General features: G+C 50.2%; 46 protein-coding genes and 1 pseudogene (2 of these 47 only partly in view). 6 read left to right on the top strand and 41 right to left on the bottom strand.

What is annotated here, in order from left to right:
• Positions 1–673 carry the 3' portion of a DMT family transporter gene (locus tag SY83_RS03480; RefSeq protein WP_068604283.1) on the top strand. The gene continues 311 nt to the left of window position 1, outside the view, so the window shows 673 of its 984 coding nt (coding positions 312–984); its start codon lies beyond the left edge, outside the window; it ends in the stop codon at positions 671–673.
• A gap of 79 nt (positions 674–752) precedes the next feature.
• Here SY83_RS03480 and SY83_RS03485 read toward each other — a convergent pair whose 3' ends face one another.
• The 4 genes from SY83_RS03485 to SY83_RS03500 all read right to left on the bottom strand — a co-directional run bounded on the left by SY83_RS03485 (position 753) and on the right by SY83_RS03500 (position 5,002).
• Positions 753–1,004 carry a GlsB/YeaQ/YmgE family stress response membrane protein gene (locus SY83_RS03485; protein ID WP_068604284.1) on the bottom strand — a complete coding sequence of 84 codons (252 nt, stop codon included), beginning with the start codon at positions 1,002–1,004 and terminating at the stop codon, positions 753–755.
• Between the two features lie 145 nt (positions 1,005–1,149).
• The gene (locus SY83_RS03490) at positions 1,150–2,100 is read right to left on the bottom strand and encodes a PfkB family carbohydrate kinase (protein WP_068604286.1); all 951 of its coding nucleotides are present in this window, start codon (positions 2,098–2,100) and stop codon (positions 1,150–1,152) included.
• A gap of 28 nt (positions 2,101–2,128) precedes the next feature.
• Positions 2,129–2,689: a GNAT family N-acetyltransferase gene (locus SY83_RS03495; protein WP_068610845.1), complete on the bottom strand. Its 561-nt coding sequence runs from the start codon at positions 2,687–2,689 to the stop codon at positions 2,129–2,131.
• Between the two features lie 480 nt (positions 2,690–3,169).
• The gene (locus SY83_RS03500; protein WP_068604287.1) at positions 3,170–5,002 is read right to left on the bottom strand and encodes a glycosyl hydrolase; all 1,833 of its coding nucleotides are present in this window, start codon (positions 5,000–5,002) and stop codon (positions 3,170–3,172) included.
• 264 nt (positions 5,003–5,266) lie between these two features.
• On the opposite strand from SY83_RS03500, the gene SY83_RS03505 reads away from it, so the two are divergent.
• On the top strand, positions 5,267–6,733 hold the full coding sequence (locus SY83_RS03505; RefSeq protein WP_068604289.1) for an alpha-amylase: 1,467 nt from the start codon (positions 5,267–5,269) through the stop codon (positions 6,731–6,733).
• Between the two features lie 55 nt (positions 6,734–6,788).
• Here the strand turns inward: SY83_RS03505 and SY83_RS03510 are convergent, their stop codons facing one another.
• From SY83_RS03510 to coxB, 30 genes and pseudogenes are all read right to left on the bottom strand, one after another.
• On the bottom strand, positions 6,789–9,476 hold the full coding sequence (locus tag SY83_RS03510; protein WP_197479957.1) for a CHASE3 domain-containing protein: 2,688 nt from the start codon (positions 9,474–9,476) through the stop codon (positions 6,789–6,791).
• A gap of 230 nt (positions 9,477–9,706) precedes the next feature.
• Positions 9,707–11,020, bottom strand: coding sequence for an alpha-galactosidase (gene melA, locus SY83_RS03515; protein ID WP_068604294.1), 1,314 nt, complete (start codon positions 11,018–11,020; stop codon positions 9,707–9,709).
• Between the two features lie 34 nt (positions 11,021–11,054).
• Positions 11,055–12,671 (bottom strand): type 2 periplasmic-binding domain-containing protein, encoded by a 1,617-nt coding sequence (locus SY83_RS03520; protein ID WP_068604296.1) that lies wholly within the window; start codon positions 12,669–12,671, stop codon positions 11,055–11,057.
• 76 nt (positions 12,672–12,747) lie between these two features.
• Complete coding sequence (locus SY83_RS03525) at positions 12,748–13,620, bottom strand: carbohydrate ABC transporter permease (RefSeq protein ID WP_068604297.1); 873 nt, start codon at positions 13,618–13,620, stop codon at positions 12,748–12,750.
• A gap of 15 nt (positions 13,621–13,635) precedes the next feature.
• Positions 13,636–14,604 (bottom strand): ABC transporter permease, encoded by a 969-nt coding sequence (locus SY83_RS03530; RefSeq protein ID WP_068604299.1) that lies wholly within the window; start codon positions 14,602–14,604, stop codon positions 13,636–13,638.
• Positions 14,605–14,629: 25 nt separating this feature from the next.
• Entirely contained in the window at positions 14,630–16,474 is a 1,845-nt protein-coding gene (locus tag SY83_RS03535; protein ID WP_068604301.1) for a glycoside hydrolase family protein, read from the bottom strand.
• Complete coding sequence (gene xylB, locus SY83_RS03540) at positions 16,471–17,994, bottom strand: xylulokinase (protein WP_068604303.1); 1,524 nt, start codon at positions 17,992–17,994, stop codon at positions 16,471–16,473. The genes SY83_RS03535 and xylB overlap by 4 nt, the downstream gene beginning before the upstream one ends.
• Before the next feature lie 179 nt (positions 17,995–18,173).
• On the bottom strand, positions 18,174–21,320 hold the full coding sequence (locus SY83_RS23610; protein ID WP_068604305.1) for a GH32 C-terminal domain-containing protein: 3,147 nt from the start codon (positions 21,318–21,320) through the stop codon (positions 18,174–18,176).
• A gap of 225 nt (positions 21,321–21,545) precedes the next feature.
• Positions 21,546–22,739 (bottom strand): ROK family transcriptional regulator, encoded by a 1,194-nt coding sequence (locus tag SY83_RS03550; protein WP_082882290.1) that lies wholly within the window; start codon positions 22,737–22,739, stop codon positions 21,546–21,548.
• Positions 22,740–23,028: 289 nt separating this feature from the next.
• The gene (locus SY83_RS03555; protein WP_068604307.1) at positions 23,029–23,208 is read right to left on the bottom strand and encodes a hypothetical protein; all 180 of its coding nucleotides are present in this window, start codon (positions 23,206–23,208) and stop codon (positions 23,029–23,031) included.
• 30 nt (positions 23,209–23,238) lie between these two features.
• Complete coding sequence (locus tag SY83_RS03560) at positions 23,239–24,519, bottom strand: ABC transporter permease (RefSeq protein ID WP_068604309.1); 1,281 nt, start codon at positions 24,517–24,519, stop codon at positions 23,239–23,241.
• Positions 24,512–25,414, bottom strand: a complete 903-nt coding sequence (locus SY83_RS03565; protein WP_068604313.1) for an ABC transporter ATP-binding protein — start codon at positions 25,412–25,414, stop codon at positions 24,512–24,514. Before SY83_RS03565 ends, SY83_RS03560 begins: the two co-directional genes overlap by 8 nt.
• Positions 25,415–25,440: 26 nt before the next feature.
• Positions 25,441–26,322: an ABC transporter ATP-binding protein gene (locus SY83_RS03570; protein WP_068604315.1), complete on the bottom strand. Its 882-nt coding sequence runs from the start codon at positions 26,320–26,322 to the stop codon at positions 25,441–25,443.
• Positions 26,315–26,722 (bottom strand): GntR family transcriptional regulator, encoded by a 408-nt coding sequence (locus tag SY83_RS03575; RefSeq protein WP_068604317.1) that lies wholly within the window; start codon positions 26,720–26,722, stop codon positions 26,315–26,317. Before SY83_RS03575 ends, SY83_RS03570 begins: the two co-directional genes overlap by 8 nt.
• 39 nt (positions 26,723–26,761) lie before the next feature.
• Positions 26,762–27,472, bottom strand: coding sequence for an ABC-2 transporter permease (locus SY83_RS03580; RefSeq protein ID WP_082882292.1), 711 nt, complete (start codon positions 27,470–27,472; stop codon positions 26,762–26,764).
• 195 nt (positions 27,473–27,667) lie between these two features.
• Complete coding sequence (locus SY83_RS03590; RefSeq protein WP_082882293.1) at positions 27,668–29,185, bottom strand: alkaline phosphatase family protein; 1,518 nt, start codon at positions 29,183–29,185, stop codon at positions 27,668–27,670.
• 85 nt (positions 29,186–29,270) lie between these two features.
• Positions 29,271–29,903 (bottom strand): LysE family translocator, encoded by a 633-nt coding sequence (locus SY83_RS03595; protein WP_068604323.1) that lies wholly within the window; start codon positions 29,901–29,903, stop codon positions 29,271–29,273.
• 415 nt (positions 29,904–30,318) lie between these two features.
• Positions 30,319–30,639, bottom strand: coding sequence for a hypothetical protein (locus SY83_RS03605; protein ID WP_068604327.1), 321 nt, complete (start codon positions 30,637–30,639; stop codon positions 30,319–30,321).
• A 17-nt stretch (positions 30,640–30,656) separates the two neighbouring features.
• Entirely contained in the window at positions 30,657–31,355 is a 699-nt protein-coding gene (locus SY83_RS03610; RefSeq protein WP_068604329.1) for a pirin family protein, read from the bottom strand.
• Positions 31,356–31,889: 534 nt separating this feature from the next.
• Positions 31,890–32,348 carry a DUF420 domain-containing protein gene (locus SY83_RS03615; protein WP_407944611.1) on the bottom strand — a complete coding sequence of 153 codons (459 nt, stop codon included), beginning with the start codon at positions 32,346–32,348 and terminating at the stop codon, positions 31,890–31,892.
• 23 nt (positions 32,349–32,371) lie between these two features.
• Entirely contained in the window at positions 32,372–33,268 is an 897-nt protein-coding gene (ctaG, locus tag SY83_RS03620; protein WP_068604334.1) for a cytochrome c oxidase assembly factor CtaG, read from the bottom strand.
• Positions 33,269–33,349: 81 nt separating this feature from the next.
• Positions 33,350–34,906, bottom strand: a complete 1,557-nt coding sequence (locus tag SY83_RS03625) for a response regulator (protein WP_082882294.1) — start codon at positions 34,904–34,906, stop codon at positions 33,350–33,352.
• Positions 34,896–36,782, bottom strand: a complete 1,887-nt coding sequence (locus SY83_RS03630; RefSeq protein WP_068604336.1) for a cache domain-containing sensor histidine kinase — start codon at positions 36,780–36,782, stop codon at positions 34,896–34,898. Before SY83_RS03630 ends, SY83_RS03625 begins: the two co-directional genes overlap by 11 nt.
• Positions 36,783–36,896: 114 nt before the next feature.
• Entirely contained in the window at positions 36,897–38,630 is a 1,734-nt protein-coding gene (locus tag SY83_RS03635) for an extracellular solute-binding protein (RefSeq protein WP_231891366.1), read from the bottom strand.
• Positions 38,631–38,673: 43 nt separating this feature from the next.
• Positions 38,674–39,558, bottom strand: a complete 885-nt coding sequence (locus SY83_RS03640) for a carbohydrate ABC transporter permease (protein ID WP_068604337.1) — start codon at positions 39,556–39,558, stop codon at positions 38,674–38,676.
• A gap of 33 nt (positions 39,559–39,591) precedes the next feature.
• Positions 39,592–40,490, bottom strand: a pseudogene (locus SY83_RS03645) (ABC transporter permease).
• Between the two features lie 279 nt (positions 40,491–40,769).
• Positions 40,770–41,090, bottom strand: a complete 321-nt coding sequence (locus SY83_RS03650; protein ID WP_068604339.1) for a cytochrome C oxidase subunit IV family protein — start codon at positions 41,088–41,090, stop codon at positions 40,770–40,772.
• 3 nt (positions 41,091–41,093) lie between these two features.
• Positions 41,094–41,714, bottom strand: a complete 621-nt coding sequence (locus tag SY83_RS03655) for a cytochrome (ubi)quinol oxidase subunit III (protein ID WP_068604341.1) — start codon at positions 41,712–41,714, stop codon at positions 41,094–41,096.
• Entirely contained in the window at positions 41,711–43,564 is a 1,854-nt protein-coding gene (gene ctaD, locus SY83_RS03660; RefSeq protein ID WP_068610855.1) for a cytochrome c oxidase subunit I, read from the bottom strand. The genes SY83_RS03655 and ctaD overlap by 4 nt, the downstream gene beginning before the upstream one ends.
• 77 nt (positions 43,565–43,641) lie before the next feature.
• Positions 43,642–44,661, bottom strand: coding sequence for a cytochrome c oxidase subunit II (gene coxB / locus SY83_RS03665; RefSeq protein ID WP_068604343.1), 1,020 nt, complete (start codon positions 44,659–44,661; stop codon positions 43,642–43,644).
• 300 nt (positions 44,662–44,961) lie between these two features.
• Here coxB and SY83_RS03670 point away from each other — a divergent pair, with 300 nt between their 5' ends.
• On the top strand, positions 44,962–45,678 hold the full coding sequence (locus tag SY83_RS03670) for a YhcN/YlaJ family sporulation lipoprotein (RefSeq protein WP_068604345.1): 717 nt from the start codon (positions 44,962–44,964) through the stop codon (positions 45,676–45,678).
• A 496-nt stretch (positions 45,679–46,174) separates the two neighbouring features.
• Here SY83_RS03670 and SY83_RS03675 read toward each other — a convergent pair whose 3' ends face one another.
• Positions 46,175–48,619, bottom strand: a complete 2,445-nt coding sequence (locus tag SY83_RS03675; protein ID WP_068604347.1) for a glycoside hydrolase family 31 protein — start codon at positions 48,617–48,619, stop codon at positions 46,175–46,177.
• A 201-nt stretch (positions 48,620–48,820) separates the two neighbouring features.
• On the opposite strand from SY83_RS03675, the gene SY83_RS03680 reads away from it, so the two are divergent.
• A complete protein-coding gene (locus SY83_RS03680) occupies positions 48,821–50,740 on the top strand; it encodes a DEAD/DEAH box helicase (protein ID WP_082882295.1) in 1,920 nt (639 codons plus the stop codon).
• Positions 50,741–51,339: 599 nt separating this feature from the next.
• Complete coding sequence (locus SY83_RS03685; protein WP_068610859.1) at positions 51,340–51,675, top strand: winged helix-turn-helix transcriptional regulator; 336 nt, start codon at positions 51,340–51,342, stop codon at positions 51,673–51,675.
• Between the two features lie 275 nt (positions 51,676–51,950).
• Here SY83_RS03685 and SY83_RS03690 read toward each other — a convergent pair whose 3' ends face one another.
• The 5 genes from SY83_RS03690 to SY83_RS03710 all read right to left on the bottom strand — a co-directional run bounded on the left by SY83_RS03690 (position 51,951) and on the right by SY83_RS03710 (position 55,583).
• The gene (locus SY83_RS03690) at positions 51,951–52,664 is read right to left on the bottom strand and encodes a hypothetical protein (protein WP_068604348.1); all 714 of its coding nucleotides are present in this window, start codon (positions 52,662–52,664) and stop codon (positions 51,951–51,953) included.
• On the bottom strand, positions 52,661–53,818 hold the full coding sequence (locus tag SY83_RS03695; RefSeq protein WP_068604350.1) for a hypothetical protein: 1,158 nt from the start codon (positions 53,816–53,818) through the stop codon (positions 52,661–52,663). Before SY83_RS03695 ends, SY83_RS03690 begins: the two co-directional genes overlap by 4 nt.
• The gene (locus SY83_RS03700) at positions 53,818–54,474 is read right to left on the bottom strand and encodes a hypothetical protein (RefSeq protein WP_068604352.1); all 657 of its coding nucleotides are present in this window, start codon (positions 54,472–54,474) and stop codon (positions 53,818–53,820) included. The genes SY83_RS03695 and SY83_RS03700 overlap by 1 nt, the downstream gene beginning before the upstream one ends.
• Positions 54,471–55,064, bottom strand: coding sequence for an RNA polymerase sigma factor (locus SY83_RS03705; protein ID WP_231891367.1), 594 nt, complete (start codon positions 55,062–55,064; stop codon positions 54,471–54,473). The genes SY83_RS03700 and SY83_RS03705 overlap by 4 nt, the downstream gene beginning before the upstream one ends.
• Positions 55,065–55,178: 114 nt before the next feature.
• A complete protein-coding gene (locus tag SY83_RS03710) occupies positions 55,179–55,583 on the bottom strand; it encodes a GNAT family N-acetyltransferase (protein ID WP_082882297.1) in 405 nt (134 codons plus the stop codon).
• A gap of 166 nt (positions 55,584–55,749) precedes the next feature.
• Between SY83_RS03710 and SY83_RS03715 the strand changes: the two genes are divergently transcribed.
• Positions 55,750–57,168 carry an NAD-dependent malic enzyme gene (locus tag SY83_RS03715; RefSeq protein WP_197480028.1) on the top strand — a complete coding sequence of 473 codons (1,419 nt, stop codon included), beginning with the start codon at positions 55,750–55,752 and terminating at the stop codon, positions 57,166–57,168.
• A gap of 302 nt (positions 57,169–57,470) precedes the next feature.
• Here the strand turns inward: SY83_RS03715 and SY83_RS03720 are convergent, their stop codons facing one another.
• Positions 57,471–57,671: the end of an RCC1 domain-containing protein gene (locus tag SY83_RS03720; RefSeq protein WP_068604359.1), read on the bottom strand. It continues 714 nt past the right edge of the window; the window shows 201 of its 915 coding nt (coding positions 715–915); its start codon lies beyond the right edge, outside the window — the gene reads right to left on this strand; it ends in the stop codon at positions 57,471–57,473.

The following is a 57,671-nucleotide window of genomic DNA, read 5'->3' on the forward strand; positions in this document are numbered from 1 at the left end:
GTTCACCTCAGCGTTCGCGCACGGCAATGCGAATGCGGTGCTACTGCTGCAGAAGCTTCAGCCGCTGTTTGCGATTGTGTTAGCCCGTTTTCTGTTGAAAGAGGCGTTACCGCCTAAGTTCTCCGCCTATATTGCTGTAGCCATTATCGGTACTTATTTATTAACGTTCGGTTTCGCCTTGCCTGACTTAGGGTGGAGCGATCTCGGCACGCTAAGCTGTCTGTTCTCCATCATGGCGGCCATGCTGTGGGGCGGTTCGACGGTGATGGGGAAATTTTTGCTCCAAAAAGATTTCAGCTTTCACCTTGTGACCGCGATGCGTTTCCTGTTAGCTCTTCCCCTGTTGCTGGGGATTATGGTGGCGAGCGGTGACGCTTTTCACCTGAACAGCGAAGCGAATATCGCATTTCTGATCGTCAACTTGCTGTTTCAAGCCTTCTTTCCCGGTTTGCTCAGCATGCTGCTCTATTATAAAGGGCTGTCCTCCACGAAAGCGTCCATGGCCACGCTCGCCGAGCTTGCCTTCCCTGCTGTCGGCGTGTTTATTAACTGGTGGGCTTTCGGCTATACGTTAACGCTTGGCCAATTCGTCGGATTCCTGCTCATTTGGTCCACGTTATGGTTGATGAGTACTCGCCAAACGCTGGCATCCGCGGAGAATACAATCGCTTAATCCTATAGAAAGAGCCCTGGAAACATTCCGATGGAATGCTCCCAGGGCTCTTCTGCAGGTTATGAAAGTTGTGATTGTCTTAAGCGCGTCTCATACCTTTCAAGATGGCGCTGATAATCAATACGACGATAATCGCACCGATGACAGCGGGGATGAAAGCGAAGCCAGCGATGTGCGGACCCCAGTCACCCAGAAGCGCGCCGCCCAACCATGCGCCGATGAAACCGGCGATAATGTTGCCGATAATGCCTCCAGGAATGTCACGACCTACCAGAAGACCGCCTAACCAACCAATAATACCACCAATAATTAATGCCCATAAGAAACTCATGTGTAATTCCTCCTTTAGGATGTTAACAAGTTTGTTTGTTATTTATGTATAACCCAAGATGTCAACTTTTAAGCATCCCTAGAAAAATATTTATGATTTATTTTGGACATCCATAACAGGCTAAGGCTAATTTGTCCGCTTTTATTTAATTTTTACAAATCAAATTCATGACCTGTTCAGGGCTCGGCATGGAAGGAATACCTCCCCTGGACGTTGCCGCAAGTGAACCCGTCGCGTTTCCGTAAGCGATGATTTCCTTGTATTGTTCGGCAGTCAACTGTTGCAAATTCGTCGTCTCATCCAGCAGGCGGCCGAGCACTCCTCCAAGAAACGCGTCGCCGGCCCCTGTCGTGTCGACGACATCCACGGCATAAGCGGGAACTTCCCCGGTCAACGCTCCTGCCCGATAAAAGCAGCCCGCCGGCCCCCGCGTTACACAGATCAGGGAAATGCCGAACTCGTTATGGATCCGGGCGGTGCCCGCGTTTAAATCGCGTTCATCCGTCAGAAACTCCATTTCCTCCTCGGATAGCTTTAACACATCCGCATAAGGCAAACCTTCCCGAATCCGGGCTTTAGCCGTTTCCGGGTCCGGCCACAGGCGCAGCCTGAGGTTCGGATCATAGGAAATCAGGAGACCATGCTCTTTGGCCAGTCTCACCGCGGCTAACGTTGCTGAAGCGGCAGGCTCATGGGTCATGGAGATTGAACCGTAATGAAAGATTCTGGCGCTCCGAATCAAATCTTGATTGACTTCCTCCCAGCTTAACATGTAATCCGCTCCAGGCTTGCGATAAAACGTAAAGCTGCGATCCCCGGACTCATCCAATTCTACAAAGGCAAGCGTTGTGTTTTCCGTCTCGGAAAAGACCAGCCCTTCTGTAGAAATACCGTTTTGCCTCAGAATATCCTCCAGATAATGACCGAAGTGATCCTCGCCTACTTTACCGATGAAAGCCGTCTTCTTTCCTTGTTTGGCCAAGGCGGCCAGCACGTTAGCCGGAGCGCCTCCCGGGTTCTTCTCAAACAGCGATCCATGCGGACCTGTATAAGGTGTAAAATCAATTAAAAGTTCACCTAAAGCAACTACATCCATCTCATCTCGCCCCCGCTAATTTGTTTAGTCATTGGATTTTGGCATACACGCACGTATCTCTGACTGTTGTTCCGTCCGCGGACATTCCTTCATTTCTCATGATGACTTCCAAAGGAAATCCTAATCGCTCCGCCACCGCGCGGCTCTTCACATTTAAGGCGTCGCACCGGATTTCAACCCGCTTCGCTTTCAGGTCGTTAAACGCGTATTGTGCGATCCCCTCGACCGCCTCGGTCATATACCCTTGTCCGCTGTAGCGTGTGTCGATCCAGTAACCGATTTCAAATTTGGGAATGTACCAGTTGATACGATGCAGCCCCGAAGAACCAATCAGTTGATTCGTGTCCTTGTCGAACAGCAACAGCCATAAATCCTCACGTTTCAGGAACCTCAGATGACCTTCGCGCAAAGCAATTTCCGCCTCTTCTTCCGACATTTCTTTTTGGGCAAAAGGTAACCAGTCCTTCAGCTCTTCCAACGATGCCCGGACGGCCTCATACAAGGCTTTCCCGTCGCCGGGCATGGGCATGCGGATACGCAATCGATCGGTGGTGAACTCACTGGGAATGTCCATTAGAATAGGATTAATCGTCATTCTTGGCCCTCCTTCAGGGTGCGATGTAGGTGATTTCCATTCATTGTAATACGTTTATGGTACCGTGGGAAGATGGACATCCGGCTAACGAATCCAGAACACGCTATTCCCTCTTTTTCCAACCATTAGAATTTCTAACGAACTCCAGACACGCTATTGTGTTGTAACCCGCCTCTAAATGACCTATTTCCTATGATTAGCGTTACCTGGATTCGTTACATTTCTGAAGCAGCATATTTAGCCCATTTAGCGTTACCTGGGTTCGTTAGCCTCCAGCCCAGCCAAAAAAGAGCACAGGCCAAAAGCCCATGCTCGCATACTCTCACAAATCAATACTATCTAGCTCGTGCTAATTAACTCAAGCTAATTCACTTAAACTATCTAGCTCATACTCTTTCACGCATCTCACGCCACGTTCTCATGCTTCGCACGCTCATACCCACCTTACCCGCTCCCAACGCTTCATTGGTGCCATTAGTGCACCACTTCCACGCGATCGGCCGTGATGACGTTCCAGGTGGAACTCGCGTTCTTCGTGCCGGTCACCCGCACCTTGACGGTGTGATTGCCCGATGACAGCACCGGGCTGGTCCATACCAGTGTATTATCAACGCGCGATGCGCCGTAGAAATCCGCCTGCACCTCGGCTCCGCCGTCGATGGACACCCCCGCGATGCCGTGATGAGCGTCCTTCGTACCATAGATTTTCACTTGCTTCCCGTTGAAATCGACTTGGTAGAAGCTCCCTGTTGTAGCGGAATAGTGATCGTTGCCCTGATACTTGCCGCCGCCGGTGCTTGTGCTCCATGTGCCCGAGTACTCGAACTGATTCAATCCGGTCCCAACGGTCGCGTCATTCAGCACAGTCGATGCCGGCGTTACGACGATCCGATCCGCCGTGACAACGTTCCAAGCGGAGCTCGCATTCTTGGTCCCGGTGACCCGCACTTTAACCGTGTGGTTCCCCGCCGACAAGACCGGACTGGTCCAAAGTATCGTATTTGGGTTACGAGACGCACTGTACAGATCTACCATCGTCTCTGCTCCGCCGTCAATCGATACGGCCGCTATCCCGTGGTGCGCATCTTTCGTTCCGTACACCTTAACTTGCGTACCTTGAAAGTCGACATCATAATAACTGTTCGTCGTTGCCGAATAATGGTCACCCCCGTTATGATGCGAAGCATCGGAGGAGGTCTGCCACGTTCCAACATAATTGAACTGATTGTTGCCCGTACCCGTCACCGCGTCGTCCACTACAATATCGCCGCCACCGCCGGTGCCTCCGGAACCCGGTACAATATTCACTTCATCCCTGGTGAACACGTAAGGATCGTTGTAGGAGCTTTGAATTTCCCCGTTCGTGTTCTCCGACGTCAGATGACTTCCCCATACCATATGGAACGCATACAACGGCTGGCTGCTGAACGTCGCCGAACCCGGCACCTTGCCGTTCTCCGTAATCGCCATCGGCTTCCCATTCCCTACAGCCAACAGTTCATCATAATACGCTTGCTGGAAGCCGTCATAAATATCCTGACCGACCACGTCCACATAGTCATGACCCGGATAGAAACCGGCCAACGGCTCAGCCCAGTCATTGTTGGCGTTCGCCGACCATACCCAGATGAGATTATCCAGGCCGTGATGGTTCGTGTAGCGGTCATACATATTCATCCACAGCTGCTTGAACTGCGCCTGTCGGCCGCCCCACCAGAACCATCCGGCATTGTTCTCATGGTAAGGCCGCCACAGAACAGGCACACCGGCATCCTCCAATTGCTGCAAATAGCCGGCAATTTCATCCGCCTTGGCAAGCCATTGATTGTACAGCGTCGTGCCCGGCGTAACCAGCTCGGTCATCTCTTGCTCCGTGTACCATCCCTGAACGCTGCCCCAGCCCGCGTTATCCGGATCATTCGGCTTTTGCTGATGCCAGCTGAGCGTCACGATGGAACCCGCTTGATGTTCCGCGATCGCCGCGTTCACCATTCCTTGGCGCTGGTGCTTAATTTCCTCCCATGCGAAATCGCTTCCCCATAGGGCGGGGCGTTTTCCGGTTATATTTTGCACCTGATTAGACCATCCGCTCGGATCTTCAATGTAGTTGAACTGACCGGACAGAATATGGTTACCCGAAGTGTTATACAAGTATTGCAAAAGATCCCTCGAAGCCTGGGTAGCATCCGAATTGACCGGAGGCTGAGCCGCATTCGCGCGTCCGGACAAGCCTGTAAACGCATACATAATGAAGCATAGGGATAAACCAATTGCCAGAACCCGTCGAAATGAATCTTTCACCAACATAAACCTTCCTCCTCTAAATACATAGAATGATGGAGCATTGTGAAATGCTTTGGATAGGGTAACCCTCCCTTCATACCATGAAAGTGTTTACATTTAAAATTATATAGACTCCTAAGCCGGGACGGTAGGCATCGTTTTTCGCTTTAGGTATCCCTTTTTCGGGTGACCTAGTTTCAAAACCCTGTATTTATGGTAATTCTCAGGAGAGTGTTTAATGACGACAGCTATGTCCCTCGAAAAACCTGAACTTGAAGGAGATTGAAGATGGAACGAAATCATACGATGATGCAATTTTTTGAGTGGCATTTAGATAACGACGGGGCACAGTGGAAACGATTGAAAGAAATGGCGCCAGAACTGAAGCAGCGCGGGATTGATTCGGTGTGGATTCCGCCGGTCACGAAGAGCACATCATCGGAAGATACGGGATACAGCGTGTATGACCTGTACGACCTCGGCGAATTTGATCAAAAAGGATCGGTACGCACGAAATACGGCACCAAACAGGAGCTGCATGAAGCCATTGACGCCTGCCACGAGCAAGGGATCATGGTTTATGTGGATTTGGTCATGAACCATAAAGCCGGCGCGGATGAAACGGAACTGATTAAAGTGATTGAAGTGGATGAGAACAACCGGACCGAAGAGAAATCGGAGCCCTTCGACATTGAAGCTTGGACCAAGTTCACTTTTCCGGGCCGGGGAGATCAGTATTCCGCCTTTAAGTGGAATTTCGAACATTTCAACGGTACGGACTTTGATGCGAAGGAAAATCGCACGGGGGTATTTCGAATCTTCGGAGAGAACAAAAAGTGGAATGAGAACGTGGATGACGCCTTCGGCAACTATGACTATTTAATGTACGCCAACATTGACTACAATCACCCCGCAGTCACAGAGGAAATGGTTACATGGGGCAAATGGCTCGCCGAGACCCTGAAATGCAACGGCTTCCGTCTGGATGCGATTAAGCATATTGATTATGATTTCGTGAAATATTTTGCCGAACAGATCATTCAGGAACGCGGTGATGAGTTCTTCATTGTCGGGGAGTTCTGGAATTCCGATCCTGGGGCGTGTCAGGAGTTTCTGGAAACGATCGAGCACAAGATCAGCTTGTTCGATGTCGTGCTTCATTACAATCTGCAGAATGCATCGTTAGCCGGAAGAGATTATGATTTGACCAAAATATTCGACGGCAGCCTGGCGCAAAGCCATCCGATGCAAGCGGTCACGTTCGTGGATAATCACGATTCGCAACCGGGCGAAGCGTTGGAATCTTGGGTAGGCGACGCGTTTAAACAGAGCGCCTATGCTCTGATTCTGCTGCGTCAGGAAGGATATCCTTGCGTATTCTATGGCGATTACTTCGGCATCGGGGGCGAAACGCCGATTGAAAGCAAGAAGATCGCGATTGATCCGCTGCTATACGCGCGTCAGAACAAGGCGTACGGCGATCAGGAAGACTACTTCGACCATGCCAACACGATTGGATGGGTCCGCAGAGGCGTGGCAGAAATCGAGCGATCCGGCTGCGCGGTCGTGATTTCCAACGGGGATGACGGGGAAAAGCGCATGTTCATCAGCGCGGATCGGGCCGGCGAAGTGTGGGTGGATTTGACCAATACCCGTGAAGAACATATCACCATCGAAGAAGACGGTTTTGCGACATTTCCGGTTAACGGCGGAAGCGTGTCGGTGTGGGCTTTGCCGGAATTGGATGTGGAATAAGATAAACAAAGGCTCTGACGCGATTGCGCCAGAGCCTTTATTCATTTTGACGCATTTAACTCGTCAACCACACCCGCATGAGCGAGAACAGTTGATCCATGTTCAACGGTTTGCTGATATAATCGGAAGCGCCGGCGGCCAGGCATTTCTCCCTGTCGTACTTCATGGCTTTCGCGGTGAGCGCGATGACCGGAACCCCTTCAAATTCGGGTAATTTCCGGATGTTTCTCATCGTCTCATATCCATCCATGACCGGCATCATAATATCCATTAAGATGATGTCGAACGATGGTTCCCGCTGTAAAATCTCCATACATTCCTGCCCGTTATCCGCGACCGTAATATCTAGACCTGCCTGCTCCAAAGCTACAGTCAACGCAAAGGTATTTCGAATATCATCATCCACAATCAGAACTCGCTTATTTTTGAATAACAGATCCTCATCCGGGAATTGCGTTTTATCTTTGGATTGTTCGCCTTCCGTGAGGCGCGGCTCGTTCTTCGCGATTACGGAAGAGGAGAATGTCACCAGTTCAGCCGCTGCCGCTGACTCCGAATGTAACTTCAAGGGCTCCAGTTGATGCGAATCTTCATCTTTCAACTGCAGTAAGAACGTGAACGTGCTTCCCACCCTTTCTTCACTCTCCACAACGATAACGCCGCCTAACAAATGGGCAAATTCACGAGATATAGATAATCCCAATCCGGTTCCCCCGTACTTACGGCTGGTTGCTCCGTCTACCTGCTGGAATGCTTCAAAGATGAGGTCTAGTTTATCATGCGGGATTCCTATCCCGGTATCCTTTACAGAGATAGCCACCACGCTTCCCTTAATCTTTACTAGGCCATATCGGTTGTAGTCTTCGTCATCCAGCATGCTGATGGACAGCGTAACCTGTCCTTCACTGGTAAATTTGAACGCGTTAGAGAGTAAATTTCGAATAATCTGGTATAGTCTTTGCTCATCCGTCCAAATGACATCCGGGACATCCGGGCTCATCTCGACATGAAATTCGATCCCCTTCTGCTCCGCCAACGGAAGAAATTGATGTCTCATCATGATCGGAATTTCGGTTACATTCGTGATTTCGGTAACGATATCAATTTTCCCGGCTTCCACCTTGGACAAATCCAATACATCATTAATTAACACCAGCAAGTCGTTCCCGGCCGAATTGACCACTCTGGCATATTCCTGTTCATTCACGGTTAATGTGCCGTTTCTGTTCTCTGCCAGAAGTTGCGATAACACGAGCATACTGTTGAGAGGCGTCCGAAGTTCATGGGACATGTTCGCCAAAAAATTAGATTTATAAGTTGAGATCTCTTGAAGTTTTTTCGTATATTCTTCCATTTCAACACGAGTAATCTCCAATTCTCTTGATTTATTCTCGTTCACTTCATTCTGTTTCTCTAATTCATTGTTCGTATGCTGCAGCACCTCTTGCTGTCTTTCCATTTCTTCAGCTTGCACTTGTAGTTCCTCAGTTTGCACTTGCAACTCTTCGGTCATCACTTGGGACTCTTCAAGTAACCGTTCAATTTCCATACGGGTTTCCACGCTGTCCAGTGCAGTACCTAAGGAATGCGATACGTCCAAGAGCAGTTGGCGGTCCGTCGCGATGAACGTGCCGAACGTCGCTAATTCGACGGCCGCAATAACGCTGCCCTCAAATTCCACGGGAACGATGATCAGATGCTTGGGTTCCGCCTGGCCAAGAGCGGATGCAATCCGTACATACCCCTCGGGAATGTCATTCAACTCCATGACTTGTTTATTCATAATGCTCTGACCTACCAAGCCTTCACCGATGCGAACCGTCTTTAACCCGATATCATCCAGATTCGTGGCGTAAGAGGCTACTTTCAAATACTGTTCCCCGTTCCCCTTCCGGCAGCGTAAATACAAGACCCCGTAAGAAGCGCTCATCATAGGTGCGACCGTATTCAGAAAAGACTGCCCCAGAAGCTTCACGTCCGTCATGCCCTGAAACATTCCGATGATTTCAGCAATATTGGTTTTTAGTTGACTTTGTTGTTCCGTTGTTTCCAGGAGAACATTCATGGCGTCGCCCAATTCACCCACTTCATCGCGGGTTCGGATCTGGATGCGATGGCTTAGATTGCCTCCCGCCGAAGTGATGTCACGAATGGATTGGATGACATCTCTAATCGTTTTTGTGATCGTATTGGAGATGAATAACGCGGAGCCTATGGAAATTCCGCAGACCAATGCTAATAAAATGTAAATGCCCGCTTCAAGCGCCCGGTTCTGTGTGTTTAGCCGATCGGCTCTTTGTTCCGTCAGTTCCAACTCCGTATCCCGAAATATTTTGAACTGAGTACGAACCTCATCTACTTTCATCTTTCCTTTACCGGTATCAAAATAAGCCAGAATCTCATCCATTTTATTTTGTTGCTTGAGCAGAATGACCGGCTCCCCGGAGACGTTAATCCAGCTTTCTATATTGCTTTTAATTTCACTAAGCTTCTGCTTTTGATTCGGATTATCCGAAATGAGGGTATATAAATCATTGTAATACTCTTTCCATGTCGCTCTTCCGCTATTGTAAGGTTCAAGGTAGTTGGTTGCGCCTGTGATTACATACCCCCGTTGTCCTGTCTCCATATCCAACAGCTGTTTTTCAATTTGATAGGTCAGGTTATGGACTTCAATATCATGAGAGATAATGTAATTCTGCTCATTTTTAAGATGAGAGATTTGATTATTAATAATGATCATAGCTATGATTATAAAAATAAGGCTGATCAGATTACTGAGCAGTATCTTGGTACGTATTCCGTTTCTTATATTGGTGAACATTGCTCATTACCCTTCCTATATTAAAAACTGTTTATATTAGTCATATCTATCAATTTTAGCATATATACACCTGTTCATGTTCATATTAATAGTAAAGAACCGGCCATCGAAGGATGACCGGTTCTTTATGGTGTTCTTTACATACTAGTTTATGCGAATTGCGGGAGATAAGCTTTATTGGCTTCAAACATGCGATCAACCATCGACTTGATCTCTTCCAGGCTAAGAACCGCAGAGGTCAACGGGTCAAAGCAGATGGCTTGGAAGACCTTTCTGCGATCTCCGGTTAATGCGCCCTCGATAGCCAGTTCCTCTATTCTTGCGCTGGTATTCACAAGCAATGCCAACTGATCGGGGAGCGGCCCCACGTGCATCGGGCTTAATCCGCGCTTAGAGGCCAGGACGGGCACCTCCACACAACATCCTTCCGGCAAGTTGTTAATTAATCCGAAGTTTCGGACGTTCCCGTTAAATTCGAACAAGGTCTGATCTCCGAACACGGCGTTGAAAATGTAGGAAGCGTACTCATTTCCTCGCTTCAATTCAATCGGGCTATCGCGCCATTCCTCAAGTTGTTTATTCCAATCAAGCGCGGGATTGTCACGATGCTGAAGACCGGGCGCGTATAAACCCGGATTCCAGCCTGTGCCGTGCGTACAGTATTTCTCGATAAGGTCCGGACGTTTCCGGAACCAGGCATTATACTCGGAGTTATGCCCGCTCGATTCCGTCACATAATAATCCAGGTGCAGGTACATCTCATTCCTTACTTGTTCCTCATTGTAAATCTCCGGTCGATTGACAACCGCTTCGCGGATTAACGGATACGCGTCCTTACCGTTCCACTTGAAATCCAGGTAGAAGGCCTGATGGTTGATACCAGCACATCGATACGTGATTTCCCCCATCGGAGCTCCGATCCATCCCGCCAACATTTCAGCGGTACCCTGTACACTGTGGCACAAACCCGTTACCTTTACATTCGTTTCGCTTTGCATGACACGGCATAACATAGCCATCGGATTGGTGTAGTTGAGGAACACGGCGTCCGGACAATACCGTTCAATATCACGGCAAATCTCCAGCATCACAGGTACGGTTCGCAGGAAACGGAAGATGCCCGCCGGTCCTCTGGTGTCACCAATGTTAATATTTACGCCGTACTCCATCGGAATCTCCAAATCTGTCCGCCAAACATCCACATCATGTGCAAGAAGCGTGCATATAACCCCATTGGCGCCTTTCAGCGCTTCAACTCGATCCGTTGTGGCTTCGACCTTGGCCGGATATTGACCCGCGGCAATGATATTGTCCACGGTCTGCTTCGCATAGGCTAGACGATCTTTGTCGATGTCTAATAACGTAATCGTGCAGTCCACAAAGGCCGGAAACGTAAGCAGGTCGCGAACTAAATTCTTGGTGAACACCAGACTTCCTGCACCGATAAAGACGAATTTAGCCATACCGAGACATCTCTCCTCTTCTAACTATGAATATTTATTTCGCTGCCTGACGCTCGTCATATTGCTTCGTCCACGCTTCCTCTACACCTTTAAGGCCCATACCTTCATATTTCTTAAGCGTTTCAGCTAAGCGAGTGTCGACTTCTTCCGGACTCTTAGCCATAATAATCTTAGTGATGTCCGGTAATAGGCCCGATTTAATGTTAGCCCATGCAATGCCTTCTGGCGTTGTCGGATCGATGCTCAAGATGCCGAGAGCCGTCCCGTCAAAGCCTGCCGCTTCAGCAATCTGACGATCCGCTTTACGATCCGGGGATTCACTCACGCCTTCCCAGTTATACTTCTGGTTCTGGTTCATGTCGAGATGGCGAATACCCGTTTTCAAACCGTAAGCTTCCCAATCTTTCATCTTCTCATCGTACACACCATCTTTAAGCATAGGTACGCCGTCTTTCATATCATATGTTTCGCCTTCGATGCCGTAGAAGCTCGCAATCTGGCCTTCCGGACTCATGTAATGATTGAAGAAACGGATAATGGCTTCTGGATTTTTAGCGTTCTTCGTAATGACAGACACGTTCCAACCTACTGTGCCGTATCCTTGGAAATACGGAGTAACGCCTTCTTTACCTGCCGGAGCCGGAATAGCCTTGTAGAATACTTTCGGATCCGCTTTCTTCAATACAACATTCGGGCCCCAATAATCCCAAACGTAGCTGAAGGATGTAGCCCATTTACCCTTGTTGTAGGCTTCGTTCCGCTTCTCGTCATTGTTAGAGAAATTCTCTGGATCGATCATTTTCTCAAGGAACATCTTGTTTAACCAACGAAGATATTCCTTTGTGCTATCGTTATACATCCAGAATTTAACCTGTTTGTTTGCTTCGTCGTAATATCGGAACTCCTTGTTCTTGCTGCCCCACAAGTTAGGCGTTTCAATCATGAAGTCAAGATTATAATCCAGGCCGAGCGGATACACTTTCACTCCATTGAAGGTAGGCTTGGAATCACGAACCTTGTACAGATAACTTTCCAAATCCTGTATCGTTTTGATCTCAGGAGAACCCATCTGCTCATAGATATCATTTCTTACCATAACACTCTTACCTAAAGCAAATTCCCCTTTGTCATTGAACCAGTTCGGAATTCCATACAAATGGCCGTCAGGGTGCTTCAGACTGTCTACGACATGCTGAGGGATGTATTTACCCACAAGATCGTTAAATCCATATTCTTTGGCCAACTCATCAATCGCATATAACGCCCCGGAACTGACATACTTATCCCAAATTGGTCCGCGATCCATCCACATCACTTCAGGGTAGTCGCCGGATACGAGCATTACGTTGGCTTTCTCTTCCCCATTTCCGCCTGGACCTGAAAACTTTAATTGAACCCCGGTTTCTTCTGTAAGCTTCTTGGTAACCGGATCTACTCCCCATTTCTTTTCTTTAAACCAGTCATACATCCACATCGCGTTAACAGTTACAACCTCACCGCTTTTTTCGCCATTGCCTTTATTACTTTTATTACCGGAATTACCTGTGTTGCCCCCTGTACTTTCCGTGTTATTGCCACCTGAACATGCTGTAATTAAAGCTGCAATCATGATGACGTTTAATGAAGCCAGCATTCCTTTTTTTAAATTCATCCCCAACGCACCTCTCTTATTGTGTTATATATTTAATCTACCAACCTAATTGGAAGGTAAACTTGTTACTGTTCTCTTATCCTTTGAGCGCCCCAACCATAACCCCTTTGGTGAAGTGCTTCTGGAACAGGAAATAGATAAACATGATCGGTAGTGTCGTGACAATAACCGCCGCCGCACTCAAGGTTCGGCCGGTAGTTCTTGCCCGTTCTAACATCTGGGATGCCATAGCATCCTGTGCAGGCGTCTGATTCAAGGCGATGATTTTAAATAGATAGGTCTGAATCGGTTGAAGGTTTTCATTATAAGTAAATACATAAGCATCAAACCATGAATTCCATTGATCCACACCGACAAAAATACAGATGGAGGCGATGATAGGCATCGACAGTGGAAAGATGATGGTAAACAACAATCTCCATGTACCGCAGCCGTCGATTTTCGCCGCTTCTTCAAGCTCCGCAGGAATTTGCTCAAAGAACGTTTTCATTAAAAGCATGTACCAGATGTTAATCAAACCAGGAATGATATACACAGCAAATGTATCCAGCAAATGCAGATCTTTATATAGAAGGTAAGTGGGAATCAAACCGCCGTTGAAAATAAGTCCGATGACACAGATGAGCAAGTAGTACTTACGCCCAATCAGCATTTTCTTGGATAGACCATAGGCAAAGATCGCAGTACAGAATACGGTGGTCAGAATACCTAGCGCAGTACGGCTTACTGTAACGATGAGGGCTTGGATGATTTTGTCATCTTTAAAAATAACTTCATAACTCTGTGTCGAGAACAATCTTGGCCAGAGGTAAATTCCGCCTCGGTTCGCATCAGCTCCGTCATTTAATGAAATGGCTAACGTATTGAGGAACGGGTAGATGGTAACAACGCAGATCATAACCATGAGCGTAATGTTAAGGCTGTTAAACAAACTGAATTTAGTTCTCATAGGAGCCTCCTTCCTCTACCATATCCCCATGCTGTGACGTTTAGCGAAACGGTTAGCCAGAATGATTAGAACGAAACCGATAACGCTCTTAAACAATCCTGCCGCCGTTGCAAAAGAGAACCTTCCGAACTTCAACCCTACATCCAGCACGTAGGTGTCGATAATGTTGGCCACATCACTCACCAACGGGTTGCGCAGGACCAGAATCTGATCAAACCCGGCGTCAAGGATGGAGCCGATCCGCAGGATAAACATAATAACAATCGTCGCGATAATGCAGGGAAGTGTAACGTACCACATCTGCTGAAGCCGGTTAGCGCCGTCCATCTTGGATGCTTCATAGAGCTCCGGATCTACTCCTGTAATGGCGGCTACGTAGATGATGGCAGACCAACCCATTTCCTTCCAGTTCTCCGATATGATTAGCAACGGCCAGAACAGATTGGGCGATCCCAGGAACAAGATCGGCTCGCTGATTAACCCGCTGGCAAGTAACAAGCTGTTCAAAGCCCCCTCATCCTTGGCGAGCAATGTCGCCATGACACCACCGACAATGACCCACGAAACGAAATGGGGCAGATAGGAAATGCCCTGAACGAAAGAACGAAATCTCTGTGTCCGCAATTCATTCAGCAGAAGGGCAAATAAGATCGGAAGCGGAAACGTAAAGACAATTTTTAATAAACTAATCATTACCGTATTGTAAAGAATGGTATGAAATTGTGAAGAGGTGAATAATTCCTCGAAATGCTTCAACCCGACCCATGGACTTGCCCAAACTCCCTGAACGGGGATAAACTCCTTAAAGGCTAGCAGCAAACCATAGGACGGCAGAAACTTAAATACAATGAGAAACAGGATTCCGGGTATAACCATCAACTGCAATTCTTTCTGCTTCACAAGACGCTTCCATAGACTTGGCTGCCTTAAATCCGCCCCGGATTTGATTTCGCTTTTCTGCACAACTGCATGATTTGTCTTCATGATCGCACTCCTTCCTGCTGTATTCTTATAAGCATGTATTCATCGGTGAAATGTGAATGTTCTCAAATGAGGCATCACCGAATTGAGTAAAGAACCGCAGAGCCTCGTATTTCTTATCGATTCGTGAGATTAGAGTCCGGTTACCATCGATGCACAAATCGATCCATCCTTCCAGCACGATGGCTTCGACGAAAACCCGATTTTCAAGCGGATTCCACTGATATATTGAAGCGCTTTCATTCTCTTGAAATGCCGGAGCGCCGATTCGGTGTATTCCAATCTTTCTGTTAGAAGGTTCGAAGCGAATGTCATATCCGTTGTTGAACGAGTCGTTATCCGCAATAGAAAATCCGAAGAACATATTGGGATATCCAATTTTCACTTCAAAATTTATTGCATATTCTTGCTCCATCATGCCGACATGTCGTTCTTCAAAACCGTTAAAATCGCATAATTGAAACGTTTCCAACTCTGTACTGTCCAAGGCCGTGTCCAACAACTCCGGTACGAACTTCAGTCCCAGCGAACCATCCGCTTGCTGCACAAGTTCCCTTAATACTAATTCACCCGCATACTTGTCAGGTGAGGATAAGAACCCCGCCGCAATACGTCTGTCTTCACCGAAAGGCGCCGTCTTGGGAACTCGCATCTGTACACAATCCAACACATCCATGGCTGGTCTTAGCCAAGGCCCCATCGGATTACGAGAGTACCGGTATCGGGCTAACCCATTATTGCTGAAGATGAGATACGTCCACCCATTCCACTGAAAGTAATCGGGACATTCAGGTTCGTCACTATAACCGGGAACGATCATCGGTGCGACTTCTTGCCATTCCTGAAGGTCGGTAGAAACGAGATGCGCTAAACAACCCTTTTTCTGACTTCCCTCAATGATGCTTGTAGTAATTAACATATGGTAGTTTCCGCTATCGTCTTTCACAACATGGGGATCGCGAATCGACGCCAGCGTATATCGATCGGATATTTCGATGTAAGATTCTGTCTTCGTGAAATGGATTCCATCCTCACTAATGGCCCACGTCAATCGCGCAGGAGTACCGTCGACTGCTCTTACCGCGTAGAATGCGTAATATCGATCCTCTTCCCGAAATACGGATCCCGTACAGATCGAGCCTTCCCCTTCTTGCGTTATCCCAACGGCCATAGGATGGTGTTGCCAATGTTTGAAGTCTTTTGTCGAGCTATGCGCCCATTGATGCGCCCCGACGCCCCACTTGCTGCGATGACCTCTGCGATCGAACAAATAATAGAGATGATATACACCTTCGTCATAGAAGGGCATGCAATCGCCGACGCCCGTGTTGAAGCCCTTAGGCTTCCAATACTGAATGGATGTAGGTTCCGTGCCCAGATATATCCGCTCTGTATCCGCATCGACCGAGTCCTGCTCCATGTCAATTACCGCTTTATGTATCTCCGCTTTCTCCACGCCTTCGTATGTCAATACAGAAGCCTGGTTCAAGCTCACAGAGCCTAACGGCCATTCTTCGTCCAAGAGCACTCCATCGATATAGAGCTCCAGGAAATACCCTCCGTAACGAATGGTGACATCATGACATGATGGTCCAATGGCATTCCACGGAGCTGACAAGTTGAGAGGAACCTTGTTTGAATCCATGTGGATTTCAACAACCAAAGATAACGTTTCAGTTCCCGCAGTCAATCCTGAATAAATACGCAGACTTGGTTGGTTGCCGCTCTCAATGGTTAATAACTCACCACTCGGCACACCGGAACGGATGTGCGCGGTAAGCGTCAGCTCTTTAACGGAACCCCAGTTGAATGAAATTGCGGGGTCTCCTTGAACAAGAACGATGACTGGTTCCGTTGTACTGTAGTTGCTCATACCTTCACCACTCCATCCTGCAGTTTCTCCGTATCCAATTCGATGAATAAATCCCGGTTGTTTTCATATAGCTTGCGATAAATGGCATATTGATGTTCATATAGTTGCCTGTTCTCATCCCTCGGGCTCACCGGAATATCGTTAATCTTCACGACAGTTGCGCAAGCATGTTCCAAGTTGTCATAAATCTTGACTCCAATCCCCGCCATCATAGCGGCACCTACGCACGCTTGCTCCCGCATCTCGCTTGTATACACATCCCTATCCAGGATATCGGCCAGTATCTGTTTCCATAGCTGGCTCTTCGCTCCGCCACCCGATACAATAATTTTCTTCATATCAGCGCCCAGATCTTTAAATATCTCTAACCCGTCACGAAGGGAATAAGCTACGCCCTCCATTACCGCCCTTATCAGATGAGCATCATGATGTTTCAGTGTAAGTCCAAAAAATAATCCTTTGGAAAAAGGGTCCATATGGGGTGTGCGATCTCCTGTCAGGTAAGGCAAGAACAACAACCGTTCGCTTCCAGGAGGTACCAGCTTCGCTTTATCGGTTAGCGTATTAAAATCCTGATTGTTCAGGACCTGGGTAGCCAGCCATTTCAACGACAAGCCCGCGCTCATCGTTGCCCCCAGCAAATACCACTTATCAGGCACGGCATGTATGTACGTATGCGTTCTTAGCTTGGAATCATAGATGGGCTGATCGATAGGCGTGAACAGTTGACCACCCGTACCTATCGTGCAAGAAACCGTGCCGGGATGAATGATACCGTTACCAATCGCTTGCATCGGTTGATCGGCTCCGCCGTATACGACCGGCGTACCCTGCTTTAGTCCGGTCTCTGAAGCAGCTTGATCCGAAACTGTACCAAACCATTCCCATGGCTCTCCAACTTCAGGAAACAGGGCGGGGTCAATTCCAACCTGAGTCAGCAACTCCCCGGACCAATGACGATTGGCCACATTATATGCCGATGTGCTGGAGACATCCGTTGTCTCCACGCCGATCCTTCCGGTAAGCCGGTACCTCACATAATCCTTAGGAAGAATGACCTTATCTATGCGGTTATAAATGTCGGGTTCATTTTCCTTAATCCACATGAGCGATACTAGCTGAAAACCGGTTGAGACCGAGTTTTGTACTAATGTACCTAATTGCTTCTGAGTGAATGTCGTTTCTATGAATTCCTTCTGTTTAATCGTTCTTTGATCGCACCAAATAATGGCGGGACGTAATACGTTTCCATCTTGATCCAGGGCAACTAACCCGTGCATCTGACCTGAAAAGCCAATCCCTGCGATATCTTCTCCAACTGCATGGGCTTGCAGCATCGCTATTGAGATTGTCCGGCACACTAAATCCCACCATAATTCGGGATTCTGTTCCGCGTATCCAGCCGAAGGAATATTGATATCGTAATCCAGTTGAGAAAAACCGCTTATTTTCCCTTCCGGCTGCATAACCATGGCCTTAACGCTTGAGGTACCGATATCAATCCCCAATAGTAATGTCATTCTGTGGTCCCCCTCGATCCATGCAATGTATGCGTTTTCTTATATTGTTACTATAAATGAATTAATTGATTTAATCAATACATAAAAACAATAAAACTTAATTAAATATTAAAACCGCCATGCAGAGGAGCAACGTAGTTGTTATCTCCCTTGAATGGCGGTAAGAATCAGCCTTTTAATTACCAGGTAATTTTGTCGAAATCAGGTGTGTACCCTGCATTATTCGTAAATTGAATCGTGTTGTTCCCCTCGATCAGGTTAACCGTTACGGACTTATTTCCTAACACACCCCAACCACCGGTCGAGCCAAAGCTCACTAGTTGTGGATTCGCCCCATTCACGCTAATATATGCGGATCTTGTTTCCGCTGCCGCGTAATGGATCGTTAACGTATAATTACCGCTATAATCCGCATTCACCCCGTTGAAGCGAAGGACACCGCCGTTGGTGCCGATATTCCCGACCTTCTTGCCACCTGAACAGCTTGAACATGAATCAATAGTCGCACCTTGAATTACAGTATTACTCACGTCTTCTGCTTCGAGAGGATTTATAGCTCTCGTTACTGTCAATTTATCGAAATCAGGCGTGTACCCTACTCCGTTGGTAAACTTGATCGTATTATTGCCTTCGTTCAGGTATACCTTGACCGTTCGCGATCCAAGATCATTCCAACCTCCGGTCCCTGCGAAGCCTATAAGAGCCGCAGAACCTCCATTCACGCTCATATAAGCCATTCTTGGCTCACCTGCCGCATAATTCAACGTGATTAAATATTGACCTGACGAATTCACCTTCACACCGTTGAATTGCAGACTTCCTCCGGCTGAGCCGACATTCGCAACCTTCTTGCCCCCGGAACAACCAGAACAGTTGTCTATCGTCGCACTGGAGAGAATGGAATTAGCGGAATCCTCGGCCTCATACATATCCACTGCTTTCGTTACGGTAATCTTGTCAAAGTCCGGCGTATATCCACTGGTGTTATTGAACTTAATCGTGTTGTTGCCCGCGTTCAAATTCACCTTGACGGTCTTTGTCTTCACTGTATTCCAGCTTCCTGAGGAATCGAAAACTACCGGTGTGGCCGTACTTCCATTGATGCTCATGTAGCCTGTTCTTGTTTCCGCTGAAGCGTAAGAAACCGTTAATAAGTAGGTGCCTGCAGCATTCACGTCAACACCGTTAAATTGCAGACTCCCGCCGTTCGTGCCGATATTGCCTACCTTGCTTCCGCCGGAACAACTTGAACAACTATCAACGGTGGCACCGGAGAGAATCGTGTTGCCTGAAGCTTCAGCCTCTTTAGTTAAGCTGCCACTCATGTACAAATGCTGAAACGCAGACGTTCCATTACTTACGTTCAAGCCATAATATCCGCTCGTGAATGAACCATCGTTAGCATCATGAATCAATGTATTATCCAAGTAAACCTTAATATTCGCTCCGGATGTCACAACCTTGAGATGGTAGGTCGTATTCCTGAACAATTCCAAATTAGATTGAGCCAGAACCGATAAAGAACCGTTCACGTTCTTCATTAGCTTTATATTCTGATTCCCGACGTCGATATTCGCCAGGTACGCATTGGATCCGGTAGTATTGGAACGAAAGACCAAAGCGCCCGCATTTCCATTGGATATTCTTACATCGGCTTCATAAGTAAAATCGCCGCCCTGAACGGAGGACAGATTGAATGTATCCGAACCAGACCGTCCCTGCTTGCCATACATCGTATCCGCCCACTCCCCATTCTGAGCTGTCCAGCCCGTGAGATTCGAGACGAAAGGCGATTTCCCCCAAGCTTTGTTCATGGGATAGAATTGCATCGAATTCAAGGTGACATTAGCCCCCGTAGAGTAGAGCTCCAGCCCTGTGCTGTTGCGATCCGGGAAAATAAGGTCAGATATCAATTCCTTCCCGTTATTACCGAATACGTCAACGGAAGCTCGGTCTACGTAAATCCGCAACTTCACTTTTCCGCTTCCGTCCGGTGACAGCGGCGCGTTATGACGAGCGGCAAAGCCGCTGTTCGCCAGGAAATTAACATTGCCGGAGTTTGTTCGGTCCACAAACATCTGAGCGTTGTTCTTATCATATCCAACGGTTGTATACTGACCTCCGCCTTTACGAACCTTGAAACCGAACTCGCTTGCCGAAGTCGTGTTCACTTGGAATTCAGCTACAATTTCATAAGAATCCCCGGAAAGTCCGGACAACAGGTTGCTTCCTGGAGAAATTGTAGTGCTTCCCCAAGACATCGGATTCCCGCGAAGCGTTTCCATCTCCGCTACCGGCGTTTGCTGTAACCTGATTCCTTCCGGATATGTAACCAGCTTCATTTCCTTCGGAATACCGGTAATCCCTTTCCAGGTTGTTGCCGGAATCGCCCAACCATATTTCCAGTTGCTCTCCCAAGGGATAATGATACGTCTGCCGTCAGGCGTGTCGCTGAACGAGATACCGGCATAATCATCTCCGCCGTAGTTGCCCCACAATACCGTTGAGCCTGGGTTGCTGTTCGTAAATGTCGTCCCGTCGAAATCCCCTATGAAATACTGCCAACCCGAGCCGCCTGCGGGAGTCTGGCTGTTATTGCTGTTGATACTAACCACCATAACCCACTTCGTCGCACCGTTACCGTCCACTTGCAGAGGAAACAAATCCGGACACTCCCAAGTTCCTACATGATTGCCTTGTCCTGCACCGAAGTCGCTAGACCAAGTCCAATTTTTTAAATTAGTTGAAGAATAAATTTTAATACGATCTCCTGCTGTTATAACCATATTCCATTTGCTGGAGTTGCTGTTCCAGAAAACTTTGGGATCGCGAAAATCGGATACTCCCGGATTAGGAATGGCCGGGTTACCGGCATACTTCGTCCACGTACGCCCTTTATCCGTACTGTACGCCAACCCTACCGTTTGATTACCATAAGAGAATACGGCAATCATAGCCTCATGACCAAATCCGGCGGTGTTATTCCAGTCAATGACAGCACTCCCCGACTGAATTTCCATAGCTCCTTCCGGATAAAGAGCAATCGGCAGATGGTTCCAATGAACGAGGTCTTTACTTACCGCATGTCCCCATTGGATAGGCGGGCCCCCGTCTTTACTGTTTGGCTGATGTTGATAAAACAGGTGGTATCCACCCGCGTAGTAAACAAGTCCATTCGGATCGTTCAACCAACTGGTTTCCGGAGAAAAATGGTATTGGGCCCGATATGTTTCATCATAATATCCGTAATCTTCCGCGTAAGCCGCACCTGCCGTAATACTTAAGTACAATAAAATGTTAACAATTACAAAATACACCTTCTTCATTACAAATCACCCTTTACATAGAATATGAGATTCGATAGTGCTGCCTTGTCGTCGAATTCCTCCTTTACCATTCATGTTTGTTAGCGCTTTCAAATACAATATACACCTATTGCATGATTTAATAAAGTGTTTTATTCAAAAAAATATTTAATTTAATAGTCAAAAAACCGCCAAAGCAGAGGACATCATCGTTGTCCCCTTCCCTGACGGTGAAGGTTATGTCTATTATATTTTAGAAAAAGCCAAGTAGCTTGAAGGCTGATTCAGTATGGAATCAATAGCGATTGTTGCTGATCCGATTAGAATATCATCTTGTTCGAATGAAGATAATTCAACTTTGACACGATTCGAAATATCCGGCAGGACATTTTCTTTAATGGTTTTGCTGATCGTGTCGATTAACAGATCACCTGCCGCCGAGAACTCATCGCCTATAATGATTCGGTCGGGATTGTAGATGTTCACAATATTAACCAGGCCGAATCCTAGAAACCAAGCTGCCTTACGTACGGCTTCCTCCGTCGTCGCATCCTTGTCCTTAAGATCTTTCCAGACGGATCTCAACGAGGTGTGCTCCTTGTTCAGACTTTTGAGCAGCGCAGAAGTGGAACAGTACAATTCCAGACATCCCTGATGACCGCATTCGCATTTCGGCCCGTTGTAATCAATGCTCATGTGTCCAATTTCCCCGGCGATCCCCAAGGATCCTTGAAACACCTTCCCGTCAACAACGATGCCGGCTCCGACGCCCTGTCCCGCCGCAACGTAAATCATAACACCATGATCTTGATGAGGTTCGTCAAACCACCAGTGAGCCATTGCCCCGGCTTTAGCGTCATGTTCAATATAGACGGGTATGCCAAATGTGTTTGCCAGATCCTCTTGGATGTTGATTTTCTCCCATCCTGGGAAAAAGGTCATGAGCGCGATTCTTCCTTCATTGCGAAACAGGGGTCCGGGTGTTGCAATCCCTATGGCCATGACCTGTCCGGTCGTGTTCATCTCTATCGTCTCGGCTATAAGTTTCTTCATATTCTCGAATGCCGTAACGGAGCTGTCCAGCGTATTAATCGTAATCTGCTTGAGACTGTACTCGTTTCCTTCGAGATCATACATGGCGACCGAGATGAACTTACGGGCAAGTCGAATCCCGATAATCTTATAGGGCTCGCTATTCAATTTAATTCCGATGGAGCGCCGCCCCTTCTTACCGTCAATAATGCCCGTCTCGACAACAAGTCCCCAACTAATCAGCTCATTTATAATATTCGTTATGGTAGATTGATTCAGTCCGGAGGCTTGAGTGAGTTCAGCTCTGGAGCAAACCTGCCTCTTCCGCATGAGACGGATAACCAGAGATCGGTTCATTTCCTGCACATCTTCCAAATTCGTTCCTTGCTTGGATTTGGATACGATCATTTATTATCCCTCATGTCTATTTATTGATTGTATAAATTAATGAATCAAATAATTATACAACAATTTACAAGATCAGAACAACACGGAATATTCTTATAAGCTCTAGCCATGTATAAAGCCTCGATGAAACATCGCGGTTCATCAAGATTTTCAGCACACAGTCTGTGCTTGTGATTGTAGACGAGGAATAGTTTCATCCGCTTTGCAAATTATTGAAGCAAAAAAAGCCATAAAACCAGCCATGATAATGACTGGTTTTATGGCTTTACGCTCATTAATGTCTCTCCGTTTATCCAACAAGCTTCTTTCCTCTGTTCTTGCTAAATTGAAAGATGGAGTAAATGCTTCCCGCAAGAATCAAACCGATTAGCGCACCCTCTACGAAGTCCGGGACACTTACTTCCGAGCGGGATAACAGGATGTACACCACAAGCAGAATCGAGTTCACCAACGGCACTGCATTTCTCATGTTCATTCCTCCAATAATTATATGTTTTGTTTAACTCTTGTAAGCCCGCATCGCCTTGCGAAGCTCCTTCATCGACGGCCGCTTGCCGTACATCAGTACACCGGTACGGTAGATCCGCGCGGACAGCCAGCCGAACACGGCGATGGACGCCACCAAGATCGCGATGGACAACGCGATTTCCCACAACGCCGGGTCGGCGGTGCCGATCCGCAGAATCATCGCGTACGGGCTGAAGAACGGGATGAACGAAGCCGCCACAATCAGCGGTGCGTTCGCGCTGCTAAGCCCGAAGATGGCGATGTAGAATCCGCCCAACGACAGGAACGTCAGCGGCATAACCGCCTGACCGAGATCTTCCGTGCGGGACACGAGCGAGCCCACAGCAGCGAACAAGGTCGCGTACATAAAGTAACCCAGCAGGTAGAACACGATAGCATACACCACTAGCACCGGATCAATGTCACTAAAGTGAATATCCATTTCTTTAAACTGATCAATATTATGCGGCAGCAAGAAGTTGATCACACCAACCGCAATAAATAAGAGGATTTGCGTAATGCCTACGATGAACATCCCTATGATTTTGCCGAACATCTGGGTTAATGAATTGACGCTCGTAATTAGCACTTCCATCACACGTGAGCTCTTCTCGGCGGTAATCTCCGAGGCGATCAGCTGGCCGCTGCCCATGATTCCCATGAACAAAAGAATAATTGTCACGTACACAACGCCCGCCGCCATCGCGATTTCAGAGGAAGTTTTGCCGTTCTTGACGCTGCCCGTGCCGCCTTCCGCGGAAATTTGCACTGGCGTTATTTCAATCGGCGCGTAGATCAACGTCTTCTGCTCATCGGTCAAGCCGGCGTTCTGGAGAACCAAATCCGTCTTCACCACTTGCAGCGCCGTCTCCAATTCGCCTACAGCACCCACATTGATGGAACCTTCAGACTTATAAGTAAAGGTCGGGAAGGCGTTGCCTTGCTCTTCAACTTCCAGGTAGCCTTCGATATCTCCGGATGCCAGAGCTTTTTTGAAATCAGACTCATCCTTCGCATCCTTCACCTTCACCAGCACAATATCCGGCTTCTCCTGCTTGGCGAAATACGCATCCAATCCCGCGATCACCTCGCTGTTCCCCGAATCAATCACACCGACCTTGCGCGGATCATCATTGTCGAACAAGGAAATAATCAGCGGCAAATGAATGACAACCGAAATAATGAGTGCAATAACCAGCGATGTGATCACAAATGATTTCGTTCTAAGCTTGTTGCGTACCGTAAACCCGATAACCGTTCCCAAGTTATGCATGACGCTCACCCACCGATCTGATAAAGATTTCGTTTAGTGTTAATTCCGGCACTTCGAACTTCTGCAGGGGGCCTTGGCTCATCGCAGCAGCGAGCACGTCTTGCGCCGCTTCCGGACGATCAATCCCCAGCACGTAGCCTGATTCGGTGCGCTTTACGCCGGTCACACCTGCCACCGATTCCAACCCGCGAAGCTCGTGTTCCACGCCCAGCACCACTTTTTCTTTAGGGAATGAACGTTTAATGTCCTTAACCGAACCTTTCAACACCGTATTCGACTTGTGCAAAATGGTAATGTTCCGGCACAATTCCTCCACATGCTCCATGCGATGGGTCGAGAACAGGATCGAAGCGCCGTTGTCGCGCAGCTCCTTCACCGTTTCCTTCAGCAGCTCCACATTCACCGGGTCCAATCCGCTAAACGCTTCATCCAGCACCATAATTTCGGGATTATGGATGACCGCGGCGATGAACTGGATTTTCTGCTGGTTCCCTTTGGAAAGCTCCTCCACCTTCTTATCGTAGTACTCCGGCACCTCGAACTTTTCCAGCCACCGCTTCAGATCCGTGTCCGCCTGCTTCCGGGACACGCCGCGCAGCTGGGCGAGATACAGAATCTGCTCGCTCACCTTCACCTTGGGATACAAGCCCCGCTCTTCCGGCAGGTAGCCGATCCGACGCGAGTTCGCCAGCGTCTGCTTCTGTCCCTTCAACCGGATTTCACCGCTATCCGGATAAATTAAGCCCAGCACCATGCGCATCGTGGTTGTTTTGCCGGCGCCGTTCGCCCCCAGCAACCCGTAAATTTCACCCGGCTGTACTTCCAGGGAAATGTTGTTTACCGCTGTTTTGTCCGCGTATTGCTTCGATACATTGGTTAATTGTAGTGCGCTCATCGTTCACGCTTCCCTTCATCCTCAGGTTATTTCTGTTCATTCCTTATGATATAGTACATGATGTCATCCAAGTCCAACGCTTCTGTCCGCATGACCGGCAAACCCTTGCCAACCAGCTCTTGCTCTGTGGCGCCCGCGTCTGAAGTTACAACCCGTGTCAGATTTCCCTCAACGGTAGATTCTACAGCCGCACCGATTTCACCTTCCACGATGCCGTCCACCCAGTACACTTTCCATTGCCTGAACAGTTCATCCTTCTCATACACCCCAAGCACCTTGCCCTTGTATACAAAAATAACGATGTCCGCCAGCCTCCGCACCTCTTCAATGATGTGCGTAGCCATGACGATGGTTCGGTGTCCGTCCTCCATAAAGGATGTAAGCCGGTCCGTCATCTGCCTCCATACGAGCGGGTCCAGCCCTGACGACGGCTCATCGAGCAGCAGCAGCTCCGGGTTGCGCGCCAGCCCGACCGCAAGATCGAACCGGCGTTGCTCCCCTTTGGACATCTTTTTCAGCTTACGGGTAAGATCGATGTCCCAAGCCGCAATGAGCGAGCGGAATAACGCTTCATCCCAAGCGGGATACCAATGCTTGATAAAGCTTGCTTCGTTAGCCGCGGTTACGGAGTCGTCGGTGTACTCCGATGACTCCGGTACATAGCTGACACGCTGCTTCTGCTCCGGATCCTGATGAGCGGGGTTCACGCCCTGCACCCGTAACTCCCCTTCGTCCGGCTGCATCAAGCCCAGAATCATACGCATCAGCGTACTTTTTCCGGAGCCGTTGGGCCCGACAATGGCATACACGAGTCCGCGCTCGAATTCCAGTTCCAGGGGACCCAGTTCCATGGATCTCCCCAATTGCTTGCGCACGCCGTTGAAAGTTAACACCGCGCTGTTATTCATCTTGACCCGCTCCCTTCCCGTATTTGTTCTCCAGCACATGCATGAACAGCTTCTTCAGCTCATTCGCTCGGTACTGGGCTCGGATCCCGGTATCCACCGCCGCTTCCAGCGCCTCGGTTACTTCCTTGAGCCGAAATTTGTCGAGGTTGCCGGTCTCGATTTTGCTGACAAAAGTGCCCGTGCCCTGCTTCGTCCGCAGCAACCCCTCGTTCTCCAGATCCTGATATACCCTCCGGATGGTGATGACGCTGCAAGAAAGCTCTTGAGCAAATTCGCGAATCGATGGCAACAGCGTTCCCTCGGGCAGTTGGCCGTTAATGATCAAGCCGCGGAGCTGCACTTCTATCTGATGATAAAGCGGTTCCGGGCTGTCCTCTTTCAATTGGATCGGTATGCGCATGGGGGTCCACCTGCCTTGCTGTTTACTGTAGTTATCATGTTATCTGAACTCCCTGCGGTAAAGATGACGTATTGTGATGTGATATCCCGCGTACCATGTGAGACATCCAATGAGAATGGACACGGCCGGCAGCAGGGGACCGTACTGAACTTGGCCTTGGATCAGGTGCTGCGTAATGCTCCAATTCAAGACTCCGGCCACGATTACCACGATCAAAAGGAGAATGGTCATGACGAAATTCGTCATAAGATATCGCTTCCCGGAGTAGCCCAATTCATAGTATACATAGCAGGCCGACATGATCATGGAGTAACCGACAAGGGTAATTGTGAAGCCGATATATGGAATCAGGGTTAAAGCACCGTTCATCCTCTCCGTCAAAAAGTAAAGTACCGTGAACAACGTTAACGTGTTATAAATCGTGCATATGATGATATTGAGGAACCGGGCCAGAACCACCTCTTCAATGCGGATCGGCATGGTGCGATATAGCGCCATCCGCTTCGTAAACGTGTCATTCTTTATATAATTGAGGTAATCCTTCGTAAACGAGATGCCGAGCACGGATGGAAAGATGACAATCAACAAATCCGGCGCGATGCTCCATTGATCTTCCTCCACATGCAGGAGCCCGCCTAGGATGAGCACAAAGTACATGCCTCCCAGGAACGTCCACAGAAAACTCCACTTGTTCACCTTCAAATCTCGCTTGGTCATGAACCACGCGTTGCGCATCATGGTCTTGGTCATTCTGATCACCCTCGCAGTGTATATACTGTATATATTTATATACACAGTATACTCAGACGGAGGGGAGGATGCAATAGTAATGTTGGATTATTTTGAGAAAAATTTGTTGGAGGTGGTAAAACAGGTCATAAAGAGGGGGGAACGGTGGATGGTATTAGCCAAAGAGCAAGTGAATTCATGGTTTAGGTTAAGGGGTTAAGGAAGGTTTAAAGGGTTACGGGAAAGTGTCAGCTTCATGAGATAATGCTTCAAGTCGACGATCCGATTCGTCTCCGGCCGCAGCTCACTCCCGCAGACGATGAAAGGAATCAGCGTATCCTCCTTGTGCAGGGAGCCGTGGGCACCTCCTCCGACATGCGACGGAGAATAGCGATCCGCCAGTTCATAGCCGGGCTTTGCGGAAATGACCAAATAATCAACCGCATGGGAATGCAGCGCCGCTTGCAGCCTGCGCAATCCATCCGGGTAGGCGTCGTAAGTGATGCGGCCTTGGGCGATTCGGACATCGAGCACGCCCGGATAGCCCTCCAATGTCCAGGACTGCCCGTAGCCATCGGTCAATTCGCCGCCTTTTCTGTAGCTTAGCTTGGCACTTTCCGTACCGGTGGATAAAGCGCGAATCCATTCGCCGTCCCGCCAAGCGACGAAGCCGATTCGCTCTTCTGAGAGCAGCGGTTTCGCGACGTCTTCCCAAGGCATTTCGACTTTCAACTTATATAGATAGGCCATCGTTTCATTGACGGCCAGCACCAGTTCGGTCTCCGCCCGCACCTTGCCTCCGGTTCGATGCAGCTTGTATGCGCGCAATGTTTGGTCCAGCCGTACGATGGCTTGCTTCTTCCCCGACCGAATCTGCGACACCCCGCTGTCCCCCATCACAACGAAAACCGCCTGCTCCAAAGCCTCCTCCCGCGAGCCAAAAGCATCCATCAACCGCCCCAACCGCTCATCCGCTTTCACGACCAGTTCCAGTCCCGGTGGTCCACTCTTATGCAATGGCTTGTCCAAATCGGGCATGTAAACATACAGGAAATCCGGCAGCATGCTGCTCTGTATCAGATATTGGGCGCTATCCACCGCAAAATCGTCATTAAAGCCCATTCGAACCGCAGGGCCGTCGGATAAGTTAATTCGATCCTTCAGCGGATTCAGGAGAGATCCGAACGTGAGAAACTCCGGCCCCTTCACCTTCAATTGCTTCGGCAGCACAGTGAAGAGGCTCATCCACCAAGGAAACTTCATCTCATGCTCGGATGATCCCCTGTAGATGATGCCGTTGATGGAACCGGATGTAGCACCGTGCTTCGCCAAATCTTCGTAGATGGTCGTGATTTCCTTGCTCAGGTGGCGCCTGTTCAACTCATGGATAGAGCTATGTAACACCTGATTAATTCCGTGCTGCCAGATCTCCTTCGCTCCGGTGCCGTAGTTGATGAGGCGCTGTTCTTCCTTGTCGTACCAGATCAGCCCCGGAACTCGGTGACGATCCGGGTATGCGCCGGTGAGCAGCGTGCAGTCAATCGCCACGGACATCGTGGGGAACGAGCTGACCATCTCGGGATTCATAAATCCGTTCTCTATCAGATAGGAGAATGTGGGAAGGAGCCCCAGCTTTCGTCCTTGCTCTAAAGCATTCGTCAGAAGGGAGTCGATGACGAGGAGGAGCACTTTTTTGCCGTTACCCGTACCGAAATTCATGATTTTTTCCGTCATCGTTCTCTCTCCTGCCCATGGTTATGTATACCATAGTATGGTAAAAGAGGGTGCTCGCTATTCTCGGGTGAACCGGAGCGCAGGGTTACCTTCTCTGATCCGTGGCCATGCTTAGCGCGAGTCCGCCCAAGACGGTTGCCATGAACCAGCGTTGGATGTGGAGCCAGAACGGACGCTGACCGAACCACACCGCCACCTGTCCCGCGAACAGAACAATCAGCAGATTGACCATGAAACTGATCGTGATTTGAGTGAACCCCAAGAGTCCCGTTTGAAGCACAAAGGATCCATGCTCCGGACTTTGAAATTGCGGCAGCAGCGTTACGTAAAGGACAGCAATCTTGGGGTTCAGCAAGCTGGTGAGGAGTCCAGTGAAATACAGCCTTCTGGGACGCTCCACCGGCAGAGTCTGCGCCTCAAGTATGGAGCGTGCTCCGGGCTTCACGGCATTCCAGGCTAACCACAACAAGTAGAAGGTGCCTGCCCATTTGATCGTATCGTATATTACAGGTACATGCTTGAACAGCACCGACAATCCCATGACCGTAGCAACGACATAGACCAGAAATCCGGTGACGATCCCCAGCAAAGAGATGATGCCTGCGCGTTTGCCTTGGGTGATGGAACGGGAGATCAAGTAAATCATATTCGGTCCGGGTGAGCACACCATGCCTAGGGAAACGAGGGCAAACGCGGCCAAGCTGCCTATGTCGATCATCTATATTCCTCCTGTGGCTCAACAAAGTTTCTTTGCTAGCTATAAGCATTACACTAATTGGAAGGACCCTGTCAACATTTTTCCAAGTATATTCACCAGAGTTAACAGCACGCCAAGAGGTTACTACATTATATGAAACGAACTCAGAAGAACCTTAGCTTGGTATTTTAAAGTATTCACAGTTTTAACGAATCCAGGAAATGCTTAAAGCACGTTTGAGCCTGTTTCAAAGCATGTTTATCCATATAAGCATCGTCTCGATTCGTTAAAGTCCAGATCTTGTGAATAATCAGCTCTAAGGCTCGCCCAGATTCGTTAAACATTTTTGGAGCTTGCCCGTTCGAGTACTCTACTAGCACCTCCACCTACCCCACACACAAAAAAACCAACCCTGCTAACACAGGATTGGCCCCCACTACACCTTCTCGTTCGTATACGCTTTTCGTGAATCCACGCCGATCGTCAACACCTGATCCGCTTTATCATAACGCACATCCGGCGTCCTGCGGCCGTAATACCAGCATTTATTGTATTGAACGCCGTTCTCTTCTTCCATGTAGAACAGGTTCAGTTCATCTTTATAGCCCCGAACCAGATCGGCCACGTCCGCCGGCACCTGTTGAACCGTAAAGATCCAGCCCTCCACAGCCATCTCCACGTCAAAAGAGACCCCCGCACTCAACGTATTAAACAACATCCGCCCGGTTACATGCTTAATCAACAGCTTCTTTTTCATGAATGCCTCCCTTACCGTTAAGGCAGATCGATCAAAAGAAACATCGACGCCTGTTCTGCCGTAATCTGAAGCTCTGACGTCTCTGTGATTCTGGCAGCGTCGCGTCTGGCCAGAACTTCGCCGCTGCCCAGCTTGAGCTCGCCTTCAATGACCGAGATATAGATGCGTCGGTTCGGCTCCTGCTTGAAATCAAGCGATGACCCCGGCGTTAATTCCGAAATATACATCGTCAAATCCTGATGAATATGCGCGATGCCCTCGCCGGATTGTTTGGAGACGATTGGCAACAACGCATTCTGCGCTTTGGCTATATCGTATCGGGTAGCTTCATAGGAAGGGGCAAGCTCACGCTGATCCGGGGTAAACCAGATTTGCATGATGTGCACTTCTTCTTCGCCCGGGTTGACCTCGGAATGAATAATGCCCGTGCCTGCCGTCATGCGCTGCACTTCACCGAACGTCGTCGTGACCGTGTTGCCTTCGCTGTCTTCATGCTTCAGGTGACCCTTCAGCACAACGGAGACGATCTCCATCTCGCGGTGCGGATGCGCGCCGAAGCCTTTGCCGCCGTGAATAATATCGTCATTAAATACGCGAAGCGGCCCGAACCCGATGTTGTCTGGATCATAATAGTCTCCGAACGAAAAACTGAAATTACTCTGCAACCAACCCAAATCCCCTGAGTGCCGTGATGATGCGGGATACAGCTGAATCATCGTTCCTCACCCTCCATGTATATATCTATATATTGCTGCTTTCCTTAACATACCATACTTAGCCCCGTTAAGAGAAATGTCTCAGCAATTTTCATGCCACTCCGTCCAAAAAGAGACAGGACCCCAACTCTCAGAATGCTTAAATCGTTGCCCCGCATGTTGCACAAGTCGCCAGGTTCATGGATCCAACCACTCTACCTCTAAGGAACTCAGTTAGCGCTAATCGCTCATTTTAAACGTGTTTATTATTCTAACGAACCCAGTTAGCGCTATTTATCTAAAATCCACCGAAAACTGGGCCAAAACAGCAATTAGCGTGATCTCAGTTCCTTGGAGCAGGAAAAGGGTGTGTTTAAGCAAATTAGCGTGTCCTGAGTTCCTTAGAATGTTAGAGCGTTATCGTACATCCGAGAGCTTCCCCTTCCACCAACTAGATCATTACGTGCATCTTGGCACACGCATTACGCACACACGCACCCACACGCATAAAAAAAAAGCCGACCGCATCACGGCCGACTTCATCATTCAATTGCATTACATCCCAAAAATCGCGTCAATCAAAGACTTCTTATGCTCCGTCGGATAGATAATGTACAGAATCAGATAAACCGACAGCCCCGTGATCGCGGTAATAAACCAGATAATCGAGGTAAATCGGCCGATTTTTCGATGTTTGGCGTACTTCTCTTTATAGCCGAGCACCAACGTAACGATTCCGAACACCCCCGCGGTCGTGGCCAGCACGATGTGGAACAACAGGAACACCAGATAATAAGGCTTCAACCAATCCGGGCCCGCGTAAGGCGTACTACCCAGAATAAACACGCGAAGCAAATACATGATGAAGAAGATTAACGCCGCTAACGCACCCAGCTGCATAACACGTTTGTGGGCTTCCCGATTGCCTTTAATGATTAACACCCAACCAATCGCGACAAGAATCGCACTGATCACAATAAAGGAGGTGGATATGAAGGGTAGAATTTGAAACAAAAGATTCAGCTGCCTTTCTCCTGTTAAATAGGTTGTCCGTTCCGGGTGATGTTCTCTTCCTTATTCTCACGCTTGAACCATTGTCTGAACACATAGGCCAAAATAACGCCAAACACCGCTTCTTGCAGCAATTTCATCAGCGTACCGCCCAGTTGCTGATCGTCCAGCGGCGACATCAGGTTAAACACCGTGGACGGCCCGCCTTCGAACATCTTCAGCAAGTCGGCCGGGTTGCCAGGCACACAGTATCCCATAGCGTCCGCCCATACCTTCGGATCGTTGTACACCGCGTACATAGGATCGCCGGCAAAAATAATCAGCGCGCATGAAGGGGTCAACAGCAACCCGTTCAGGAAAATATAGCCCATCTTCCGAAGCTCGGTCAATCGGTTATATTCCGGAACCGGGCACATAATATGCCACCACATCATGAACGCGGCTACGAGAAGCGCCAGGTAATACGCCGTGTGTAAAGCATAATTCGTCATAATCGTATCATGCACCTGCGGAATATGGTAGAACGAGAACATCGTATTGAATAATACCGCCGTAAAGATCGGGTGCATTAGCGCACGGTTCTGTGGATTTCCCAGTTTACGCAGGAAAGGTCTCCAAATCCATGCCGGAATGCCCAGCAAGATTAACGGAGGCACGATAATGTAAGAAATCGACATCACTAACATATGAAAAGTAAACATCAAATGTCCCATTAAATCCAGCGGACCGCCTTGCACGAGATAGAACAAGAATAATCCTGTATAAAACAGCGTTTGCTGCCTCTTCGTGACAGGCACGGAATCCTTGAAGCGATTACGCTGAGGTCCGGTCAGAAGCCAGTAACTTGCTGCAATGAATAGCATGAAGATCATAAAGAAAGGGCTGAATAAAGCCGTATAGCCAAACACATCAAGTCCCCACATCTCTAGTCCTCCTTTCTCTTATCATTGTACTGGAACCCGACAATAATTCCTAATTACAAATTCATGAACATTCTTCCTCTGTCAAAAAAATTTATGCCTGTACTCCAGCGGAGAGATCCCCTCTAACTCACGAAATGTCCTGGCGAATTGTTTCGGGTTGTCGTAGCCTACCTTTTGCCCCACTTCAAATACCTTGTCATCCGTCTGTTGCAGCAGTTCCTTCGCCTTGAGGATCCGAATCCGCTTCAGGTAGTTCACGAAGTTTTCCCCGGTGTAGGATTTGAACGATTGGCTGAAATACGTATAGTTCAAGGAGACGTGATTCGACACCATGGTCATGCTGAGTTCCTTATTGTAGTTGGCATGGATGTACTCCAAGGCTTTCTTCATTTCCTTCTGGTCCAAATGCACGGATTTCAGGCCGTTAATATACTCGTTCAGCAGCATGAGCAGGTTCTCAACATCGTGTAAGTATTCGTGGAACGTACCGCAGCTGTACATATTGCCGACTTTCTTGTACATCTTCAGAATATCGACGGACTCCTCGCCGTATACGTGAAACACCCGGTCGAACACCAGCTCGTTGAGCGCTGTGCTGATCGCTTCCAGGTCTTCAATGTCCCATGTGTTCATCTTCGCGACGTCCAGCACCTCGAGCAGCAAAGACCGCATCTGTTTATCCCGATGGGTGCCGAGCATATTGGCAATGCGCCGGATATTCTCGAGCGGCAGATCCTCCTGCCTGGGCCTACCGCTGATGCTTCCATAGGAAATCATCACGGCCTTGGGATGAAGGAAGCCGTATTTCAGCGCTGTCTTAGCCTGAAGGTAACTCTGCCGGAGGGCGCCCAGATCCGCGCTGCGGTTGCTGATCCCGATGAGGGCGCGTTGAAACGGCTGATCCTGCAGACCGGCGGCCAGCTTCCGGTAAATCTCCGCATCGTTAGCGATGAGCACGAGATTACCGTCCCGGTCGGTCAGATGCACGGCACAGGCGCCTTCATCCGCGCCGTCCCTCATAAACCGTTCCATGCGTGACAACAACGCGTCATAATGAAGGTTTCGGTAGTCTCCCTCGCCGTGCCTGAGCACACCGACGTGATACCCTTGCGCGAAGTCCTGCAGGCCGATGCGCTCACAAATCTCAAGCACCTTAGCCGGAGACATCCCCTCATCCATCAGGATATTGCCCAGCTGACTTGCGCGCAACTGCTCCAGCACGCTGTCGCTTTCCTGAAGCCGGGAAGCCGTCTCCTCTCCGCGCAACAATTCCGCCTCGGTGCGGCGAACAGCTTCAACCAGCTCATCGCGCTTAATAGGCTTGAGCAGATACTCTTTCACTTCGAAGCGGATCGCTTCCTTCGCGTATTGAAAGTCGTCGTGCCCGCTTAAGATCAGCACGGCGGGCTTTCTTGGCGACGTCTGCAGCTTGCGAATCAGCGCGAGACCGTCCATCCCAGGCATCCGGATATCGGTGATCACGATATCCGCCGGCGCCGCCAGATGGTCCGCCAGCGCTTCCTCACCGTCAGCCGCCATCACCGTGGTGAATCGTCCGGGTAACGCGCGCTGCACCATCGCTTCCACACCCAGCCGAATCTGTTTCTCATCGTCTACAATCAGCAGTTTACGCATCATCCTGCAGTCCTCCGGATAATAGTAGTAGCGGTACGGTCATACGAACCGTTGTAGATTGCCCTGTCTCGCTCAGTACAACGATACCGTAGTCTTTGCCATAAAAGATGCGGATGCGCTGGTTCACGTTGCGCAGTCCGATGCCGCTTCCCTCGGTGAGCGAACCGCCGCGAGGTTCGGAAGGTTCCGGCTCTTCCGTCGCGATTCGTTCGTTAAGCGCGGCCAATGCCGCCGGCTGAATACCTGCTCCGTTATCGGTAATCTCAATCACCATCCCTTCCGGCGAGGCTGCGGCCCGAATCGTAATCCGCAATCCCTCCCGGTCCAGACGGTGAAGGGGCACGCCGTGTTTCACGGCGTTTTCGACCAGAGGCTGCATGGACATCTTCAGCATCTCCTGTTCGTAATAGGCCGGTTCAATTTCCATAATCAACTCTATAGCATTGTCGAAGCGTACATTCATGATGGCGACATAGTTCGTGATATGGTCAAGTTCATCCTTCAGCCGTACATACTCGCTGGACCAGCTGAGATTATAGCGCATCATGCCGCCGAGCGAGGTCAGCGCGTCCGACACACTGTATTGACCCTCAATTTCGGCCATCATCTTAATATTCTCCAGCGTATTGTACAGGAAGTGAGAATCAATCTGACTGCGGAGCGTCTTGAGCTCGGCCTCCTTCGTGGCGGCCTTCTTGTTCACCTCTTCGACAAGGAACGTGTTGATTCGCTTGAGCATTTTGCGGAAATGGAAGGCTAACTCCCCAATCTCCCCGCTCCCCTTGATCGTAATGTCCAAATTGAAATCCCCCCGGTGTATTTTCTTCATGGATTCGGTGAGAATTCGCAATTTTTTGAGGATAAGGGAGTTAAAGAAATAGGTCGTCACCGACAATACCGCCACCATAATCAACATCACAAGAATGATATTGTTACGGGTGTCGTAGATGTCCGTGAACACGTCCTCCAGCGAGACGACGCCGATCATATTCGCTTCCAGCGTGTCCAGATAAGTGTAAACGATAAGATAGGGCACGTCTCCGTCCATGAAATGTCTGCTGCCGATTTCCGTGCTGCGGTTGTTAGCATAGGTCCGGAGCAGCTTCTTGGTTTCCACACCGGCTTCGCTAAGAAAGCGGTTACCAGATTGGGTATAAGCTTCCCCGAACCGATCCAGAATCACCGTCTGCGACGGGTTGCCCGCGACTCCCGAGAACGACTTGGGGAAAAAATGTTCCAATGTCATATCAACCTGAACCGCGCCCGCTTTCATCCCGGTGGAAGAGAGAATATCTCTATACAATGAAATCTTAGGGCCGACTTCTCCGCTCTTGCCGGTAATCAGATCCACAGCCTTGTTTGCGAACACCCAATACTGTATTCCTTCTCGTTTCTGCAGTTCGCGGTACCATGCAGCATTCGTAACCCTGTTCTCATGCAGGAATAACGGCCAGATCTCGTATACATAAGGATTGCTCGTATACATCCGGATATGATCGATATCCGGATTGTTGTACTGCAGACGCAGGAGATTAGGAACGATTTCTTCGTCCATCTGGATCAATTGCTCGGCTGTCCACTCCCGATTCGCGTTCAGGTATTCCTGCGTATCTCGATCGGATAGCACCAGCTGCGCCGTGCGTTCCATCGATTCCATATTGTTGCGGATATTAATCTTCTCAATCTCCATAAACGTACGATTTTCCTGGATGATGGCTTGGATTCGACTAGCATAAAATTCATTAAAGAAATAGCTCGAGAACAATACTGTAGGAAGTAACAGGATAAGCAGATAGGCGATAATCAGCCGGGTCTGAATTGGTAAACGGTCTAACAGGTGTTGAAACCGCACCCGGTGTTCCCTTAGTTGAATCTTCATGGCATCCCTTCCATATGAACGAATATCGCAGCACTTCTATCATATCATCATAGGAAGTCTAGGAAAATAACCCCATAAACCTAATGGCTTATGGGGTGCGCTTCCGTCTTACTATTATTCAGAGAATTTCTCCAGCTTCTTCAGGTTCTCTTCATACCGCTTCTGGCGGTATTCCTCGACTTCTTTAAAGCCCAGGCTGTCGCGCTTCTTGATGAATGTATCCCAGAGCTTGTCGAAGTCGGCTTCGGTCTTGGCCAGCATCAGCTTTGGCAGCGTGTCTCCCCATAACAGGGAAATCTTGTTCGCCTTGACGCCTTCCGGCGTCATGCCGCCCGGCATCGTCAGCTCGAATGCGGAGAAGTCCACCAGCTTGCCCTTGGTCCAATCCCGCGGTTGCTTTACCGGATCTTTGGAAGGCGGTTGCCACTGTTGCAGAATATTACTGTCTCCAAGCCAGGATGCGCCTTCCAGGCCGTATTTCGTAAAGTAGGCCTCTTCGCTTTTCTTCTTCTCTTCCAGAAGCTTAGGTAGAATCTGATCTTTGCCGTCGATGGTATCGTAAGTGACACCTTTCTCGCCCAGATAGAAATCCCGTTGCCCTTCTTCGCTGACCAGGTAACTCAGGAACTTGATTGCGCGCTCTTTATTCTTTACATTTTTGGAAATGAGCGTAAGTGTCCATCCGGAGATGCCCGGTCCGTAGAGTGTCGGCGGTGTCATCTCGGCATTGGCCGGTCCGTCCACAGCGATATACACGCGGTTCTTGTCATTGCGGTAGATTTCTTCGTTCTGGCCCGCCATATCATTCGCTTGATACAAGGAGGCGAAGTAGCGGCCCTGCGTAAATTTTTCATCCATCTGTTGGCGCTTGTCGATGAATACCTCTTTGGAAAGCAGACCTTCTTCATTCGCTTGGCGGAACACCTTCATCCACTTGATGAACTCCGGATCGGTTGTGCGATCGTACACCTTGCCGTCCTTCGCCATCGGAATCGCGAGGAAGTTCTGAAGCAGCGAATCCAGTTTGTCACCGTTCATCATGGAGTAGCTGCCCTTGTCATGAAACTCTGTCAAACCAAGCGGGATCAACGGCTGACCGTTCACCTTCGGGTACTTTTCCTTGGCTGCCTTTAGAGCGCCTAAGAATCCTTCGGGTGTGCGCATATCCGGTTTGCCGAGCGCTTCGTACATATCCTTGCGCACAATAAACGTCTGGTTTGATGTATACGTGTCGCCGTATTTCTTATAATCCATCGGCGATACCGAATAATTCGGCAAACCGTAAACGTTGCCGTCCTCTTGGGTGTACCAAGCGAGCTTCGCCGGATCCGTCACCTTGAAGAAATAGGGGTCATATTCCTTAGCCAGTTCGTTCAGCGGAAGCACCATGCCGCTGTCGATTAATTGTTTCACCACATCTTCCGACCATGAAATGGTCAGCAGGTCCGGCAGCTTGCCGGAAGCGATCATCGTGTTCAGCTTCTCGATCTCATTGCCGGCCGGAATGATCATCTTGAGGTTCACGCCGGTTTTCTTCGTAATATACTTGGTTACCACCGTCTTGCCCCAGTCCTTCGAGGCCCAGGAGAAATTCACATACCAGTCCAGGGTGATCGGCGACGTATCTTCCTTCCAACCCGGTTCGGCATTGGCCGCATCTACGGTGTTGCCTTCGGGAGCAGCAGCCGCATTGCCGTTGCCGGCGGCATTCCCTTCACTGTTCGCAGCCGCTTGACCGACATTACCGTTCGTGTTCTCCCCGTTGCCGCCATTCGAGCAAGCCGTTGTAAATGCAATCATCAGCATCAGTACAACCAGCCAGGTCTTGCGCATGCCATTCTTTGTCATGTTCATACCCCTCTTATATGAATTTAATAGAAACCGTTCGCCGTTACCCTTTCATGGAGCCGATCATTAAGCCTTTGACAAAGTATTTTTGCAAAAAAGGATAGACAACCACAATCGGCAACGTCGTAACGACCATGGTGGCCAACTTCACGGAAAGCATCGTCATGGACTTCTCTATGCTTGTTGTATCCACGATTTCCGAGGTAGCTGCTTGCGTGACAATGCGGTACAGGAACGTCTGAATCGGATGCAAGTCGTTGTTGTTAATGAAGATGACGCCCGTGAAATAATCGTTCCATTGATATACACCATGGAACAAGGCGATGGTAGCAACGACGGGCATGGAGATCGGCAGCATGATTTTGTAAAAGACGGTCAGGTCGTTCGCCCCGTCTATCTTTGCCGCTTCTTCTAAACCTTCCGGAAAATCCCGGAAGTACGCCAGAAAAATCAGCAGATGAAAGAAGTTGAACATGACCGGAATGATATATACCCAGAACGTATCCAGTAAGCCAAGATCCCGGAAGAGCAGGAAGGTCGGGATTAAACCGCCCCCGAAAAACAAGGTAATCGTACCTATCCCCATATACACCTTGCGGCCGAGGAGCTCTCGACGGGAAAAGGCGTAAGCGACCATAGCCGTGAATAGTACATGCAATGCTGTGCCGATTACGGTTTTGGCCACTGTTACACCCATAGCGAGCATAATTCCGTTATCCCGGAATACAGCTATGTAGTTATCCAGGGTAAACATGCGCGGCCACCAGTAGATTCCTCCTCTTAACGCATCCCCGCCTTCGTTCAGCGAGTTGATCAGTACGTACCAGATCGGATATAAGGTAATGAAGCATAGCGCCAGCATGACGAGGTGATTGATGCCTTCGAAAACCGCGTCGCCGAATGATATTCGCTGCCATCGTCTTCCCATTGGTTCCTCCTCCTTTCACGAATAGCCGTAACATTAGAACAGTGACGTGTTATTTATTTTCTTAGTCGTGTAATTCGCCAGCAGCAGAAGAAGAAGTGCCAGGACAATTTCAGCAGTCCTACCGCCGTTGCATATGAGTACATAGCTGAACCGATACCTGTCTGATACACGTAAATATCGATAACATTGGAGGCGCTCTCGTTCAACGGGTTTCGAAGCACAAGAATCTGGTCAAAATTTGAATTCAGCACCCCGCTTACCGCCAGAACAAACAGGATTGATATGGTAGTCGTCATCCCGGGCAGCGTGATGTGGCGCATCTTCTGAAACCGTCCGGCGCCGTCAATCGTAGCCGCCTCGTAAAGCTCGGGGGACACGCCTGCAATAGCGGCAAGATAGATGATCGCTGACCAACCGAGTTCCTTCCAGATGTCCGAAGTAATGACGATTGACCAGAAATAGCCGGGCTCAGCCAGGTAGGATATCGGTTCATCGATGAAGCCGAACGTCATCAGGATGTCGTTAATGATCCCTACATCGGATAACCAGGTGGTCAAAATCCCGCCCAGCACGACCCATGACAGGAAGTGGGGCAAGTATGTGATCGTCTGCACCATACGCTTGAACTTTACGGAACGCAGCTCGTTCAGGAAGAGTGCGAACAAGATGGGCAGCGGAAATCCGATGGCCAGTTTGATCAGCGAGATGCCCAGCGTATTGCGGATGATCAGCCATAAATTCTCATCCTCCAGGAAAGCTCGAAAATGATACAGCCCGACCCACGGCGCCTCGGAGATGGGTTTCGTGATGAAATATTCCTTGAAGGCAATCAGAATGCCGTACATCGGAATATAGTTGAAGATTAGCATCCAGACGACCCCGGCAAGCGCCATCGCCTGTAGATAACGTTGGGCTACAAACTTCCCCAGCATTTTCTTCAGCTTAGTGGCCGGTCCGGGCGGCGGCTTGACGGTCCAGCCTCCGGAAGCTTTGGTCATCGTATGGGGCTGTGCCTGAGGCTTCATATGCATCGGTCCACCCTTTCGTTACAAATGTAAGTGTTTACATTTGTAATTATAGGGGGAACTGAGAGGGGGCGGTAGTCCGATAATTTCATATAAGGGATCGGAATTTCGGATGTTTGATGATGACGCACGACAAAAAAAAGACGGGCCTTCAGGAGGCCCGTCTTTATTCATGTTATTTAAGTTTTACCAGAAAGCCCAGTACAGTGCCATGACCACCATGGAACTTGCGACGAAACCGCCGAACAGCAGACCGATAATCGGGAACAGATGTCCGCGATCTTTCATATGCATCCAGTAAGCTAACTGCATAATGACCTGCAAGGCAGCCATCGTTAGCAAGATGGCGATAACGAATTTACGGTTCATCTCGCCTGCCATAACCGCCGCGAAAGCGATCAGTGTTAATACCAGGGAAAAGATAAACGCGATGTAATGGTTTCTCGGGCCTTCATGAGCGCGGCGTCTTCTGCCGTCTTGCTCCGTCGTTTGTTGAGGTGCAGACATGGATTAACCCACCTTTCCCATCAAGTAGACGACTGTGAAGATGAACACCCACACAACGTCGATAAAGTGCCAGTACAGCGAAGCTACGTAAATCTTCGGCGCGGTTACCACAGTCAGACCTTTGCGGAACAGTTGAGCGATCAGCAAGGTGATCCAGCATATACCGAACGCTACGTGAGCTCCGTGGAAACCGACCAAGGAGTAGAACGATGTCGAGAAGGCGCTTGTGGAGAACTTGTGGCCTTCATGAACATAGTGATAGAACTCATAGATTTCCAGACCCAGGAAGCAGGCTCCGAACAGGACGGTAATACCTAACCAGATTGCCATTTCCTTTACCTTCTGACGGTGCATCGCCTGAATGGCAAGTACACTCGTCATGGAGGAAGTCAGGAGCAAGAAGGTAGCTAATGCGATTAGTGGAAGCTCGAACAATTGCTGCGCCGTCTTACCGTCGGCTACATTGTGTCTTAGAGCAAGGAATGCAGAGAACAAGGTACCGAACAGGACGGTTTCCCCGCCGAGGAACAACCAGAAGCCCAGAATCTTATTGCGGCCTTCCAGTGTGGCTTTCTCGGGATCGTGGGGTAAAACTCCGTTCGCATGATGATCGTGACTACTCATGCTTTAATCCCCCTGTCCTTGTTGATTTCATCTTCTTCAATATGGAAGCCCGCATCGTCATAGACCGAACGCAGGAACATGCTGCCGAATGTAATCAGCAAGCCTACACCCGCAACAACATAGCTGCTGAACAGGTTCGCAAGCGCCGCGTTCATGAATTCATTCTCCGCATACATGAAGCCAAAGCCTGCGATGAACAAACCGAGAGACATAAAGAACGGCAGAATGGACGGTGAAGGCATATGGATCGGTCCGATCGGTTCCGCAGGAGTCATCTCCGCGTTGCCGGCCATCTTCTCTTTCCAGAAAGCATCGTATCCGCGAACAAGCGGAGTTTGCGCAAAGTTGTATTCAGGCGCCGGTGAAGGAATGGACCATTCCAGCGTACGTCCGTCTTCCCAATGATCGCCTTTGGCTGTTCTTGGTTGAGACAGAGAATAAACGATGTTGATGATAAAGATAATCGTACCCACACCCATCGCGAATGCGCCGATGGAGGAAACGAGATTCAACGTATCCCAGCCTAAGCCTTCAAGATAGGTGAATACGCGGCGAGGCATACCCATCAGTCCCAGGAAATGCTGTACGAAGAATGTAAGATGGAAGCCGATGAAGAACGTCCAGAACGTTAGTTTGCCCAGCATTTCGTTCAGCCCTACGCCGAACATCTTCGGCCACCAGTAGTGAACACCGGAGAATAATCCGAGTACCAGACCGCCGACGATAACATAGTGGAAATGCGCTACTACGAAGTAGGAGTCATGATATTGGAAGTCAGCCGGAGCCGCCGCCAACATGACGCCGGTTACGCCGCCCATAACGAAGGTCGGGATAAAGCCGATCGCGAACAAGTTAGCTGCTGTAAAGCGGATTTGTCCGCCCCACATGGTGAAGATCCAGTTAAAGATCTTGATACCTGTCGGTACCGCGATCAACATCGTAGCGATCGAGAACAAGGAGTTCGCAACCGGACCTAAGCCCGTTGTGAACATATGATGGGCCCAAACCATGAAGCCCAGGAAACCGATCAGCGCGGTTGCGAATACCATGGAGCTGTATCCGAACAGGCGCTTCCTGGAGAAAGTCGAGATGACTTCAGAGATAATACCGAAAGCCGGAAGAATCAGAATGTATACTTCGGGATGTCCGAAGATCCAGAAGATATGCTCCCAGAGTACGCCTGTACCGCCGTTCGCCGCAACGAAGAAGTTACCGCTGAACATCCGGTCAAAGCTCATCGTTACCAATCCTACCGCCAGGGCAGGGAAAGCGAACAAGATCAATGCCGACGTAATGAAAGCCGACCATGTGAACATCGGCATACGCATGAAGGACATGCCCGGCGCTCTCATGTTAATAATCGTGACGAGGAAGTTAATCCCTCCGACTAACGTACCGATACCGGCGATTTGCAAGCCGATCGCGTAGAAGTCCATGCTCTTGCCGCCGGAGAAATCCGGTCCCGCGAGCGGGAAGTAAGCCGTCCAGCCTGCCGCAGGCACATCGCCGACGATCCAGGCCACGTTCAGCAGCAATCCGCCGAAGAAGAATGTCCAGAATCCGATGGCGTTAACGAAAGGATACGCGACGTCGCGCGCTCCGATCTGCAGAGGAACAATCGCATTCATTAATGCGAAGATGACGGGCATCGCCGCCAGGAAGATCATCGTGGTGCCGTGCATGGTCAGAAGGGAGTTGAACGTTTCCGCGGAAACAACATCTTTCTCCGGACCCATGAGCTGCCAACGAATTAACAAGGCTTCCAATCCGCCGATCAGGAAGAAGAATCCGCCGGCGATTAAGTAAAGAATACCGATTTTCTTATGGTCAACCGTTGTGAGCCAATCCATCAACCCACTGTAACGCTTAACTTGATGATGTGCAGTATGTGCCGCCAATGCCTAAACCCCCTTTACTTAGCTAGTAACTATTGCTTGATGCTAGACTTGAGTCCCGATAAATATTCAGCAATGCCGTCAAGTTCCTCTTCCGTAAGGTCCACTTCAGGCATAAGGTTGCCCGGTTTCACTTCCTGAGGCTTGTCGATCCAGTGCTTGATGTTTTCTTTGTTGTTCTCGAGGATGCCTGCAATTGTTTCGCGGCTGCCGATGCCTGTAAGGTTCGGCGCGAATTGAACGCCTTGATCGCCGACAGCGTGACAAGACAGACATTGCTTTGTGAACACTTCTTTAATGTCAGCATCAGCCGGCAATGCAACGGAAGCTTTCATCGAGCTGACCCATCCGTCGAAGCTCTGCTCGTCCACCGAACGAACTTTGAAATCCATATAAGCATGAGACGCTCCGCAAAGCTCGGCGCACTTGCCTCGGTAAACTCCTTCATTCGGAGCTTCTAAATACATCGTGTTGATGTTGCCTTCGCCTACGTTCGTATCCATCTTACCGCCCAGTGACGGTACCCAGAAGGAGTGAAGCACATCGGTGGAAACCAACTCAATGTGAATTTTCTTGCCTGTAGGAATGATCAGGTCTTGGGCTGTCTTGATCCCAAGCTCAGGATAATCGAATTCCCACCAGAATTGGTGAGCCGTTACCTTTACTTTAATGGCTTCAGGATCTTTCGAGTAATCATGAGCCAAGTTAAACGTAGTTCTTACCGTTGGAATCGCCAGGACAACCAACAGAAGAATAGGAATAACCGTCCAAAGAATTTCTAATTTATGGTTCCCTTCCACCTGAACCGGAATATCCGTTTGGCCGGGACGGCGTCTGAAGCGAATAAGAACATAAATTGCTAAAGCGAATACAATTAAGACTACGCCGATCATAATTGAAATCGATAATTTCATTAGATCGTACTGTTGTTGTGCAACAGGACCTTGCGGTAGGAGCGTCGACGTATCTGGTTCTCCACATCCCGCCAGTAAAATCGCCAATGCCGCGAAGATTGGCAGGAGACGTTTTACATAGTGCCACCGATTCATCACTCATCAACCCCACTTCTGTGTTTTAATAGAACGCCCGTTCGGTTTCTGACATTCTATTACTAATACCATGATGGCATTCCAATGTCAATAATTTGTCACCTTATTAAATATAGTTTCGGGTCACACATTTGTCAATGTTCAGAGGAAAGTTCACAAATTGTTCTAAATCCTTGCGCTGTCTGAAAAAAATGAAGTTTTTACTTGCAATTTCACCCCCTTTTTGCCGCCTAAAAAGTGCCATTTATAATTAACCAAATTAAGAGAATTCTATAGATAATCGAGTTAAAAAGGAGACGGACTATGAGGAAACCGACAAAAACCGACTTTACAGGCAGCATTCTGTCCATTCTCAGTATTACCCTAATGTTAAGCGCCTGCAATCATCCGCAGAAAATATATATGGATAAGAAGAAAATCGAGACATATAGCGACCCCGGCAGTCAGTCCTACGGCACATTGGTGTATGATCCGAAGCAGCATGATAATAAGCGTTTTGAGTATAGCGGCAAAATATCGCAAGAGGTCGCTTCCATGGACGGCGTGTCCGGCGCGATTGTGATGCTGACCGAGCGGAACGCGTACGTTGCCGTGATTATCGACGATTCCGGATTGGACATTCGCGGGGACGGTGCAGTGAAGAACCTGACACCCATGGGCTCAACCCATGCCGCTAAGGAGAACCAGGCCCAGAATTGGCACGGTCGCAAGGTCATCACGGACAGCAACTCCTACTACTCGGTGGAGAACCCGAATAATCTAGCTAAGGAGTTTAAGCAAAAAATCGCCAACAAAGTCCGCGCCCTGAGCCCGCATGTGCTCGAGGTGCATATTTCCGCCAACCACGACTACGTGAACACCATGGCGGAATATGCCAAAGAGGGTTGGCTGGGTCACGATACCAAGCCGTTGGTCAAGAACTTTAATAAGACGGCGAAGTACTATTTCTTGGAGTTGCCCAATAGAGAGTCAACGAAAGGTAAATCCACACCGCTCAATGAGCTGCCTGGACCAAAGTAACCTCATAAGGGCCAAAAGGGCGTTATCCCTTTGAGTCAGCAGGTTGATGGGCCGGATGATCTGGTTGCTCTGATGGATGATATATGTCTAAATGTCCAAATTGGGCGATATCCCTTTGACTCAGCTCGATTATTTTTGCCGGATTGATGACGATTGCTGTATGTCTGCGCGTCTCAAATGGGCGTTATCCCTTTGATTCAGCTTGAATGTGGTGGGCAGTCGGGTGGATGATGAATAATGTGGTGGGCTTGCTTGGTGGATGCTGTATGTCTACATGTCCAAAAAGGGGGTTATCCCTTCGACTCAGCTAAAATAATTTATCAGGTAGTCCAAAAAACCTAACTGAATTTAATAGGATTTCGGGAATTTGGAATTGCTGAGGCAACGGGATATCGGGGGGTTTGGAGGTTGGGGAGATAGGTTGGTGGTCAGGCTTGCGACAAAATAAGGGCTATCCGTGTTAACTCTGCTGAGTCAACGGGATAGCCCTCTTTTATTATGAAATGGTGATTGTGCCGCCCGCCGAAGACGGAGCAAATTTCACCAGCAACTCGCGCTTATCCGCGTCATAGGCCCAGCCGGATTCGGCATGTACAATGCCTTCCGCGCCAACCCGGTTCAAGCCCGCCACATCCGACGGCTCAAACGCCGCAAACTTGAAGTTCACCAGCCAGCCGCTATGCTCGGACTCGTAACCCTTGTGCGCATACTCGTAAGACAATACCGCACCCGCAGCACTCTCTTCCACGCCAATGCTTACCACGTTGTACTTGCCCTGCTCGTAGGCAAACGTCGCTCCGTCATCCTCGTACAGTTCATAGCCGTAAGAACCGTCGCCGCCAACACCGTACACGTTCAACCGCAACACGCCGTCTGTGGCTTCTTCCGCATAATGCGTCTGGCTTTGCTCCGGCATCAGGGATCCCGCCTTCACATACATCGGCATCACATGCAACGGCGCATGCGCCAAAATATGCTGACCGCCCTCATAAAGACGACCCGTCCAATAGTCATGCCACACGCCCTCCGGCAAATACACGGACCGGTGAGCCGTATCCGGCCGGATGATCGGCGCAATAATCATATCGCTGCCGAACAGGAACTGATCGCACAGATTCAACACATTCGGATCATTCGGATACTCCAGCACAAACGGACGCATCACCGGCATACCCGTCACCGAAGCTTCAAAGAACAAGTTGTACAGATGCGGCATCAGACGGTAACGCAGGTTCACGTACTCGCGCACAATGTTCTCCACTTCCGGCCCGAACGACCAAGGCTCCTGACGCACCGAATCCAATACAGAATGGTTCCGGCAGTAAGGGAAGAATACGCCCATTTGCGTCCAACGCACCAACAGATCTCCCGTCGTGTGATGCGCAAACCCGCCGATATCCGGCCCTGTGAACGGAATTCCGGATAGTCCCAGATTCAGACACATCGGCATCGCCATCGCCATATGCTCCCAGAACGAACGGTTATCCCCCGTCCATACGGCCGCATAACGCTGAATTCCAGAGTACCCTGCCCGTGTAAGTACAAAAGGACGCTCCCCGTTCAACTGCTCGCGCAATCCTTCATAAGTCGCTTTGGACATCAGCATTCCGTACAGGTTATGAAGCTCCTCATGCGTCTTCATGTTCCCGTTGTTACGGTGAATGACGTCCAAGTCCATCGTCTTGGATTCGTTAAATACCGCAGGCTCATTCATATCATTCCATACACCCTGGATGCCCATGTCCGTGTAGAACCGGTGCTTGTCCGCCCACCAACGGCCGACTTCGTCCTCCGTAAAGTCAGGGAACGCCGAGTCGCCCGGCCATACGGGTCCGATGAAGAGGTCGCCTTCGATCTTTTTGCAAAAGAAATCGTTCAGCACGCCTTCCTTATATATCTCATAACGCGGGTCCTGCTTCACGCCCGGATCGACGATCGGCACAATCCGCATGCCCATCGCCCGCAGCTCCTTCATCATCTCCATCGGATTCGGGAACCGCGTCTTGTCGAACGTGAACACCCGGTACTCGTCCATATAGTGAATGTCGAGGTAGATGACGTCGCATGGAATGTTTTTGTCCCGGAATGAGCGCGCCAGCTCCAGCACTTCTTCCTGACTCATATAGCTGTAACGGGATTGGTGATACCCGATCGACCATTTCGGCGGAACCGTCATGCGGCCCGTCAAATCGGTGTAACGCTTCACTACGTCCTTGAGCACAGGCCCTTTAATAATGTAGTAATCCATTTCGCCGGTGCTGTTTTGAACCGTGTAATAGTCTGTCATCGTCCGCATATCGAACGTCGTCTTGCCCGGATTATCGAGGAACAGACCGTAGGCACTGCCGTTTTTGAAATGAATCAGGAACGGAATCGACTCGTACAATGCTTCAATTTCCGGCACATGCGGGGCAAAAACATCCGTATTCCACATCTCATAACGCTCACCGCGCTTATCGAGGAAGCTGGTCTTCTCCCCCAAGCCGTAAAAATGCGCCGCGCTGTCCATATGGTTAAAGGTCGTCACGCCGCCTTTGTTGTCCCAGATGACGTTGTTTTGTGTGTAAAATGGGTTGCCGTCCAAGTCTTCCGCCTGCAGGGTGAAATTGTCCTTCGTGATGACAACTTGCATCGTACTTGTGCGAAGCGTAATCGCCGCATCCGTTTCATGCACAGTCAATTCCTGAGGGGACGTCCGTTGCGGCAGCACTCCCACGGTTGTATCCAGGCTGAATTCCGCTACAAAAAACAACTTAATCCGCACAATATCATCGCTGACAAAAGAAACCGCCACATTCGCATTCAGGCAGTCAAACCGATATACATAATCCGACACTTTACGAAATTCCCGCACATAGCCGATGTTGCGCATGTTGGTGCCGACGGTGGCCATCTTGGTTTTGTCCGGATGGATCGCCGCGCTGGTTGAATCTAGATTCATAGTTCATCTTCCATTCTGTAAGTTGGTACACGCTGAATTGAGTACAATGTACAATATTTTACGGGTGACGGATGTTTTCCACAACCGAAGATATTGACCCCGAACCGCATACGAAATTGATCTGTGGTATACTACGGAGAGTTTGATTTTCACAAAATGTGGAACACTACGATTATCGCATCTTAAAAGGAGCTATTATTCATGGATATAACGAACGGACATACATCTGCGGAAGACACGTCAGAACAAGGCGGAAAACCGGCGGCGGGCGGCGGCAAAAGTGCTTTCTCCGCGCTCGGCATACGCCCTGAGCTTGTTGAAGCTTTGAAATCAAGCGGCGTTTCCGAGCCTACACCGGTACAATCGCAATCCATTCCCCTGTTGCTGAAAGACCGGGATCTCATCGCTCAAGCACAGACGGGCACAGGCAAGACATTAGCCTTCGTCCTTCCGATGCTGGAGAAGATCAATACTAAGTCTTCCCACGTGCAAGGGCTAATTATTACACCAACGCGGGAGCTGGCTCTGCAAATCACGAACGAACTGAAGAAGCTTGCCCCCGTGGTCGGCGCTAAAGTACTGGCGGCTTACGGCGGACAAGATGTGGAACGTCAGGTCCATCGACTTAAAGGCGACATTCACATTGTCGTGGGTACACCGGGCCGTTTGTTGGATCACTTGCGCAGAGGAACGGTTGAATTCGGTCACCTTCGCATGCTGGTATTAGATGAAGCGGATCAAATGCTACATATGGGATTCCTGGCTGAAGTGGAAGAAATTATTTCGCAATCGTCGGGACGCCGGCAAACGATGCTGTTCTCCGCTACGATGCCCGCACAAATTCGTCACTTGGCTTCCAGCTACCTGAAGCATCCGGAAGAAGTGCGCGTTGCCGGACGCAAGGTGACACTGGATGAGATCGAACAGATCGTCATTGAAACGACGGACCGCGGCAAACAAGACGCATTGATTAAATATATGCAGGAGGATCCTCCGTTTTTGGGGATTATTTTCTGCAGGACGAAGCGGCGGGCGGCGGCATTAAATGAAGCTTTGATTGACCAGGGCTTCATGGCGGACGAGCTCCACGGAGACTTGTCCCAAGCGAAGCGCGAAGCGGTACTGAAGAAATTCCGCGAAGCGAAGCTTCAGTTCCTCGTAGCGACCGATATCGCCGCGCGCGGACTGGACATCGAAGGCATCACGCACGTGTACAACTACGATGTGCCGCCCGATGCGGAAGGCTACATCCACCGAATCGGCCGTACGGGACGCGCGGGACAACGCGGTGTTGCGGTCACGTTCGCAACGCCGCATGACCGTCAAGAGCTGATCAAGATTGAGAAAGGCACGGACGGCAAGCTGCGCAAGATCGGCGGCGCGCGGCAGAACGTGAACTCGCGCGACATGGACCGCGCGGACATAAGCGACAGCGGGCGCGGCAGTGCGCGCAGCGGCGGACGCGGAAGCGCGCGTGACGGCGGGCGCGGGCGCAGCAATGCGGGGCGCAACAGCAACGCGAGCGCGGGCCGCGGCGGCAAGGGCGCCGGCGCCGGTAAGCGCGGCGGCTTCGGCGGCGCTACGGGCGGACGCGCGGGCGCGGGCGAGCGCGGCGGCTTTGGCCGCAGCGAAGGCGCCGGCAGCGCACGGGGCGGCGACCGCGCCAAGAGCGGCGGCTTCGCCGGGCGCTCGGGCAGCGAGCGCGATGAGCGCGGCAGCTTCGCCAGCGCGGGCGGCGGGCGTGGACGCGGCGAGCAGCGCGAGGGCCAAGGCGGCTACGTCGGCCGCCAGAACGAGCGCGCCGCGCGCAGCGGCCTGGGCGGCCCGAGCGGCCGCGCTGAAGGCGCCGGCGGCGCGCGCGGTGAGCGCAGCGGCGGCGGGCCGAGCAGCGGCTTCGGCAGCGCGAAGGCGCGCGAAGGCGCACGCACGGCCGGCAGCGAGCGCAGCCAGGGCGGCGGCAGCTACGCGGCGGCGCGCGGCGGCAAAGGCGGCGGCGCGAGCTTCGGCGGCGCCAAGGGCAAGGGCGGCTTCGCCGGCCGCAGCGGCGGCGGCAAGCCGGGCGCGGGCCCGCGCGGCGGTAGCTCAGGCGGGCGCGGCGGCAAAGGCGGCCGTGGCCGCTAAACGCGGAGCGTAACCTTAGCGCCGAGCGTAGCCTTTAGCGCGTACGTAACGTTAGCACGGGGCGCACATGTTTTCGAGAGCACATCCGTCAGCACGGAGCTTAGCCGTTACCGTCGACGCAACGAGCTCGACCCATTAGGCACGCAACCGACTCCACTCAACCCCCTAAATCACATCTACGTGAATTAGGGGGTTTTTGCTCATGCTTTTTCCGCGTTGAAGGTAACGATTTACTCTGACGTGTGCGCCATATTCCTTGTTTTGGACACTTTTATGAATATTGTCGGTAATAAGGAAATGAATTTCTCTCGTGTGTCTTCTGGACTGCACCTAAGTGAAATTCGTTACGCTATTCGGCAGAAGACGTTCCATTTCGGCGGTTAACCGCGTAATTCGACAACATTCGAACGTAACTCATTTCCTTATCCCTCTCAGTATAGGTACATATCCCTGTTGTCCTTGTGAACCAGGGAGGTTTGGTTAGATAAATTTATGATTTTGCCCAAAATAACCGCCCTTTCCAGTTGAAGTTACTTACTTTTCGACAGAGGCTGTGCTATGATGGAGCAAAGGAGATGGTTCAAATGGAGGAACGGGATATGTGCGAAAAGTTCCAGATGTGTCCGCAATTTGAATCCGCTTTCCAGATACTGAGCAAGCGCTGGTCGGGTCTCATCATCCGAGTGCTCCTCGAGGGGCCGAAGCGGTTTAAAGATATATCTGTACTGATCCCTAACATTAGTGACCGGATGCTCATTGAGCGTTTCCGGGAGCTGGAAGCTGAAGGAATCCTGGTGCGGCATGTGTATCCTGAAGTGCCGGTTCGGATTGAATACGAGTTAACCGAGAAAGGCCGGATGCTGAAGCCTGCTATGGATGAGATTCACAAATGGGCGAAGACGTGGTCTTTGTGTAAAGAAGAAGTGGAAACTTAAGTTTAAGAAAAGAGGAGTCTATCTCCTCTTTTTTTTGATGAAAATACAACTGAAACTCATAACGAAGATGTAAACCATCAAGTGAACAGTGGAGAAATGCACATAGATTTCGAAAAAGTAGATAATGTTTAAAAAACTTTAATATTTCACTTATCATGATCAGAGAGTCATAGCGAATGTTGATCAACAAACAAATCAAATTGCATATCTAACTATATTTTAATCTAATATCCAATAGAAATTGCCTTCCCTGCTCCAGGGAAGGCAATTCTTCGTTATGCTTTAAAACTCCACAAAGGCGATTTAACACCCGTGCCAAGCGTATATTGGTTCCCGTTCGCGTAATATTCGACTTTAAGCGACTTGGGCAGCACTATGGTAAGCCGCACATGCTGCGAGTGGTCGTTGAGACCATGACGGTACGGCGGATCTTTCAGCGTGATAAACATGGTCTTGTCTACGGTTGTGACGGTGTAGAATTGCTCTGCGACCGGCAGCGTCGTCACATCCCGCCCCACACTCTTTACAGCGCGAAAGGTGCCGAACAAGCTCACTTGTCGCCCTTCCGCAGCCTCCACTTGTACGGGCCAAGGGGTGTAAGCCTCGCTTCGGACCACTACGCGTTCCACGCCGCCAGGTACCGTCTGGTTCAGAGCAGGCACATCTTCTGTGGATTCCTCCGCGTTTACGGCGTAACGGATTTCTTCCATCACCCCGGTCGTTGTTAACGCCGTTAAACCCAGGCACATCATGCCGAACAGTCCGACAAACAAGATACTGAACACGTCCCAGCGAAGGACCGGGTTCTCTTTGCGGTAAACGGCCAAGTACACCAGCATCTCCGCCCCCACCAGCACAAAGATGATCGGCCACCACAAACTAAGCGCATCCGCCGCCTCCTTGCCGGACCATTGGGAAGTGAGCAATACGATTCCCGCCAAAATCAAGCAAACCGCCATCGATAACGTGCCTACACGCCATTGTTTCATGACGGGTCAGCCCCTTTCTTTTTGCCGCCGAAGAGCAGTTTAATGCCCCCCGCCATAAGCAGCAGCGAAACCAGCGTGGTTTGGAAATATTGATTATAGAACACATAGATTTGATTGTTGTCCAAAATACGCACCAGCAGGTCCACCAGCACATGATCCAGCAAATAGAAACCGCCCAGCACCAGCAGTCCGATGCCGATCCAGCGTTGATGATTCATTAAACCTTCCACAAGAGGCACATCCTTCAGCGGCTCATTGGCCTGATATCGAGAAACTTGCTGCAGCGCGTCAAAAAAACTATAGAACCATATGATCGGGATTAGAAAAAGGAACAGCGACAGGCGCAGGAGATCCAGCACGTAGACGGATAACAGGAAGAATGCCATGAACTGCAGTCCGCGCCGCTGCAATCCTAAGTACAAGTGGCCCGCTCCTGGAAAAATCGACAGCAGGGTTGCCACGACTTTACTTTTGCGGCCGGCTTCCCGGTGGTGATCCAAGTCCTCTAAGATGGTGCGATCGACCAGCACTTCGCCGCGTTGTTTGCGATGCAATAATTGGACGGCGTCAAACATGGAATAGAACCAGATGACCGGCAGAGCGCCCAAGAAAACCAAGAATCCTTCCACGTTGGTCAGCACAGATACGAAAATCACCATAATGCCTAAGCCGAAGAATCCGATTAAAAGCGTAAGCCCTCGCTGCATTAATCCCAATTGGAAATGGCCGAGTCCCGGGATAAAAGACAGCAGGATGGTGAAGAATCGCTCATCTGCTCCTGTGCGCTGCGGGTATTGCAAGCTCGCCCCATTAAACGATGCAGAGGGCTCCTGTAACTCCCCGCCCGCGGAAACCTCGCCATAACCGGGAACACCAGCCGCCGCATATTGGCTTGGTATACGTCTGGCTCCGCCGGAGACCAGTGTGAAAATCATATCCAGGCCGCTGGCCAGCCAGATCATAACGGCCAGGATTGCTCCGGGTTCCCCCGCTTCTTCGCTTCCTGCGACCATAAGAAAGAAGGAAAACCCCAGTATGCCGATGATGCTGAAGGCATATATGATCGCTCTGATTTTGCGTTCCAAATAAAAGTGTCCTAAACCCGGTATAGCTGTCATGATCAATGCCAAAAAAGCATTCTTACGCGTATTCATTATCTGCGATCCCCCTTTATCCATCCTTGAGCCGGCAATTCGTCCAAGACGCTGCCGGTTCTGTTCATAATCTGATCCGATATGGATCGGTATCCTTCGCCGTTGAGGTTTGTTGAAAGCTGGGTTGATTGCGTCAGCAAGCTCTGGAATACGCCGGAGGACATCAGCAACAACGTAATCGCGGCAGCAACAGCATAGTGGAACCAGGTTCTGCGCCGTACCACTTTGTAAGCATCGGGTTTAGGCATCGCCGTTAATGCAACGGGTGCGGATTCGGTTTCTATGGCCGCCAACCGAAGCATAACCTGATCTGTAAATGCGGCTGAGACCGCGTCTGCGTGCTGTCCGACTGGCTGCATATCGGCTGTATTTGCCTGAACGTCACCCGTATTCACCTGCATGTCACCCGGATCTGGGTGCATGTCGCTCGCATCTAGCTGAATATCACCGGCACCCGCCTCCATCGCAACCATGTAAACACCTAAACATTGCTCGCAATCGTACAGATGATCTTCCATGCGCAGCTGTTCAGCATCTGTCAACGAACCGATCGCATACTGTCGCCACGCCGACTCGGTGTAATGCGCTCCTGCTTTTGCAGCTTCCGTACCTTCCACGTCTACCCCTTTTTTCGGGACTCTCGCCTCTTCCGTCATCTGAAGTCCTCCTCCTTCCAGTGTTCTCGCATCCACTTGCGCGCCCGGTAGAGCTTCGACTCTACCGTCTTCACTTCAACCCCCTGCTCCGCGGCAATCTCCTGATAGCTCTGCTCGCGTATATAGTAAGCCTGAATGACCTCGCGATAATTCTCGGGCATTTCATGTATGCGGCGTTCCAGGTCCCGAGCCCGCTCCCGCAGGGCGTAAGCTTGCTCCACCGGGCGTTCGCCCGCCATGACGGCGGCGCTCGCCGCAACCGCTGCGGCCGCGGGACGCCGGGCTGCCGCGGCCGCCGGCCCTTGCGCCAAGGCTTCGCGCAGCTCGCCCGGCGCCTCCACAAGCTCCTCGCGGCTTCGCGCCCGCCGCCGCGACACATCGATGGCGTGGTTCACCGCCAATCGGGACACCCACGTCTTGAAGCCTTGTCCGTGGTACTGCGGAAGGGAGAGATACAGCTTCACGAACACTTCCTGCGCCGTGTCTTCGGCATCCTTCGGATGCTTCAGCACCGAGTACACCAGCCGGTACACTTGCGCCTGATACGAATCCACAATTGCCCGGAACGCTTCGCGGTCTCCCGCCAGCACCCGTTCAATTGTCTTGCTCTCTTCGATTGCCCTCTCCCCCTTCCCTATAAATAGACGAAAGCAGGGGGTGGTCCCCCTGCAGTTGGTTTAAGAATTATTTTGCCCAGTTGCCAATTAAGTCTTCCGGGTCATCATCTCATCGGTCACAAAACCGAATCGCTCATAAAGTCCATGCGCGTCGCGCGTTGCCAGCCGCTGTTTCGTCTGCTTCACATCCGGGTGGTCCAGCACGCAGCTCATCAGCCACTTGCCCAAGCCCCGTCCGCGGTAATCTTCATGCACAATCACGTCGCAAATCCACGAAAACACCACCTTGTCCGTGACCACCCGCGCGTAACCGATCTGCTTGCCCAGCACATCATATAAGCCGAAACTGAGGGAGTTCCGCACACTTTCCACAATACTGCCGCGAACCCGATCCGACGCCCAATACGATTTCGACAACTCTCTGCATATAAAATCGATGTCCAGCAGCTCGCCCGAGTCGCTGACTTTGTATAACCCTTTCTTCCATTCCACCGGTCGTTCCACTCCGTTCACCGTTTCGTTTATCGTAGACTAGGAAATACTAACTCATTATTGGTATTATATATAGGGATTGTGTTTAAAAGCTACTATAATTAAGTCATCAGCGCAGTACATACAAGTTAGCAGCTGAAGTCCGGAGGAGGACATAACAATGGAAATGAAAAGTTTTATGGGCGGTAAAAGTGTGATTCTGCGTCTGGAGATGGATACGGAGAAAATCCGGTTCGGGGAAGTGGCGAATTTCATTTCGCAGGCGGGCGGCGATATTGTGGCGATTGACGTTATTCAGACGAGCAAAAATGTCACCGTACGCGACCTCACCATCACAGTTGGCGAATCCGGACACATTCAGAAGATTATAGAGAGCATTCCGCAGCTGTCGGGTGTGAAACTTGTTAATATTTCGGACCGGACGTTCCTGTTACACCTCGGGGGCAAAATCGCGATCACGTCCAAAACACCAATCCAGAACCGCGACGATCTGTCCCGCGTGTATACGCCGGATGTGGCGCGTGTGTGTCTGGCGATCAAGGAGGATGAGAACAAGGCTTACTCCCTTACGATCAAAAGAAACACCGTAGCCGTCGTATCCGACGGAACCGCCGTGCTGGGCCTCGGCGATATCGGGCCTTACGCGGCGATGCCTGTCATGGAAGGGAAGGCGATGCTGTTTAAGCAGTTCGCAGATGTTGACGCGTTCCCGATCTGCCTGGACACGAAGGATACCGAAGAGATCATCCGCTCCATCAAGGCCATCGCGCCGGGATTCGGCGGCATTAATCTGGAGGATATCTCCTCCCCGCGTTGCTTCGAAATCGAAGAGCGGTTGCGTAACGAGCTCGACATCCCGGTGTTCCACGACGATCAGCACGGAACCGCGGTGGTGCTTTACGCGGGCTTGATCAGCGCGCTGAAGGTCGTGGGCAAATCGATTAAAGACGTGCGCGTCGTCGTCTGCGGTATTGGCGCGGCGGGGATTGCCTGCACGAAGATTTTGCTTGCCGCTGGCGTGAAGGAGATTGTCGGGGTCGACCGGGAGGGAATGATTACGGCGGACCGGGTATACGACAATCCGATGTGGAACTGGTACGCGTCGAAGACGAATCCGGGGCGCAAAAGCGGCACGCTGCAGGAAGCGATGGTCGGCGCGGACGTATTCATCGGCTTGTCCGCCGGCGGCATCCTGAAGCGCGAGAATGTGGCGACGATGGCTGCGGATCCGATCGTGTTCGCGATGGCGAACCCTACGCCGGAGATTATGCCGCAGGAAGTGGAAGACATCGTTGGCGTGATGGCCACGGGCCGTTCGGACTTCCCGAACCAGATCAACAACGTGCTGTGCTTCCCGGGCATCTTCCGCGCGGCTCTGGATTGCCGCGCAAGCGAGATCAACGAGGAGATGAAGCTTGCCGCGGCGGAAGCGATTGCCGACTCCATCTCCGACGAGGAGCGCGACCGGTTCTACATCATCCCTTCGCCGTTCAACACGAAGGTTGTGAAGAAGATGCGCGACAGCGTTATTCGCGCAGCCATGGCCACCGGCGTCGCGCGCCGTGTACCGCGGGAGTATCGGTAGGTTTTGAACGCAAGCAACCCCGGAAGTCATACATCTTCCGGGGTTGTTCTTTGTGGCCATGGAGTTGCTGCCGGGAAAACGGTGCGGCACGTATAAATAACGTTAATTTTTAACGCTATCTTATTTTATTTGATTAATAACGTTAAAATTTAACGCTATTTTGGAGACTTCCATCAGAAGTTGCCTATTTGACTCCCCATGACGTTAAATAGCGTTAAAATTTATCACTATTTTGTCAGAAAATAAAAATAACGATAAAAAATATCCTTATTGGTTTCTACAGTTCGGAATGGCCGTGCGGGTCAGACTTCTTGCCATGGTAAGTATTCCGGCAGCCGGATGTCACCCCACCCGCTTACATTGCATTGACCAAACTCGTTATCCCCCACAGCAACCACGGTGCCGTCCGACTTAAGGCCGACGGTATGGGCACAACCCGCTGCAATCGCCACTATATCGCGCCAATCCCCTACATTACATTGGCCATATGCATTCCAACCCGC

Source organism: Paenibacillus swuensis, from assembly GCF_001644605.1.
GTDB classification, from domain to species: domain Bacteria; phylum Bacillota; class Bacilli; order Paenibacillales; family DY6; genus Paenibacillus_N; species Paenibacillus_N swuensis.

What these genes read in the sequence shown, in the direction of transcription:
- SY83_RS03485 (WP_068604284.1), bottom strand. Translation starts at nt 1,004, where the DNA reads ATGAGTTTCTTATGGGCATTAATTATTGGTGGTATTATTGGTTGGTTA.
- SY83_RS03490 (WP_068604286.1), bottom strand. Translation starts at nt 2,100, where the DNA reads ATGGATGTAGTTGCTTTAGGTGAACTTTTAATTGATTTTACACCTTAT.
- SY83_RS03500 (WP_068604287.1), bottom strand. Translation starts at nt 5,002, where the DNA reads ATGTTGGTGAAAGATTCATTTCGACGGGTTCTGGCAATTGGTTTATCC.
- SY83_RS03505 (WP_068604289.1), top strand. Translation starts at nt 5,267, where the DNA reads ATGGAACGAAATCATACGATGATGCAATTTTTTGAGTGGCATTTAGAT.
- SY83_RS03510 (WP_197479957.1), bottom strand. Translation starts at nt 9,476, where the DNA reads ATGATCATTATTAATAATCAAATCTCTCATCTTAAAAATGAGCAGAAT.
- melA (WP_068604294.1), bottom strand. Translation starts at nt 11,020, where the DNA reads ATGGCTAAATTCGTCTTTATCGGTGCAGGAAGTCTGGTGTTCACCAAG.
- SY83_RS03520 (WP_068604296.1), bottom strand. Translation starts at nt 12,671, where the DNA reads ATGAATTTAAAAAAAGGAATGCTGGCTTCATTAAACGTCATCATGATT.
- SY83_RS03525 (WP_068604297.1), bottom strand. Translation starts at nt 13,620, where the DNA reads ATGAGAACTAAATTCAGTTTGTTTAACAGCCTTAACATTACGCTCATG.
- SY83_RS03530 (WP_068604299.1), bottom strand. Translation starts at nt 14,604, where the DNA reads ATGAAGACAAATCATGCAGTTGTGCAGAAAAGCGAAATCAAATCCGGG.
- SY83_RS03535 (WP_068604301.1), bottom strand. Translation starts at nt 16,474, where the DNA reads ATGAGCAACTACAGTACAACGGAACCAGTCATCGTTCTTGTTCAAGGA.
- xylB (WP_068604303.1), bottom strand. Translation starts at nt 17,994, where the DNA reads ATGACATTACTATTGGGGATTGATATCGGTACCTCAAGCGTTAAGGCC.
- SY83_RS23610 (WP_068604305.1), bottom strand. Translation starts at nt 21,320, where the DNA reads ATGAAGAAGGTGTATTTTGTAATTGTTAACATTTTATTGTACTTAAGT.
- SY83_RS03550 (WP_082882290.1), bottom strand. Translation starts at nt 22,739, where the DNA reads ATGATCGTATCCAAATCCAAGCAAGGAACGAATTTGGAAGATGTGCAG.
- SY83_RS03555 (WP_068604307.1), bottom strand. Translation starts at nt 23,208, where the DNA reads ATGAGAAATGCAGTGCCGTTGGTGAACTCGATTCTGCTTGTGGTGTAC.
- SY83_RS03560 (WP_068604309.1), bottom strand. Translation starts at nt 24,519, where the DNA reads ATGCATAACTTGGGAACGGTTATCGGGTTTACGGTACGCAACAAGCTT.
- SY83_RS03565 (WP_068604313.1), bottom strand. Translation starts at nt 25,414, where the DNA reads ATGAGCGCACTACAATTAACCAATGTATCGAAGCAATACGCGGACAAA.
- SY83_RS03570 (WP_068604315.1), bottom strand. Translation starts at nt 26,322, where the DNA reads ATGAATAACAGCGCGGTGTTAACTTTCAACGGCGTGCGCAAGCAATTG.
- SY83_RS03575 (WP_068604317.1), bottom strand. Translation starts at nt 26,722, where the DNA reads ATGCGCATACCGATCCAATTGAAAGAGGACAGCCCGGAACCGCTTTAT.
- SY83_RS03580 (WP_082882292.1), bottom strand. Translation starts at nt 27,472, where the DNA reads ATGACCAAGACCATGATGCGCAACGCGTGGTTCATGACCAAGCGAGAT.
- SY83_RS03590 (WP_082882293.1), bottom strand. Translation starts at nt 29,185, where the DNA reads ATGACGGAAAAAATCATGAATTTCGGTACGGGTAACGGCAAAAAAGTG.
- SY83_RS03595 (WP_068604323.1), bottom strand. Translation starts at nt 29,903, where the DNA reads ATGATCGACATAGGCAGCTTGGCCGCGTTTGCCCTCGTTTCCCTAGGC.
- SY83_RS03605 (WP_068604327.1), bottom strand. Translation starts at nt 30,639, where the DNA reads ATGAAAAAGAAGCTGTTGATTAAGCATGTAACCGGGCGGATGTTGTTT.
- SY83_RS03610 (WP_068604329.1), bottom strand. Translation starts at nt 31,355, where the DNA reads ATGATTCAGCTGTATCCCGCATCATCACGGCACTCAGGGGATTTGGGT.
- ctaG (WP_068604334.1), bottom strand. Translation starts at nt 33,268, where the DNA reads ATGTGGGGACTTGATGTGTTTGGCTATACGGCTTTATTCAGCCCTTTC.
- SY83_RS03625 (WP_082882294.1), bottom strand. Translation starts at nt 34,906, where the DNA reads ATGATGCGTAAACTGCTGATTGTAGACGATGAGAAACAGATTCGGCTG.
- SY83_RS03630 (WP_068604336.1), bottom strand. Translation starts at nt 36,782, where the DNA reads ATGAAGATTCAACTAAGGGAACACCGGGTGCGGTTTCAACACCTGTTA.
- SY83_RS03635 (WP_231891366.1), bottom strand. Translation starts at nt 38,630, where the DNA reads ATGACAAAGAATGGCATGCGCAAGACCTGGCTGGTTGTACTGATGCTG.
- SY83_RS03640 (WP_068604337.1), bottom strand. Translation starts at nt 39,558, where the DNA reads ATGGGAAGACGATGGCAGCGAATATCATTCGGCGACGCGGTTTTCGAA.
- SY83_RS03650 (WP_068604339.1), bottom strand. Translation starts at nt 41,090, where the DNA reads ATGTCTGCACCTCAACAAACGACGGAGCAAGACGGCAGAAGACGCCGC.
- SY83_RS03655 (WP_068604341.1), bottom strand. Translation starts at nt 41,714, where the DNA reads ATGAGTAGTCACGATCATCATGCGAACGGAGTTTTACCCCACGATCCC.
- ctaD (WP_068610855.1), bottom strand. Translation starts at nt 43,564, where the DNA reads ATGGATTGGCTCACAACGGTTGACCATAAGAAAATCGGTATTCTTTAC.
- SY83_RS03670 (WP_068604345.1), top strand. Translation starts at nt 44,962, where the DNA reads ATGAGGAAACCGACAAAAACCGACTTTACAGGCAGCATTCTGTCCATT.
- SY83_RS03675 (WP_068604347.1), bottom strand. Translation starts at nt 48,619, where the DNA reads ATGAATCTAGATTCAACCAGCGCGGCGATCCATCCGGACAAAACCAAG.
- SY83_RS03680 (WP_082882295.1), top strand. Translation starts at nt 48,821, where the DNA reads ATGGATATAACGAACGGACATACATCTGCGGAAGACACGTCAGAACAA.
- SY83_RS03685 (WP_068610859.1), top strand. Translation starts at nt 51,340, where the DNA reads ATGTGCGAAAAGTTCCAGATGTGTCCGCAATTTGAATCCGCTTTCCAG.
- SY83_RS03690 (WP_068604348.1), bottom strand. Translation starts at nt 52,664, where the DNA reads ATGAAACAATGGCGTGTAGGCACGTTATCGATGGCGGTTTGCTTGATT.
- SY83_RS03695 (WP_068604350.1), bottom strand. Translation starts at nt 53,818, where the DNA reads ATGAATACGCGTAAGAATGCTTTTTTGGCATTGATCATGACAGCTATA.
- SY83_RS03700 (WP_068604352.1), bottom strand. Translation starts at nt 54,474, where the DNA reads ATGACGGAAGAGGCGAGAGTCCCGAAAAAAGGGGTAGACGTGGAAGGT.
- SY83_RS03715 (WP_197480028.1), top strand. Translation starts at nt 55,750, where the DNA reads ATGAAAAGTTTTATGGGCGGTAAAAGTGTGATTCTGCGTCTGGAGATG.